The organism is Ruminococcus flavefaciens, from assembly GCF_900119075.1.
Lineage (GTDB): Bacteria > Bacillota > Clostridia > Oscillospirales > Ruminococcaceae > Ruminococcus > Ruminococcus flavefaciens_Q.
This window is the reverse complement of the sequence record NZ_FPIP01000001.1, coordinates 403,699-460,158: the sequence shown is the minus strand read 5'-3', so window position 1 is coordinate 460,158 and position 56,460 is coordinate 403,699. Positions and strand designations below refer to the sequence as shown.

The 56,460-nt window shown below is 42.2% G+C and carries 62 protein-coding genes, 5 tRNA genes and 1 other RNA gene (2 of these 68 cut by a window edge); 48 read left to right on the top strand and 20 right to left on the bottom strand.

The genetic code is table 11. From position 1 onward, the window contains the following. Positions 1-502, bottom strand: partial view of an orotate phosphoribosyltransferase gene (gene pyrE, locus BT105_RS02075; RefSeq protein WP_072299169.1) — the 5' portion only. It extends 152 nt beyond the left edge of the window; only the first 502 of its 654 coding nucleotides appear in the window; the start codon lies at positions 500-502; the stop codon falls past the left edge of the window. Between the two features lie 42 nt (positions 503-544). Then, on the bottom strand, positions 545-874 hold the full coding sequence (locus BT105_RS02070; RefSeq protein ID WP_242940066.1) for a zinc ribbon domain-containing protein: 330 nt from the start codon (positions 872-874) through the stop codon (positions 545-547). 228 nt (positions 875-1,102) lie between these two features. On the opposite strand from BT105_RS02070, the gene BT105_RS02065 reads away from it, so the two are divergent. The 3 genes from BT105_RS02065 (at position 1,103) to nrdG (ending at position 5,029) form a co-directional block, all read left to right on the top strand. After that, positions 1,103-1,954, top strand: a complete 852-nt coding sequence (locus BT105_RS02065) for an SGNH/GDSL hydrolase family protein (RefSeq protein WP_072299167.1) — start codon at positions 1,103-1,105, stop codon at positions 1,952-1,954. 246 nt (positions 1,955-2,200) lie between these two features. Continuing rightward, complete coding sequence (locus BT105_RS02060; protein ID WP_072299166.1) at positions 2,201-4,519, top strand: anaerobic ribonucleoside triphosphate reductase; 2,319 nt, start codon at positions 2,201-2,203, stop codon at positions 4,517-4,519. A 9-nt stretch (positions 4,520-4,528) separates the two neighbouring features. Continuing rightward, positions 4,529-5,029 (top strand): anaerobic ribonucleoside-triphosphate reductase activating protein, encoded by a 501-nt coding sequence (nrdG, locus tag BT105_RS02055; RefSeq protein WP_072299165.1) that lies wholly within the window; start codon positions 4,529-4,531, stop codon positions 5,027-5,029. 50 nt (positions 5,030-5,079) lie between these two features. Here nrdG and ssrS read toward each other — a convergent pair. Together ssrS and BT105_RS02045 are read right to left on the bottom strand one after the other, a co-directional pair. After that, a non-coding RNA gene (gene ssrS, locus BT105_RS02050) (6S RNA) lies at positions 5,080-5,264 on the bottom strand. A gap of 87 nt (positions 5,265-5,351) precedes the next feature. Beyond that, positions 5,352-5,642, bottom strand: a complete 291-nt coding sequence (locus BT105_RS02045; RefSeq protein ID WP_072299164.1) for a DUF1292 domain-containing protein — start codon at positions 5,640-5,642, stop codon at positions 5,352-5,354. 961 nt (positions 5,643-6,603) lie between these two features. Between BT105_RS02045 and BT105_RS02040 the strand changes: the two genes are divergently transcribed. Further along, on the top strand, positions 6,604-8,067 hold the full coding sequence (locus BT105_RS02040; protein WP_072299163.1) for a S1C family serine protease: 1,464 nt from the start codon (positions 6,604-6,606) through the stop codon (positions 8,065-8,067). Between the two features lie 35 nt (positions 8,068-8,102). Here BT105_RS02040 and BT105_RS02035 read toward each other — a convergent pair whose 3' ends face one another. From BT105_RS02035 to ymfI, 4 genes are all read right to left on the bottom strand, one after another. Beyond that, positions 8,103-8,492, bottom strand: a complete 390-nt coding sequence (locus BT105_RS02035) for a thioesterase family protein (RefSeq protein ID WP_072299162.1) — start codon at positions 8,490-8,492, stop codon at positions 8,103-8,105. A 10-nt stretch (positions 8,493-8,502) separates the two neighbouring features. Then, positions 8,503-10,440, bottom strand: a complete 1,938-nt coding sequence (locus tag BT105_RS02030; RefSeq protein ID WP_072299161.1) for an LTA synthase family protein — start codon at positions 10,438-10,440, stop codon at positions 8,503-8,505. A gap of 183 nt (positions 10,441-10,623) precedes the next feature. Continuing rightward, a complete protein-coding gene (locus BT105_RS02025) occupies positions 10,624-11,208 on the bottom strand; it encodes an HD domain-containing protein (protein WP_072299160.1) in 585 nt (194 codons plus the stop codon). Between the two features lie 11 nt (positions 11,209-11,219). Beyond that, positions 11,220-11,924 carry an elongation factor P 5-aminopentanone reductase gene (gene ymfI, locus BT105_RS02020; RefSeq protein ID WP_072299159.1) on the bottom strand — a complete coding sequence of 235 codons (705 nt, stop codon included), beginning with the start codon at positions 11,922-11,924 and terminating at the stop codon, positions 11,220-11,222. Between the two features lie 128 nt (positions 11,925-12,052). Between ymfI and BT105_RS02015 the strand changes: the two genes are divergently transcribed. From BT105_RS02015 to clpX, 17 genes are all read left to right on the top strand, one after another. Beyond that, positions 12,053-12,256 (top strand): DUF896 domain-containing protein, encoded by a 204-nt coding sequence (locus tag BT105_RS02015; protein WP_072299158.1) that lies wholly within the window; start codon positions 12,053-12,055, stop codon positions 12,254-12,256. Between the two features lie 4 nt (positions 12,257-12,260). Further along, positions 12,261-12,653, top strand: coding sequence for a cytidine deaminase (locus tag BT105_RS02010; protein WP_072299157.1), 393 nt, complete (start codon positions 12,261-12,263; stop codon positions 12,651-12,653). Continuing rightward, complete coding sequence (locus BT105_RS02005; RefSeq protein ID WP_072299156.1) at positions 12,650-13,144, top strand: GNAT family N-acetyltransferase; 495 nt, start codon at positions 12,650-12,652, stop codon at positions 13,142-13,144. Before BT105_RS02010 ends, BT105_RS02005 begins: the two co-directional genes overlap by 4 nt. Further along, positions 13,107-13,604, top strand: a complete 498-nt coding sequence (locus BT105_RS02000; RefSeq protein ID WP_072299155.1) for a hypothetical protein — start codon at positions 13,107-13,109, stop codon at positions 13,602-13,604. Before BT105_RS02005 ends, BT105_RS02000 begins: the two co-directional genes overlap by 38 nt. A 14-nt stretch (positions 13,605-13,618) precedes the next feature. Continuing rightward, on the top strand, positions 13,619-15,457 hold the full coding sequence (locus BT105_RS01995; RefSeq protein WP_072299154.1) for a TIGR03960 family B12-binding radical SAM protein: 1,839 nt from the start codon (positions 13,619-13,621) through the stop codon (positions 15,455-15,457). Next, positions 15,454-16,107, top strand: a complete 654-nt coding sequence (locus BT105_RS01990; RefSeq protein WP_081367759.1) for a TIGR03936 family radical SAM-associated protein — start codon at positions 15,454-15,456, stop codon at positions 16,105-16,107. The genes BT105_RS01995 and BT105_RS01990 overlap by 4 nt, the downstream gene beginning before the upstream one ends. A 15-nt stretch (positions 16,108-16,122) precedes the next feature. Next, complete coding sequence (locus BT105_RS01985; protein ID WP_072299152.1) at positions 16,123-16,914, top strand: class I SAM-dependent methyltransferase; 792 nt, start codon at positions 16,123-16,125, stop codon at positions 16,912-16,914. A 272-nt stretch (positions 16,915-17,186) separates the two neighbouring features. Beyond that, positions 17,187-17,531: a 50S ribosomal protein L19 gene (rplS, locus tag BT105_RS01980; protein WP_028514989.1), complete on the top strand. Its 345-nt coding sequence runs from the start codon at positions 17,187-17,189 to the stop codon at positions 17,529-17,531. 118 nt (positions 17,532-17,649) lie between these two features. Then, on the top strand, positions 17,650-18,402 hold the full coding sequence (gene lepB / locus BT105_RS01975; protein WP_072299151.1) for a signal peptidase I: 753 nt from the start codon (positions 17,650-17,652) through the stop codon (positions 18,400-18,402). Positions 18,403-18,436: 34 nt separating this feature from the next. Further along, positions 18,437-19,318 (top strand): ribosome biogenesis GTPase YlqF, encoded by an 882-nt coding sequence (gene ylqF / locus BT105_RS01970; protein ID WP_072299150.1) that lies wholly within the window; start codon positions 18,437-18,439, stop codon positions 19,316-19,318. Further along, a complete protein-coding gene (gene rnhB, locus BT105_RS01965; RefSeq protein WP_072299149.1) occupies positions 19,318-19,935 on the top strand; it encodes a ribonuclease HII in 618 nt (205 codons plus the stop codon). The genes ylqF and rnhB overlap by 1 nt, the downstream gene beginning before the upstream one ends. Continuing rightward, on the top strand, positions 19,928-20,305 hold the full coding sequence (locus tag BT105_RS01960; protein WP_072299148.1) for a YraN family protein: 378 nt from the start codon (positions 19,928-19,930) through the stop codon (positions 20,303-20,305). The genes rnhB and BT105_RS01960 overlap by 8 nt, the downstream gene beginning before the upstream one ends. 12 nt (positions 20,306-20,317) lie before the next feature. After that, complete coding sequence (thrC, locus tag BT105_RS01955; protein WP_072299147.1) at positions 20,318-21,811, top strand: threonine synthase; 1,494 nt, start codon at positions 20,318-20,320, stop codon at positions 21,809-21,811. 1 nt (position 21,812) lies between these two features. Beyond that, on the top strand, positions 21,813-22,505 hold the full coding sequence (locus BT105_RS01950; RefSeq protein ID WP_072299146.1) for a metallophosphoesterase: 693 nt from the start codon (positions 21,813-21,815) through the stop codon (positions 22,503-22,505). Positions 22,506-22,606: 101 nt separating this feature from the next. Beyond that, a complete protein-coding gene (tig, locus tag BT105_RS01945; protein ID WP_072299145.1) occupies positions 22,607-23,899 on the top strand; it encodes a trigger factor in 1,293 nt (430 codons plus the stop codon). A 103-nt stretch (positions 23,900-24,002) separates the two neighbouring features. Beyond that, positions 24,003-24,593: an ATP-dependent Clp endopeptidase proteolytic subunit ClpP gene (clpP, locus tag BT105_RS01940; RefSeq protein ID WP_072299144.1), complete on the top strand. Its 591-nt coding sequence runs from the start codon at positions 24,003-24,005 to the stop codon at positions 24,591-24,593. Between the two features lie 10 nt (positions 24,594-24,603). Further along, positions 24,604-25,890 carry an ATP-dependent Clp protease ATP-binding subunit ClpX gene (gene clpX / locus BT105_RS01935; RefSeq protein WP_072299143.1) on the top strand — a complete coding sequence of 429 codons (1,287 nt, stop codon included), beginning with the start codon at positions 24,604-24,606 and terminating at the stop codon, positions 25,888-25,890. A 39-nt stretch (positions 25,891-25,929) separates the two neighbouring features. Here the strand turns inward: clpX and BT105_RS14930 are convergent, their stop codons facing one another. After that, positions 25,930-26,076 carry a hypothetical protein gene (locus BT105_RS14930; RefSeq protein ID WP_177243906.1) on the bottom strand — a complete coding sequence of 49 codons (147 nt, stop codon included), beginning with the start codon at positions 26,074-26,076 and terminating at the stop codon, positions 25,930-25,932. A gap of 169 nt (positions 26,077-26,245) precedes the next feature. On the opposite strand from BT105_RS14930, the gene BT105_RS01930 reads away from it, so the two are divergent. Then, on the top strand, positions 26,246-28,582 hold the full coding sequence (locus BT105_RS01930; protein WP_072299142.1) for an ATP-dependent Clp protease ATP-binding subunit: 2,337 nt from the start codon (positions 26,246-26,248) through the stop codon (positions 28,580-28,582). 11 nt (positions 28,583-28,593) lie between these two features. Here the strand turns inward: BT105_RS01930 and BT105_RS01925 are convergent, their stop codons facing one another. Together BT105_RS01925 and BT105_RS01920 are read right to left on the bottom strand one after the other, a co-directional pair. Further along, on the bottom strand, positions 28,594-29,508 hold the full coding sequence (locus BT105_RS01925; protein ID WP_072299141.1) for a DMT family transporter: 915 nt from the start codon (positions 29,506-29,508) through the stop codon (positions 28,594-28,596). Next, a complete protein-coding gene (locus BT105_RS01920) occupies positions 29,502-30,371 on the bottom strand; it encodes a tRNA lysidine(34) synthetase (protein WP_072299140.1) in 870 nt (289 codons plus the stop codon). The genes BT105_RS01925 and BT105_RS01920 overlap by 7 nt, the downstream gene beginning before the upstream one ends. Before the next feature lie 170 nt (positions 30,372-30,541). On the opposite strand from BT105_RS01920, the gene epsC reads away from it, so the two are divergent. The 11 genes from epsC (at position 30,542) to BT105_RS01865 (ending at position 37,002) form a co-directional block, all read left to right on the top strand. After that, a complete protein-coding gene (gene epsC, locus BT105_RS01915) occupies positions 30,542-31,498 on the top strand; it encodes a serine O-acetyltransferase EpsC (protein ID WP_072299139.1) in 957 nt (318 codons plus the stop codon). Positions 31,499-31,643: 145 nt separating this feature from the next. After that, positions 31,644-31,719: transfer RNA gene (locus tag BT105_RS01910), tRNA-Val, on the top strand. Positions 31,720-31,726: 7 nt separating this feature from the next. Next, positions 31,727-31,803 (top strand) — tRNA-Asp (locus BT105_RS01905). Positions 31,804-31,807: 4 nt separating this feature from the next. Next, positions 31,808-31,883, top strand: a tRNA-Gly gene (locus BT105_RS01900). Positions 31,884-31,888: 5 nt separating this feature from the next. Next, positions 31,889-31,959 (top strand) — tRNA-Cys (locus tag BT105_RS01895). Positions 31,960-32,203: 244 nt separating this feature from the next. Next, entirely contained in the window at positions 32,204-33,481 is a 1,278-nt protein-coding gene (gene rsxC / locus BT105_RS01890) for an electron transport complex subunit RsxC (RefSeq protein WP_072299138.1), read from the top strand. Between the two features lie 15 nt (positions 33,482-33,496). After that, positions 33,497-34,438: an RnfABCDGE type electron transport complex subunit D gene (locus BT105_RS01885; RefSeq protein WP_072299137.1), complete on the top strand. Its 942-nt coding sequence runs from the start codon at positions 33,497-33,499 to the stop codon at positions 34,436-34,438. Further along, positions 34,428-34,955, top strand: coding sequence for an RnfABCDGE type electron transport complex subunit G (locus BT105_RS01880; protein WP_072299136.1), 528 nt, complete (start codon positions 34,428-34,430; stop codon positions 34,953-34,955). The genes BT105_RS01885 and BT105_RS01880 overlap by 11 nt, the downstream gene beginning before the upstream one ends. Next, complete coding sequence (gene rsxE / locus BT105_RS01875; protein WP_072299135.1) at positions 34,948-35,622, top strand: electron transport complex subunit RsxE; 675 nt, start codon at positions 34,948-34,950, stop codon at positions 35,620-35,622. The genes BT105_RS01880 and rsxE overlap by 8 nt, the downstream gene beginning before the upstream one ends. After that, on the top strand, positions 35,619-36,197 hold the full coding sequence (locus tag BT105_RS01870) for an electron transport complex protein RnfA (protein WP_072299134.1): 579 nt from the start codon (positions 35,619-35,621) through the stop codon (positions 36,195-36,197). The genes rsxE and BT105_RS01870 overlap by 4 nt, the downstream gene beginning before the upstream one ends. A 13-nt stretch (positions 36,198-36,210) precedes the next feature. Continuing rightward, positions 36,211-37,002, top strand: coding sequence for an RnfABCDGE type electron transport complex subunit B (locus tag BT105_RS01865; RefSeq protein ID WP_072299133.1), 792 nt, complete (start codon positions 36,211-36,213; stop codon positions 37,000-37,002). A 365-nt stretch (positions 37,003-37,367) separates the two neighbouring features. Here the strand turns inward: BT105_RS01865 and pyrB are convergent, their stop codons facing one another. The 7 genes from pyrB to BT105_RS01830 form a co-directional block, all read right to left on the bottom strand. Then, the gene (pyrB, locus tag BT105_RS01860) at positions 37,368-38,450 is read right to left on the bottom strand and encodes an aspartate carbamoyltransferase (RefSeq protein ID WP_072299132.1); all 1,083 of its coding nucleotides are present in this window, start codon (positions 38,448-38,450) and stop codon (positions 37,368-37,370) included. 22 nt (positions 38,451-38,472) lie between these two features. Next, positions 38,473-39,141, bottom strand: coding sequence for an HD domain-containing protein (locus BT105_RS01855; protein WP_028514968.1), 669 nt, complete (start codon positions 39,139-39,141; stop codon positions 38,473-38,475). Between the two features lie 14 nt (positions 39,142-39,155). Further along, on the bottom strand, positions 39,156-41,027 hold the full coding sequence (asnB, locus tag BT105_RS01850; RefSeq protein ID WP_072299131.1) for an asparagine synthase (glutamine-hydrolyzing): 1,872 nt from the start codon (positions 41,025-41,027) through the stop codon (positions 39,156-39,158). 98 nt (positions 41,028-41,125) lie between these two features. Then, a complete protein-coding gene (locus tag BT105_RS01845) occupies positions 41,126-42,115 on the bottom strand; it encodes a tyrosine recombinase XerC (RefSeq protein ID WP_072299130.1) in 990 nt (329 codons plus the stop codon). Further along, positions 42,112-42,627: an NUDIX hydrolase gene (locus tag BT105_RS01840; RefSeq protein WP_072299129.1), complete on the bottom strand. Its 516-nt coding sequence runs from the start codon at positions 42,625-42,627 to the stop codon at positions 42,112-42,114. Before BT105_RS01840 ends, BT105_RS01845 begins: the two co-directional genes overlap by 4 nt. 156 nt (positions 42,628-42,783) lie before the next feature. Further along, positions 42,784-43,569, bottom strand: a complete 786-nt coding sequence (locus BT105_RS01835; RefSeq protein ID WP_072299128.1) for an MIP/aquaporin family protein — start codon at positions 43,567-43,569, stop codon at positions 42,784-42,786. Positions 43,570-43,774: 205 nt separating this feature from the next. Then, a tRNA-Pro gene (locus tag BT105_RS01830) sits at positions 43,775-43,850 on the bottom strand. 184 nt (positions 43,851-44,034) lie between these two features. Between BT105_RS01830 and BT105_RS01825 the strand changes: the two genes are divergently transcribed. The 14 genes from BT105_RS01825 (at position 44,035) to BT105_RS01760 (ending at position 54,512) form a co-directional block, all read left to right on the top strand. Beyond that, complete coding sequence (locus tag BT105_RS01825; protein WP_143186522.1) at positions 44,035-44,304, top strand: hypothetical protein; 270 nt, start codon at positions 44,035-44,037, stop codon at positions 44,302-44,304. Positions 44,305-44,319: 15 nt separating this feature from the next. After that, positions 44,320-44,598 carry a hypothetical protein gene (locus BT105_RS01820; RefSeq protein WP_072299126.1) on the top strand — a complete coding sequence of 93 codons (279 nt, stop codon included), beginning with the start codon at positions 44,320-44,322 and terminating at the stop codon, positions 44,596-44,598. A gap of 11 nt (positions 44,599-44,609) precedes the next feature. Then, on the top strand, positions 44,610-45,593 hold the full coding sequence (locus tag BT105_RS01815; RefSeq protein ID WP_072299125.1) for a dockerin type I domain-containing protein: 984 nt from the start codon (positions 44,610-44,612) through the stop codon (positions 45,591-45,593). Between the two features lie 125 nt (positions 45,594-45,718). Further along, positions 45,719-46,267: a phage head-tail adapter protein gene (locus BT105_RS01810; protein ID WP_347496773.1), complete on the top strand. Its 549-nt coding sequence runs from the start codon at positions 45,719-45,721 to the stop codon at positions 46,265-46,267. A gap of 164 nt (positions 46,268-46,431) precedes the next feature. Then, a complete protein-coding gene (gene glyA, locus BT105_RS01805) occupies positions 46,432-47,688 on the top strand; it encodes a serine hydroxymethyltransferase (protein ID WP_072299123.1) in 1,257 nt (418 codons plus the stop codon). Positions 47,689-47,753: 65 nt separating this feature from the next. Then, complete coding sequence (locus BT105_RS01800) at positions 47,754-48,152, top strand: hypothetical protein (protein WP_072299122.1); 399 nt, start codon at positions 47,754-47,756, stop codon at positions 48,150-48,152. 8 nt (positions 48,153-48,160) lie between these two features. Continuing rightward, positions 48,161-48,511 carry a VOC family protein gene (locus tag BT105_RS01795; protein ID WP_072299121.1) on the top strand — a complete coding sequence of 117 codons (351 nt, stop codon included), beginning with the start codon at positions 48,161-48,163 and terminating at the stop codon, positions 48,509-48,511. A gap of 18 nt (positions 48,512-48,529) precedes the next feature. Then, the gene (locus tag BT105_RS01790; protein WP_072299120.1) at positions 48,530-49,804 is read left to right on the top strand and encodes a replication-associated recombination protein A; all 1,275 of its coding nucleotides are present in this window, start codon (positions 48,530-48,532) and stop codon (positions 49,802-49,804) included. 176 nt (positions 49,805-49,980) lie between these two features. Then, positions 49,981-50,424, top strand: coding sequence for an ACT domain-containing protein (locus BT105_RS01785; protein ID WP_028514956.1), 444 nt, complete (start codon positions 49,981-49,983; stop codon positions 50,422-50,424). Between the two features lie 18 nt (positions 50,425-50,442). Then, positions 50,443-51,636, top strand: coding sequence for a homoserine dehydrogenase (locus BT105_RS01780; protein ID WP_072299119.1), 1,194 nt, complete (start codon positions 50,443-50,445; stop codon positions 51,634-51,636). 58 nt (positions 51,637-51,694) lie between these two features. Beyond that, entirely contained in the window at positions 51,695-52,564 is an 870-nt protein-coding gene (locus tag BT105_RS01775) for a BREX-1 system adenine-specific DNA-methyltransferase PglX (RefSeq protein WP_072299118.1), read from the top strand. Between the two features lie 99 nt (positions 52,565-52,663). Further along, positions 52,664-53,038, top strand: coding sequence for a GntR family transcriptional regulator (locus BT105_RS01770; protein ID WP_072299117.1), 375 nt, complete (start codon positions 52,664-52,666; stop codon positions 53,036-53,038). Positions 53,039-53,042: 4 nt separating this feature from the next. Further along, a complete protein-coding gene (locus BT105_RS01765; RefSeq protein ID WP_072299116.1) occupies positions 53,043-53,876 on the top strand; it encodes an ABC transporter ATP-binding protein in 834 nt (277 codons plus the stop codon). Beyond that, a complete protein-coding gene (locus BT105_RS01760; RefSeq protein ID WP_072299115.1) occupies positions 53,877-54,512 on the top strand; it encodes an ABC-2 transporter permease in 636 nt (211 codons plus the stop codon). Positions 54,513-54,547: 35 nt separating this feature from the next. Here the strand turns inward: BT105_RS01760 and BT105_RS01755 are convergent, their stop codons facing one another. Further along, positions 54,548-55,612: an FkbM family methyltransferase gene (locus tag BT105_RS01755; protein ID WP_072299114.1), complete on the bottom strand. Its 1,065-nt coding sequence runs from the start codon at positions 55,610-55,612 to the stop codon at positions 54,548-54,550. 20 nt (positions 55,613-55,632) lie between these two features. Further along, positions 55,633-56,055: a PH domain-containing protein gene (locus BT105_RS01750; protein WP_072299113.1), complete on the bottom strand. Its 423-nt coding sequence runs from the start codon at positions 56,053-56,055 to the stop codon at positions 55,633-55,635. A 292-nt stretch (positions 56,056-56,347) separates the two neighbouring features. Between BT105_RS01750 and rpsO the strand changes: the two genes are divergently transcribed. Continuing rightward, positions 56,348-56,460, top strand: partial view of a 30S ribosomal protein S15 gene (gene rpsO, locus BT105_RS01745; protein ID WP_072299112.1) — the 5' portion only. It continues 154 nt past the right edge of the window; 113 of the gene's 267 nt are visible here — the first part of the coding sequence; the start codon lies at positions 56,348-56,350; its stop codon lies beyond the right edge, outside the window.

The following is a 56,460-nucleotide window of genomic DNA, read 5'->3' as shown; positions in this document are numbered from 1 at the left end:
CAGAAAGCTCTCCCGTACCTTTTTCCATACGGTCAACAGTAATGACCATACCTGTTACGTTTACATCAGCGGCAGTCATAAGCTTTGGCATAGACTCACGGAGAGCCTTTCCTGAAGTCATAACATCGTCAATGATCACGACCTTTTCATTATCGGTAAGAGTTTTACCAACAAACATTCCGCCCTCGCCGTGATCCTTGGCTTCTTTTCTGTCAAAGCAGTAGGAAACATCGATACCGAACTTGTTGCTGAGAGCTACAACAGCTGATACAGCAAGCGGGATTCCCTTGTATGCAGGTCCGAAGAGGGTATCAACAGGTATCTGATTAGCATTTATGCACTCCGCATAATACTCGCCAAGTTTAGCAAGCTGAGCACCTGTTTTGTAGTTTCCGCAGTTGATGAAGTATGGAGCCTTTCTGCCGCTCTTAAGTGTAAATTCACCGAATGTAAGAACTCCGCAGTCCACCATGAACTTAATAAAGCTTTCCTTGTAAGTCATTGTATATACCTCCGTTATGTAAATAATTATCGTTTTATGCTGTTATATTGCCTCATAGATATGACCGCAAAATGGACAGCGAGGATAATCAACGTCGATCTCTGCGCCGCACTCGATGCATATCTTTTTAGGCAGAACATCAATTTTATCGTCGATATCCTGATTGTATTTCCCTGCAAATCCGGTTGGGTGAGTTACAGGAAAAACTCCGATAAGCATACCGCACTCTGTGCAGTAATATCCAAGCGTCTTATCAACAGGAACTTCACATATCTTATTATTTCCGTCATAGAACGTCGAAACAGGATACTCAAGAGAAGCACCTTTTGTTGGAATACCGCGCTTTTCAATTTTAAAACAGCCTTTCATCATCGGTTTGCCGCAATGGAACAACAGATCATCCCTCCTTAAAACATTATAGTATTATTATAGTCTATTTTGGAGAAGAATTCAAGCTGATACGCAAAAATAAAATAAAACTTCTTAAAAGTCTTGCAAACATCAGGAAAAAGAGGTATAATATTAATAACTGCCGCAACGGCAAATCACGGCGCATAATCCTTTGAAACAGGTCTGCGCTTTATTATATCAGGAGTTAATATGGCTAAAAAGAAAAGTATTACACGTATTTCAGATAAAAAGCGTGGCAGACCAAAGATAAGATTCAGCTTCTGTGGACTTATCACTATTTTTATGCTCTCATTTGCAACCTGCTTCATTCTTTATATGGTAGCCGCAAACTTTAACGAAAACTTTTTTAGCGATGAATTTGAAAATGTAGTTGTCGAAGATAAAACGTCTGCCGAACAGAACAGCGAAAGCTCAGGCGGCTCAGCTGACACTGAACAGAACGTTCAGCAGAGCGGTTCATCTGTGACAAATCCTATTGGTCAGTCTCAGCCCAAGGACGCTTCGTATCTTGGTTCATGCTGCCTTGTGACCGATAATACTCTCATAGATATGGGAAAGTATACAGGACTTACCGATATAATCGGCAGCGGCGAGCTTGGTGCTGCAAACTGCAACACATATACAATGGATTCCTCATACGGAACAAAGACAGCCTACGAAATATTGCAGACCAAAAAGCCTGAAAAGGTTTATATCATGCTTGGAGATGACATCGGTACCTCTTCTGTAGACGATATGATCTCAAACTATACCGAGTTTGTAAAAAATGTAAGAGGATATCTCACCGGCGCAGATATCTATATCATGCAGCTGCCGCCGTCAGGAGAGGGAAGTGCTATCGACAACGGCGTCATAAACGAATTCAATACAAAGCTTTTAACAATTGCTAATACAAATAACGTTTACTGCATAGATACCAACACAGCTCTCAAGGGAGTAGACGGAAATATTTCAAAAGAATTTATTGACTCAGAGTCAGGAGCTCTTACTGAAAAAGCATATAAAACCATTGCTGATTACGTGCTTTGTCATACTGTATAATTTTTCGGTCAAACACTATATATAGTGTTTGACCGATTTACTATCTGTAGACCTTTTCAAAGCTCGAAATATCGCTAAAAGTCCATTTTATAAATGATTTATGCACATTTCCTCCAAAAACAAGTGTAATTTTTTCTGGTTAGTTGTCTAAAGCCTACATTGACAATCTATGAATTATGTTCTATACTTATAAAGAACGATTGAAAGAGAGACACTATATATTGTGTTTGGAGGTATGATAAAGAAATGATAATCCACATTATTAAAAGAGACGGAAGAAAAGTTCCTTTTAATATAGAAAAGATCGCAAACGCTATCTTTAAGGCTGCACAGGCTCGCGGGGGTACAGATTTCAACGTTGCAATGGATGTTGCAGTTGAGGTGTGCAGACTATACGAGGAACAGAACCCTAATAAAACTCCAACTGTTGAAGAGATTCAGGATCTTGTCGAGAAAGTTCTTATCGAAAAAGGTCACGCAAAAACAGCAAAGGCATATATTCTCTATCGTTATGAGCGTACACGCTCACGTGAGATGAAGACCAATCTGATGTGCGTACTTAACGAGCTGACTTTCAGTCCTGCAAAAGACAGTGATATAAAGCGTGAGAACGCTAATATAGATGGCGATACAGCAATGGGTACTATGCTCAAGTACGGTTCTGTATCAGCTAAGGAATACTATGAAATGTATGTCCTTGAGCCTGCCCATGCAAAGGCTCACCGCGAGGGAGATATTCATATACACGACCTCGACTTTTATACTCTGACTACTACCTGTACTCAGATTGATCTGCACAAGCTGTTCACCAATGGCTTTTCAACAGGTCACGGCTTCCTTAGAGAGCCAAACGATATAGCAAGCTATTCTGCTCTTGCCTGTATCGCTATCCAGTCCAACCAGAACGATCAGCACGGCGGACAGAGTATACCTACATTTGACTATGCAATGGCTGACGGCGTAAAGAAAACATATGCGTCAAGATATACACAGAATGTCGCAAGAGCTCTCTCTCTGATAGGCGGAGTAGAGAACGAGTTTGAAGCAGTAGACGAAATAAAGAAAGAAATGTCAGAAAACTTCGGACTCAAGCCAACTCTTGCAAACGATAACGGCTACAAAGAAAAGGAAATGGATCTTCTGCTGAAGTACACCGATAAGGAAACTGCGGAGAAAATTCAGGCTTTCGCTACAAGAAATGCTGAAAAAGAGACCGACAGAGCTACTTATCAGGCTATGGAAGCACTTATCCATAACCTCAACACTATGAACAGCCGTGCAGGCGCACAGACACCTTTCAGCTCTATAAACTACGGTACAGATACATCTCCTGAAGGAAGAATGGTCATCAAGAATGTACTTCTTGCTCAGGAGGCAGGTCTCGGTAACGGAGAGACACCTATCTTCCCGATACATATATTTAAGATCAAGGAAGGTATCAACTACAATCCTACCGATCCTAACTATGATTTATTCAAGCTCGCTTGCAGAGTTTCTGCAAAGCGTCTTTTCCCGAACTTCTCTTTCATCGACGCACCATACAACCTCCAGTACTACAAGGAGGGCAATCCGGATACAGAGATCGCATATATGGGCTGCCGTACAAGAGTTATCGGAAACAACTACGATCCTTCAAGAGAGATAGTTACAGGCAGAGGAAATCTCAGCTTTACATCTATCAATCTTCCTCGTCTTGCTATCAAGGCAGATCACAATGTTGGTCTTTTCTTTGAAATGCTCGAGGAAAAAATGGAGCTCGTCATCGACCAGCTCATGCACAGATTCAATATCCAGTCTCAGAAGAGAGTAAGAAACTACCCATTCCTTATGGGACAGGGTATATGGATAGACTCCGACAAGCTTGGTCCTGACGACACAGTAGGCGAGGTACTTAAACACGGTACTCTCTCCGTTGGTTTCATCGGTCTTGCAGAAACTTTAAAGGCTCTTATCGGCGCTCATCACGGCGAGAGCGAAGAAGCCCGCGAGCTCGGACTTGAGATAGTTTCTTCCATGAGAAAGCGTCTCGACGAAGAGTCAAAGAGAACAGGTCTCAATTTCTCACTTCTTGCAACTCCTGCCGAAGGACTTTCAGGTCGTTTTGTACGTATGGACGCCAAGAAGTACGGCATTATCGAGGGCGTTACAGACCGTGACTACTACACAAACTCATTCCACGTACCAGTTTACTATCCTATCAGTGCATTTGAGAAGATCAAGATAGAAGCTCCTTACCATGAGCTCACAAATGCAGGTCACATCAGTTATATCGAGCTTGACGGTGATCCGCTTGAGAACCTCAGCGCATTTGAAAAGATAGTTCGCTGCATGAAGGAATCAGGCATTGGCTACGGCGCTATCAATCACCCTGTAGACCGTGATCCTTGCTGCGGCTACACAGGTATCATCGGCGAGACTTGTCCTTGCTGCGGAAGAAAAGAGCACTCAAACAACGTTGCATTCGACAGAATACGCCGAATCACAGGCTATCTTGTTGGTACACTTGACCGCTTCAACAACGGTAAGCGTGCAGAAGAGCGCGACAGAGTCAAGCATGATGTGTAAGGTGATATAATGGAACTCAGAATTGCGGGAACTATCAACGATTCGATCGTTGACGGTCCCGGAATACGATTTACTATATTTGTACAGGGCTGCCCTCATAACTGCAAGGGCTGCCATAATCCTCAGACTCACGATTTCGAGGGCGGAACTGTTACTACAACAGAAGCACTTCTCGAAAAAATAAAAGGCAATCCGCTCCTTGACGGTGTTACGTTCAGTGGGGGAGAGCCATTTTGTCAGGCAGAAGCTCTTTCCGTTCTCGGCAAGGAGATCAAAAAGCTCGGACTTGATATAATAACCTATACAGGCTATACTTTTGAAAAGCTTTTTGAAGAACGCACTCAGAACCACTGGGGCGAGCTCCTTGAAGTCACCGATTTTCTTATCGACGGACCTTTCATCCTTGAACAAAAGGATTGGGAGATAAAATTCCGTGGAAGCTCCAACCAGAGGTATATCAACTGTCATGAGAGTCTGAAAAAAGGCGAAGCAATCGAAGCAGAACCATAATAATAAAAAAAACGGTTTCCGATGTATGGAAACCGTTTTTTAGTTGGGTAAAAAAATCCGCCTTGCCGTCATATAGTGCATAAAACCCGCACGAAGCAGGTGGGTACCCGCCCTTATGCTTCTCGCTCCCTTCGTCCGCAAAGCGGGAGGTCTGCAGTCCACATACGGAGCTGAATTCCCTTGAATTATGTGTTGGATTATAAAAACTATATTTACCCGAACAAGGCAGAATATTTTCTTTTTCTATATCTATTATACCATAAAGATTTCAAAAAATCAATAGCAAATCTATGTAAAATTATTAAAATTTGATGAAATTGTCTTATTCTTCAAGGGCGTCCTGTAATCTTTCCATAAAGAATGCAGAAACTGTTTCAAACTCATCGTCATCATCAATTGACGCAAGTATTTCTTCGCCGTCCTCTTCTATGGATTTAAGAATAACCAGCTCGCAGTCGGAGTTAAGGAAATCATCATCTTCAACTGCAGGAAGCATAGCAAAATACTGCTCACCCTCGATCTCTGCGCAATCAAAAAGTTCAAACTGTTTTTTGTTCCCTTCCTCATCGATAAGCTCAAAGAGGTCGGGGGTGTATTCATTCATTTCTGACATAATAATCTCCATTCCAGCTTACGCTATTTGATGTTTTAATTATACACTAATATATTAAAAAAATCAAGAGGGAAATTGAGTAATAAGTTTATTGATAAAATTGTCAATGGGAAGTAACTTTCATTGTGATATACGCCGAATTACACTAAAGTTTCGTGATAATTATGTGATTTCTATTGACAATGCACAAGAAATGTGGTAATATATAATCAAAGAAAAGGAGAGCTCAGATGAGCGATCCAAGCTGTATTTACTTGGACTGAGGCGAAAGCCTCAATGTAAATGATAATACGCGGAAGGGAGTGTGAGTCCAATGGAAGAAAAGTTCGCACAGCTGCGTGAAGCCGGCGGGCTTGCTGAGTAATTGGATTCAGTGAAAAAGGGAATATAGGCTTCGTGCTTGTTCCATTGAAAATAGCTCAATATGGCTTTATAATTCGATTACAAGGCTGACGTATTGCTGATCTAAACGGCTTCATGTCCAATATATTTAGATACAGAGTTATCTGAAATTTCGACAATGAGTCTTTAGATATATTGCGAAAAAAATCTTTCACAAGAGGTAGAGTCCAATGAGAAGATAGGTTATTACTTTATGAAATTGCAACTATCCGAGGATCAGATCGGATAAATACAACTTTATAGGTGATTCCAATGGAGAAAAACTACATTGCTTAATTACTTTTGAAGAAAAGGAATGATGTACATGAAAAAGTGGTACACATTGAATATCTAATCCGAAAGGGTGAGTCCAAAGGGTAATTTAGCAAAGTGATGAAAGTCGCTTTATATTATTAACAAACAGAATAGCTTAAGCCCCGATGTAAGTCTGTCGGGGCTTTTCTGTTGAATATAGAGATACAAGCCATATAAATTTGTATTTTTCTTTATGTTATCATATATTTATCACAAAAATGTTTATAATATAAAATAGTGACTTTATGCAGAAAGGACGAGCAGTATGTCAGACAATTACAACGATAGGGATCATATCTCCTCAGGCGGCGATAGATCAAGTGGTATATTTGGCGGCAACTCATCTGACAATATAGAAAATTCTTTTGACTACAGATCAAACAGTAATGAAACAAGCTACGATTCAGGTTCATCATATGCATTTACATCTGAAAACTCTTCAAAATCTTCCAAAAAGAAGATAAATCTTATTCTAAGGAGCGCAGTTGCAGTTCTCGCAGTTGCAGTATTATGCGCCTGTGGAGTAAAGGTATATAAGTTTTTAAGCGTTACCAAAGACGAATTGGTAGCCGAATACACTGGTGAGCCATCACGCACAGTTACAAAAATAGTCGATGAAGAGAAGCCAAAGGATACCGATAAGAAACCATTGCCAAGTCTGATAGAGCTCGCTTCAAGGTCGGACGCAAAACCACTCCCCGATATAGTTGATTCTATTATGCCGTCAGTTGTAGGGGTTGCTTCTACATTTGAGTACGAACAGGAGCAGCCTTTCAGCATATGGGGCTGGAATCCTCAGCCGCAAATGCAGCAGTTCAGAGCAACGGGAACGGGCTTTATTATATCTGAAGACGGATATATCGTTACAAATTCTCACGTAGTTTACGACGAGGAATATAAAGCAGGCAAGGCTACAGAGGTTTCTGTCCTGTTCAGCGATGAATCAGAGCACGAAGCAAGTATTATCGCTTATGATCCCGATACTGATATTGCAGTCCTTAAAGTAAATGAAAAAGGCTTGAAGCCAGCTGTTCTGGGAGACAGTGACGAACTGAGAGTCGGCGAGCTTGTTATCGCAGTCGGCAATCCTCTCGGATTCGACCTGTTCGGAACGGTTACAAGCGGAATCGTTTCCGCATTGAACAGAAAAATCGACATAAATGCGAGAAAAATGAATCTTATCCAGACAGATGCAGCAATAAACAGTGGCAACTCAGGCGGTCCGTTGCTTAACAGTTGCGGACAGGTAATAGGTATAAACTCCGCAAAGATGTCAACAAGCTACAGCAGCAATCTGGCAAGTGTAGAAGGTCTCTGTTTTGCTATCCCGATAAAGGAAGCTAAATCAATAATAGATGACCTTATCAACTATAAATACGTTACAGGCAGACCTCAGATCGGTATCACAACAAACGATATAAGCGAAGCTCAGTCGCGTTACTGGAATATTCCTGTGGGAGTTTACGTAAGAACTGTTCAGGAGGGAAGTGCTGCTGATCTTGCAGGTATTGAGATCGGCGACGTAATTATAGATATTGAGGGAGAGGCCGTATCAACTGCTCAGGAACTCAACGAAATAAGAGATAAGTACAAAGCAGGAGACACGGTTACAATTACGGTATCCCGAAACGGCAGAGATATCAGAATAAAAGTAACGCTGCAGGAAGCAAAATACGTATCCGAAGATCTGAAGGATCCCAAAAGCGATCCAAACACTTCAGAAAACTAAAAGAAAAGTTCACTCGCAAGAGTGAACTTTTTATTTTATATCTTTGAGTAAGTTTTAGAAGTAAATTTTTCGCCGTAAACCAGAAATCTCTTATGGATTCCTTCACCGATATCGCCTGCTTCATCATAAGCCTTCACGGAAAATACAAGCTCTCTGCCGTTTACTTCTGTTAGCTCAGCTTCCGCACACACCTTCATTTTTTTGGGAGTTGCAGATATATGCTTCACATTCATCTCAGTACCGACAGTAGTTTCATCGCCCTCAAGATATTCAGAGATACAGCTGCAAGCAGCCTTTTCCATAAGCATTACCATTACAGGTGTCGCAAATACTTCAAGACTTCCGCTGCCGACGTTTACTGCAAGCTCGCTGTCTGAAACAGTCAGCTCAGATGTTCCGGTGATTCCTTTTGTAAGTTCTTTCATAGTTTTCTCCTTAATCCTGAGTAGTCAGTTCTTCTTCGGGAATAGGCGAAGGTGAATACTCTTCCATTACAACTCTGTCAAGGGTAAGAATATCAAGTTCCTCGTTTCTTGGTATCTCGCTGTTATATTCATTTGAGTATACAGGTAATGTTTCCATGTACTCGTTCATCTTCTCAATAAACGCATCTCTGGGAGCGTCGATAATATTGAGAATGACATACGGAATATAGAAGAACGATACTTCGTTTTCGGGAATATAAGAAAAATCAGCGTCATAATTGCTCCAGAAGAAGTATTTCTGCTGGTAAAGAGTATCGCAGTTCATACCTGTGAGACCGAGCTGATTGTATACACTTGTTTCGCCTCTGAGTGACGGGAAATGGTCCCCGACAAAGAACACGAGTGTAGGTTCTTTTATGTCCTTAAGCTCGGAGAGAAACTCCTCAAGCCCGTCATTTGTATGGCTTATCCATGTAAGATAATTGCCGAATTCATCGTCAGGATCTTCGCCCTGATTATACGGCTGATGATTCTGCATTGTTGTAGTATGAAGATAAACAGGCTTCTTTGAAGACTTGATCTCTGCGATTATCTGGTTAAAAACAGTCGAATCGTCCACATATGTACCGAAATGCTCAACAGGAACAGTAAAATCAGTAGTTTGGGTTGAATCATCGTGGAATATCATCTTTTCAAAGCCGAAATGACCATATATTCTCGCTCTGCTGTAGAAAGTACTCTGAAATGGGTGAACATAAACTGTATTGTAGCCCCATGCCTTATAATACTGAGCAAGGGCAGGCTGTGCACGGTCAGCAAGCTCTCTCTGCGGCATATTAGGAGTATTGAGACCTCTTACAGGAAGACCGAAAAGAAGCTCAAACTCAGAACGGACAGTCCAGCTTGCGTAAGTAGGAGTAATAGCGATTCCGCCTTGACCTTCGGATATAGCATTGTCGAATTTCTGATAGTACTTCTTATCGATACTGAGCTGGTCAAAAGCGCGGAAATCAGCGTATGATTCGCTCATTATAACGATAACATTAGGCTTTTTGCCGCCATTGAAGTCCTCGTCTGTATCAACAGGGATATCCATGATTTCATCAATGTATTCTTCGCTATAATCCTCAGGAACAACTATTCTGTTGGAATAGCTTTCACTTGCAGTCTGAACAAGAAAGGCAAGAAAACGGTTATTATCAAATTTTTCATTGAGCTTGAATGCGTTTGTTGCGCTCGTTGTATCCACCTTGAAAGTCTTGTATACAGGATTATAAAATGCAGGCAGGACCACAAGTGCAGCAAAAGGCAGCAGACAGCCGCAGCAAATAGCCACTCTGCGCATAGGAGTAGCTTTTAATTTTGGGTTAAAGTACATAGCCACAATAACAAAAAGCAAAACTATGGCATAATAGATAAGAAGCCTCGGAGTTATCTTGATATAAGCAAATGAAGTAAGGCTCTTAACGCTTCTCAGAAGCTTCATATCGGAAAGAATAAGATGATTTCCGTTAGTTCCGTATTTAAAAAGCTCGGTCGTACTCAGCGCCATATATAAAATACTATGAGCAAGCATAGCTATCCAGCCTTTTTTGAAGAGACCGAGAAAGAAAGCAAACACGACTGCTGTCAGCAGAATATCAAACAGAATAACAGTAGGTCGGTCCGCTGCAAAAACAAGAAACGGCTTTATGTACTTTCCCTGATTGATCTCAGCCATAAAGCAGATAAAAATAGGGAAAATGAGCATGAGAAACGAATTGAATTTATGATACTTATCAGTATTATCCTCACGCTTCTGTTTAAATCCCTTGAAACCCGAAAAATGCTCCTTTTTTTCAGATACTGGCTCAATAGCAGCCTCAATAGGATCATTTATATCTTTTATGAACGTCTTTTTATCCTTTTCATCAGATACGCTGACATTCACATTTGTTTTTTTATTCATACTGTTATCATCCTTTTTTCAAACACAAATACTGGTATTTATATTATCTAACATTATAAATATAACATAATACGCCATAAACTTCAAGTTATCAAAAGAAATATCACCGTTTGTTCACGAAATTCAGCGCTTTAGTAATAGTGTACGGCAACAGCAGATGAAATTTGTGCATTTTGCGCACAGCTATTTGAGCCAGCCTTTCTTTTCCGCATCATTAATGACCGACTTAATAAGCTCCGCAAGCTCATCAGCTTCACTGAAGTAATTCTCGTTTCTTTTTAACACCTGTTCCTTATGTATACCGTGTTCCTGCCATGAAATGCCGCCTTTGGTGTAATTGAGCATAAGTGGCTGCAAACGGTCAAGAACAGCTGCAAATCGAGATTCTTTAGTAACACTGTCCTCAAATTCGCGCCAAAGGCTATAAAATTCTGTGCACTGATCTTCAGGCAGAAGTCCGAAGATTCTTTGCGCTGCTTTTTCCTCACGCTCAGCCTTAGTGGAGTTTCCGACAGAGTCATAGCAGTATGTATCGCCTGCATCTATCTCAATAATATCGTGCAGGAGCAGCATTTTTATTACTTTAGCAGAATCTATATCCGAATTTGCATATTCAGACAGCAATATCGCCATTATTGCGATATGCCAGCTGTGCTCTGCATCGTTTTCTTTTCTGTTCTCGTGAAGCACATAAGTTTGACGGTACAGATTCTTCATTTTGTCCAGTTCCAATATAAAATTGATCTGCTTTTCCAGTCTTTCCTTCATATATAATCACCTCAAATCACCATTCCGCCGTTTACAGCAAGAACCTGACCTGTAATGTATTCAGCGCTTCCCGATGCAAGAAATGCAACTGCGTCTGCGATATGGCGTGGCTCACCGAATATCCCGAGCGGGATATCTTCCTTTATAAGCTCCAGATCTTCGTCCGAGAATCGACTGTTCATTTCCGTCATTATAAATCCGGGAGATACACAGTTCACACGTATTCCCGAGGGAGCCACTTCCTTTGCAAGTGCCTTTGTAAAGCCGATCATTCCTGCCTTTGAAGCAGAATAATCCACCTCGCAGGAAGCTCCGCACTGCCCCCACATTGAAGAAATATTGATGATATTGCCTGATTTTTCATTAATCATATATGGCAGAGCAGCTCTTGCGCAGTTCATAGCTCCTTTAAGATTTATATTCAGTATTTTATCGGCTGAATCCTGAGATATCGATGTAAAAAGGTCAACATCCGAAACTCCTGCATTATTTACAAGAAGATCGAGCTTTCCGATAATGCTGAACGCTTCTTTTACGGCATTAACGTCTGAAACATCGAAGCAGATCGCGTCTCCGCCTATATCCTCTGCGATTTTCTTTGCTTTTTCAACCGAATGAGCGTAGTTTACATATACAAAATATCCGTCAGCCGCAAGACGTCGGCATATCGCTTCACCGATACCGCCTGCTCCGCCTGTAACAAGTGCCTTTTTCATATTTTTCTCCTTATCAACGATAATATTTATAATTATAGCATACAGAAGCTAAAAAATCCAGTCCAATACTTGAAATTACTGAGAATCCATGTTACAATATAAAATATATTAATCTGGGAGTGTTTAAATTGGATCAGAAAAAAATCGATCGTATCAACGAGCTTGCTCGCAAATCAAAATCAGAAGGTCTTACAGAAGCCGAAAAAGCTGAGCAGACTGAGCTAAGAAACGAATACAGAAGAGCTGTAACAGGTAATCTCGCTGCACAGCTTGAAAACACATACATAATGACGCCCGACGGCAAAAAGCATAAGGTAGGCAAGGGAAGGTGAGTACATGAGCAATGACGAGCTCTATGCAGCTGCTGTAAAGGCTGCCAAAAAATCATATTCTAACTACTCCCATTTTACTGTGGGAGCAGCTCTTCTCACATCTGACGGCAAGGTATTTACAGGCTGCAACATTGAAAATGCCTCTTACTCGTTGACTATTTGTGCTGAGCGTACCGCCGTATTTAAGGCAGTCTCCGAGGGATATACCGATTTTGAAGCCATAGCTATTGCAGGAAGCGGAAACGATGACTTCTCCAAGCCATGCTTTCCATGCGGAGCCTGCTTACAGGTATTAAGCGAATTCTGCGGCGACAGCTTCAGGATAATCCTTTCCGACGGCGAACACAGCCTCTCCGATTTCCTGCCCAAGCGTTTCAACGAGGACAGCATGAAATGATCCGCATTTATGAGATAACATCAAATAAAACTGATTATATGGAGCTTCTTCTGCTGGGCGATGAGCAGGAAGAAATGATAATGAAATACCTTGACCGCGGCAGGCTTTATGTAATGAAAAAAGACGATACGGTATGTGCAGTCTGCGTAGTTACCGACGAGGGAGATTTTACCCTTGAGCTGAAAAATATAGCTGTAGCAGAACAATTTCAGCGTCAGGGACTTGGCAGGGAACTTATTTTATTTATAGAGAACAGGTTCGCAGGAGCATTCAGAAAGCTGATACTCGGAACAGGGGACAGTCCGCTGACCGTTCCGTTTTATGAAAAATGCGGCTTCAGGAAATGCGGCGTTATCAAGAACTTTTTTATTGATAACTATGATCACCCGATATACGAAGCAGGTGTTCAATTGTGTGATATGATATGTTTTGAAAAGGAGCTTTCCGATAATTATGGAACAGATAGAGAAGTTATTGCCGAAATACGGTGAAAATATAGTAGTCGGAGTAATGTTCAAGAGACATTTTGAATGGTATGTCACCCCGAAGAATCTATGGAAAATGGATTATAAAAAGCTGTATTCCGTCTGGGAGCTTGCGTACAAAAAGAGCGGCAAAACAAAAGAACAGCTTGAAATAGACATCGGAACCTATGAGCAATTCTGCGAAAAGCGCTGGAATATCGAGGTCATAGACGGTTTCACAGCAAATAATTTCCTTGCACATCTGTTCAAGTGCAGATATTCAGCCGATGAACTCAGACTTCTCCGCATGGTCGCCCACGATGACCGCAAAAAGGATTACGACGCAGCTCTATTCATTGATTTTGACAGAAATGCCATGTATTCTCAGTTCCCAAAGCCTGAAAACTTTGAGAATTTTGTTCCTGTAGGCTGGCACGGCGAGTACAGAGACTTTATGTCATTGATACCTGCTGATAAAAGATACTGATATTTGGAGGAAATATGCTTAGAGATAAAATCGAAAAACATCTTCTGGAAGTTCAGAAGCCCTCACGATATATAGGCGGAGAAGTGGGAAGTGTTATAAAGGACAAGTCAAAAATAGACGTCAGATTCGCTTTCTGCTTTCCCGATACATATGACATCGGAATGTCACACCTCGGCATGAAGATACTTTATTCTCTTACAAATGAACGTGAGAATTACTGGTGCGAGCGCTGTTTTGCTCCGAGCGAGGATTTTGAAGCCATTATGCGTGAAAATGATATTCCTCTCTATGCACTGGAGAGCCTTGATCCCATTAAGAATTTCGACTTCATCGGCTTCACCATGCAGTATGAACTTTCCTACGCCAACGTCCTCAATATGCTTGACCTTGCAGGGATCCCTATATTCTCCAAGGACAGAACACAGGAGCTCACCCAGATAGTCATTGCAGGAGGTCCCTGCGTCTGTAATCCCGAGCCCCTTGCCGATTTTTTTGATATATGCGTTCTCGGAGAGGGCGAGGAAGTAAACCTCGAACTTATGGACCTTTATTATGAAATGAAGAAGCAGGGCGCTTCAAGAGATGATTTTCTGCGCAAAGCCTGTCAAATTGAAGGCGTATACGTACCGAAATTCTACGAATTTATATATAAAGACGACGGAACTATAGATCACGTTGAAACCACAAACGGAGCTCCTGCGGTAGTCCGCAAGCGCATAATCAAAGACCTTGACAAGGTCTATTATCCGGATAATTTCGTAGTTCCGTTCACCGAGATAGTTCAGGACAGAGTATCCGTTGAAGTACTCCGCGGCTGTATAAGAGGCTGTCGCTTCTGTCAGGCCGGCTTCATCTACAGACCTTTTCGCGAAAAGCACGCTGATACAATATGCAAATCTGCAAAAAGTCTCTGTGAAAATACAGGATATGATGAAATTTCTCTTGCTTCACTGAGCACCAGCGACCATTCTGAGATTGATCCTCTTCTTACACAGCTTCTTGACTATACGGTAAGTGAAAAGATAAATCTCTCGCTTCCGTCCCTGAGAGTTGATAACTTCTCGGAATCTCTGCTGGAAAAGATAAAAAGAGTCCGCAAGAGCGGTCTTACTTTCGCGGCAGAGGGAGGAACACAACGCCTCCGCGACGTTATAAACAAAAATGTCAGCGAAGAAGAGATCATGAACACCTGCCGAATCGCATTTGAGGGCGGCTATTCATCGGTAAAGCTCTATTTCATGATGGGACTTCCAACCGAAACAGACGAGGATATTGTCGGTATCGCCGAGCTTGCAAATCGTATTATCGACCTTTATTACAGCATAGAGAATCGTCCGAAGGGCAGGGGAGTACAGATATCAATCAGCTGTGCTACATTCGTTCCCAAGCCCTTTACACCGTTCCAGTTTGAACCGCAGGATACTCGTGAAATGATAGAACATAAGCAGAAACTTCTCCTTGATTCTGTAAAGACTAAAAAGATAAAGGTAAGCTATCATAATCCCGATGTAAGTATGCTTGAAGTCATACTTGCCAAGGGAGACCGCAGACTGTGCAAGGCAGTTTACACTGCATGGAAAAAAGGCTGTAAATTCGACAGCTGGGACGAATACTTCCATTTTGGCAAGTGGCTGGAGGCTTTCGAGGAATGCGGCATAGATACTTCATTCTATGCAAACCGCCGATTTGAGTACGATGAGATACTCCCGTGGGATCATCTTGATTATCTCGTATCAAAGGAATTTCTTATCCGTGAGAACAAGACAGCACACCAATCCAAAACAACGCCAAACTGCCGCCTGAGATGTTCAGGCTGCGGAGTTAATAAAAAAGTCGGGAGGGAATGCTTTTGATACGTGTAAGAGCTACATTTGAAAAATGCGGACGTGCAAAATATATCTCCCACCTTGACCTGAACCGCTGTATGTTGAGAACATTCAGGCGTTCACGTCTGCCTATATGGTATACTGAGGGCTTCAATCCGCACCCGTATTACAGCTTTGCACTGGCGCTTTCTCTCGGATTTGAGAGCAGCTGCGAGATACTCGATTTCAATCTTAACGAGGATATCCCGTTTGATGAAATACGGGATAAGCTCAACGCCGTGATGCCTGAGGGTATGCGGATAGTTAAGGTCGCAGAGCAAAAGCAGAAAATAACTGCTATCGCCAAGGCTGAATACAGCTTTTCACTGGTTTCTGATGAAACAGACGAACTTTTTGCCGCTGTGCAGGAGCTTATTGCAAGTCCTGAGATACTAATTGAGAAAAAAACTAAAAAAGGCTTAAAAACTGTTGATATAAAGCCCGATATGGAGATACTTACCTGTAACAAGGCAGAAAATTCCATTGATATTTCAATGTATCTTCCCGCAGGTACTCAGACCAACTACAATCCCACACTTTTTATTGAAGCATTGAAAAAAACAACGAAAATCCCGTTTGAAACAAAAAACATACGCAGAACAGCGATTTTATGCGCTGATAACACAGTATTTGAATAACAAAAGGAGCAAAAAATGGATATACAGAAAAATAATATCGACGGAGGAAAAGCCTTCGACTGGGGACGCACATCGTCCGATTATGCTAAATTCAGAGATATATACCCACCTGTTTTCTTTGGCAAGGTCGCTGAAAGAGGACTTTGCGTCAAGGGACAGCGCGTTCTTGATATCGGTACAGGTACAGGCGTTGTGCCGCGAAATATGTATCATTACGGAGCAGAATGGACAGGCTCTGATATATCCGAAAACCAGATAGCACAGGCAAAAATGCTTGCTCAATGCAGCGGAATGAACATTGATTTTGTAGTTTCCGCTACTGAAGACCTTGATTTTCTTGATGAAACCTTTGATGTAATAACCGCTTGTCAGTGCTTTTTCTACTTTGATTATGACGTAGTAATCCCTAAACTTGCTCGACTTCTGAAAAAAGGCGGCAGACTGGTCATATTATTCATGGCTTGGCTTCCCGATGAGGATAAACTGGCAGGGGACAGCGAAAAGCTTGTGCTGAAATATAATCCTCAGTGGACAGGAGGCGGATATACCCGTCAGCCTGTATTTGTTCCCGAAATAGCAAATGACTATTTTAATATCGAATACACAGAGGATTATGACCTCATGGTGCCGTTTACCCGCGAAACATGGAACGGACGCATGAAAGCCTGCCGAGGCATCGGAGCTTCGCTTTCTGCTGAAGAGACAGCCGCATGGGAAAAAGAACACATGAAAATGCTTTCGAAAACGCCTTCTGATGAGCTTGAGATACTCCACCATGCAGCAATGGCAATACTCAGAAAGAAGTAAATATATTAAATATATATTTTTGCACAAAAAACACTTGCATTTTTTGTCAGAGTGTGGTATGATATAAAAGCATTTGAAATCCGTTCGGGTATCTTTATGCCCGAATGAGGGTTAATGCCGAAAGACATTAAATCGGATAGTCCGCTGCCTGCAGCTCATTTTGAGCCTGTGTACTATAAGTACACTTATTACATTATTTCTGCACAAGCCGAATGCTGAACGGCTGCTGCGGAACAGGTAAGAATGTTCGGAAATTTTAGGAGGAAAATAAAATGGATGCACTCAAGTTAATCAGCGAATCAAGCATGAAGGAAAACGTTCCTGAGTTCAATGTAGGTGATACCGTAAAGGTTCACGTACAGATCAAGGAAGGCGACAAGAGCCGTATTCAGGTTTTCGAGGGAACTGTTATCGCTAAGAAGCACGGCGGTATCAGCGAGACTTTCACTGTAAGACGTGTTGCTCACGGCTGCGGTATCGAAAGAGTATTCCCACTTCACTCTCCTGTTGTTGACAAGGTAGAGGTTGTAAGATACGGTAAAGTTCGCAGAGCTAAGCTCTACTACCTCAGAGACAGAGTTGGTAAGGCTGCTAAGGTCAAGGAACAGATCCGCTAACAGGTTGCAGACTGAGTTCAGCCGATCAATTTCGGCTGACTCATCTTCTTTCCTTGAGGGACTTAAAGTCCCTTTTTTGCTACATTTTGATATTTAATATGGTCTGGAGGCAGCAATTATGGCTGATGAAATAAAAGATTTATCCGAAAACACAGAGGAAGAAGTAGCATCCGAAGCTGCTGTTGAAGCCGAAGAAAAAGCAGAAAAAACTGCTGAAAAAGCAGAAAAGGCTTCCGAAGAATCCAACGATAAAGACGATGAAGAAAAAAAGGCAGAAGAAAAGGAAAGCAAGATAGTTGACGATATTCTTGAAATAATCGAATCAACTCTTGTTACCGTATTCGTTATCGTTATGATATTTACATATCTGCTTCACCCTGTAAATGTTGTGGGAAGATCGATGAATGATACTCTCATGGACAAGGACAGGATCTTCATGACAACTATTTACGGCGGTCCTCACTATGGAGATATCATCGTTATCAACAACGACGAGGCATACCTCCTCAATGAAGACGGCAGCATTTACGAAAGAGATATCACAGGTTCCTCACTTAAGGAATGCATAATCAAGCGAGTTATTGCAGAGCCCGGTCAGACTATCGATATTGACGCCGAAAACGAGCAGGTCATCGTTGACGGCAAGGTTCTTGATGAGCCTTACATAAAAGAGACCGTAGTTTCTGACGGCGGAATGTTTGATTTCCCTATAACAGTACCCGAGGGTTACTACTTCGTTATGGGCGACAACAGAAGAAATTCTTCCGACAGCCGAAGCGGCGATGTTGGTCTTATAAAGAAAGAACAGATATACGGAAAAGCACTTATCAGATATTCACCTATAAAGGACTTCAAGATCCTTAAATTCTGATAAATCAACTGATACACATAAACAGGAGGCAATTATGGATAACAGCGATATGAAACAGATCCAGTGGTTTCCTGGTCATATGGCGAAAACAAGGCGATTGATAGCTTCTAATCTTTCCCTTGTTGACGCTGTTGTAGAAATATTGGACGCACGAACTCCCCTAAGCAGCCGAAATCCTGAAATGGATAAACTTACAAGGAACAAGCCGAGAATGGTTCTGCTCAACAAGTGTGATCTTGCTGACGATAAGGCTACTCAGCTATGGGTGAACTACTTCAAGAACTGCGGCTGCGCTGCTTTGGCAGTAGACTGTAAGTCAGGAAAAGGACTGAAATCCATTCTTCCGACTATAAAAAACACTGTCCTGAAAGAGTTAATGGAAAAACGTGCCAAAAACGGCATGACAGGCGCAGCAATACGCCTTATGATAGTCGGAATACCAAATGTTGGCAAATCTTCTCTTATAAATAAGTTAGCAGGCTCTAAGCGTGCAAAGGTTGAGGACAGGCCCGGTGTTACCCGTACAAAGCAGTGGGTAAAGCTCGACAACAACACAGAGCTTCTTGATATGCCCGGTGTTTTGTGGCCTAAATTCGAGGATCAGGACGTTGCAATAAGGCTTGCATTTACAGGAGCTATTAGCGATGATATCCTTGATATCGAAACTCTTGCAATGAAGCTTCTTAGCTATCTTGCCGAAAATTATCCTGCTTCTCTCACCGAAAGATACAAAATAGAGCTTTCGGAAGAGGACAAGGGCTTTGAGCTCCTTGAAAAAGTCGGAAAGAAGCGCGGCATGATGATATCAGGCGGTGAGATAAACACCGAACGCGCCGCAATAACAGTTCTTGATGAATTCAGAAGCGGCAAGCTCGGAAAGATAACTCTCGAAGCTCCGCCGCAGAAGGAGCAGTAATGGCAAGAATAGTTCTTCACAAGGAGCTTTTCGACTACGATACAGAACTCCGAAAGAAATATCCGGTTATCTGCGGAGTCGATGAAGCAGGCAGGGGACCGCTTGCAGGCGATGTTTATGCCGCTGCAGTTATCCTCAACGATTCTGTTCTTATAGACTATCTCAACGACAGCAAGAAGATATCCGAAAAGCGCAGAGAGCTTCTTTACGACGAAGTTATCGCAAAAGCCGACGCATACTGCGTTGCAACGGCAAGCGTACAGGAAATAGATGAACTCAACATTTTGCAGGCAACAATGCTTGCTATGAAAAGAGCTGTTGACGGACTTGGCGTAAGTCCTGATTTGGCACTTGTAGACGGAAACAGGCTGCCCCAGCTCAACTGCAAGAGCCAGTTTGTTATCCACGGAGACGCTGTTTCGGCTTCAATAGCCGCAGCTTCAATACTTGCAAAGGTATCCCGAGACCGCTATATGCGCGAGCTTGACGAAAAGTATCCTGAGTACTGCTTTTCGCAGCACAAGGGCTACGGAACAAAGCTCCACTATGAAAAGATAGCCGAATTCGGTATATCAGAAGTTCATCGCAAGACATTTCTGAAAAAACTATATGACTAAAACTGAAATAGGAAAGCTCGGCGAGGAAAGTGTTTGCACTTATCTGACCGAGCGCGGATATAATATCGTCGCCCGAAATTACAGGATAAAGGGCGGTGAGATAGATATAATCGCTGAAAACGGTGACTATATCGCTTTTGTTGAAGTCAAATCCCGAAAGCCCGACAGCATGCTCTCAGGATTTGAGGCTGTCAACAAAAGAAAACGCGGTCTTATTATAAAAACTGCCGCTGATTATTGCTGTAAGCACCCTAATATGCTCCAACCGAGATTCGATGTCGCACAAGTCATCATTTCGGACAGCAAGGTGCTCAGCATTGATTATATAACCAATGCCTATGATACAACAGGCTACAACTTCATATTTTGAAAGGTGATAAATATGTTCTATAACAGCACAAGAAACAGCAGTGTCAAGGTCAGCAGCGCTGAAGCCATTACACAGGGTATTTCAGCAGAGGGTGGACTTTTTGTTCCCGAGAGCATTCCTCAGCTCACTCTTGACGAGATAAAAGCTATCGGCGACATGAAGTATGCCGACAGAGCTGCTTATGTGTTTGCTAAGTATCTCACAGACTTTACAGAGGCTGAGATACATTACTGTACAGACAATGCGTACAGCACAAAGAACTTTGAAACAGAAAGCATTGCAGAGATGGCTCATCTCTTCGATGGTACATATATGCTGGAGCTCTGGCACGGTCCAACCTGCGCATTCAAGGATATGGCGCTCCAGATACTGCCTTACTTCCTTACAACTTCCGCAAAGAAGATAAAGCTCGACAAGAAGATAGTTATCCTCGTTGCTACATCAGGCGATACAGGTAAAGCAGCTCTTGAGGGCTTCAAGGACGTTGAAGGAACTTCTATCCTTGTTTTCTATCCCGAGGACGGCGTAAGCCCGATGCAGAAGAGACAGATGAAGACTCAGGAAGGCTCAAACGTAGGAGTATGCGCTATCAAGGGCAACTTCGACGACTGCCAGAACGGTGTAAAGGCTATTTTCACCAATGACGACGTAAAGAAGGCACTTGAAGAAAAGGGAATGATGTTCTCAAGTGCTAACTCTATCAACTGGGGACGTCTTGTTCCTCAGGTAGTTTACTATGTATCAGCTTATGCCGAGCTTGTTAAGGACGGCGAGATAGCGCTCGGCGACAAGATAAACATCGTAGTTCCAACTGGAAACTTCGGAAATATCCTTGCTGCTTACTATGCAAAGCATATGGGAGTTCCCGTAAACAAGCTTATCTGCGCTTCAAACATCAATAACGTTCTCACTGATTTCATAAACACAGGTGTTTACGACAGAAACAGACAGTTCTATGCTACTGTTTCACCTTCTATGGATATCCTTATCTCAAGCAATCTTGAGAGACTTCTTTACCTCATGACAGGAAAGAACGACTCTCTTATCCGTGACTGGTTCGGAAAGCTTGCTTCCGAGGGCAAGTATGAAGTAAATGCTGACGTAAAGGCAAAACTTGCCGAGGAATTTGCCGCAGGCTTCTGCGATGACGCACAGACAAAGGAAACTATCCACTCTATTTATGAGAAATACTCCTATACCTGCGACACACACACAGCTGTTGCAGTAAAGGTCTACAACGACTACAAGAACGCTACAGGCGATACAACAAAGACTGTTATCGCTTCAACGGCAAGTCCTTACAAGTTCAGCGCTGCTGTTCTTGAAGCTCTTGAAGGAAAGGTATCTGATATCGACGAATACGACAAGGTAGACAAGATCGCGGAGCTTTCAGATATACCTGTTCCTGCAGCACTTGCTGACCTCAGAAACAAGCCTGAGCGTTTCAATGATGTTATAGACAAGGCAGACCAGAAGGATTATGTGCTCAGAACTCTGAGCAAATAAAATGAGCTTGTTTGTACTTGCTGATCTGCACCTGTGCAAGGGTGCTCCCGAAAAGACCATGAGTATATTCAATGGCTGGGAGGACTATCAGGAGCGGATCGAAAGGAACTGGCTTGAACTGATAAATGAAAATGATACAGTTGTGCTCCCCGGGGATATTTCGTGGGGAATGTCCCTTGCAGAAGCAGCACTTGACTTTCATTTTATAAACGAGCTTCCGGGGCAGAAGATAATCATCAAAGGAAATCACGATTACTGGTGGACTACCATGAAAAAAATGGAAGAGTTCCTTGCTGCCGAGAAGCTTGATACAATAAAAATACTGCATAACAATCATTATGCATATGAAAAATACGGGATATGCGGTACAAGAGGCTGGGTGAATATGCCCGGTGAATCTCAGGACGAAAAAGTACTGAAAAGGGAAGTACAGCGTCTGGAGACCTCTATCCGTTCCGCAATTGCAGAAGATCTCGAACCTATAGTTTTTCTGCACTATCCGCCTATTTTTGCAACAAATTTTAACTATGACATACTTGAAGTCCTTTATCGCTACAAGATAAAAGATTGCTACTATGGTCACATACACGGTCGTTCAGCTCATGAACTTTGCGTAAAAAACACCTATGATGATGTGAATTTCCATCTTATCGCAGGCGATTATCTACAATTTATCCCAGAGAAAGTTTTGTAAATTGTGCATAATGCAGAAGTGTTGGAAATCAGTAGAAAAATTTTTGGAAATGTGGTATAATATACCAAGTATGTTATATAAATATTGGAGGACGTATCAATATGAGTTTAAAATCATCAAACAAGACAGATGTAAATACTACCGAGTTAGTAATTTCAATTGACGCAGACGCTTTTGAGGCTGCTGTTGAAAAAGAATATCAGCGTCAGAAGAAGAATATCCAGATCAAAGGCTTCAGAAAAGGCAAGGTTTCCAGAAAGCTTGCTGAGAGAGAGTTCGGCGAGGGTGCTTTCTATGAGGGCGCTATCAACTCACTCCTCGGACCTGAAATAGACGCAGCTGTTAAGGAGACAGGACTTGTTCTTGTTGACAGACCTAACGTTGAAGTTACTTCTATCGATAAGGAGCAGGGCGTAGAGCTCAAGGCTATCTGCGTTACAAAGCCTGAGATTGAGATCTCTGATTACAAGGGCATCAAGGCTGCCAAGGAAGTTAAGGAGATCACTGATGAAGATATCGACAAGCAGATTGATATCATCAGAAAGAAGAATGCTCGTATCGTTTCTGTTGAAGACAGAGCAGCTCAGATGGACGATGAAGTTATCATCGACTTCGAGGGCTTCTTCGGTGACGAAGCATTTGAAGGCGGCAAGGGTGAGGATCATCCTCTTCGTCTCGGCAGCGGTCAGTTCATTCCAGGTTTTGAGGATCAGATCGTTGGTCACAACATCGGCGACGAGTTTGACGTAAACGTTAAGTTCCCAGAGGACTACCAGATGACAGATTACGCAGGCAAGGACGCTACATTCAAGTGCAAGCTCAAGTCTATCAGCTATGAAGAGCTCCCTGAGATCAACGATGATCTCGTTAAGGACGCTACAGAATTTGAGACTGTTGCAGAATACAAGGAAGACATCAAGACAAAGCTCGAAGAGGCTGCAACTCAGCAGGCTGAGTCAGGCTTTGAGAACGCTGTAATGGAAGCTCTTATCAGCAAGGTTGACGCTCCTATTCCGAATTGTATGTATGAGCAGAGAATCGATTCTCTTATGAGATCATTCGAGCAGCAGCTCCAGCAGCAGGGCATGGATATTAAGCTCTATTTCCAGTACACAGGAATGGATATGGATTCATTCAGAGAGACATACAGAGACAGAGCTGTAAACGAAGTTAAGCTCAGACTTGCTCTTGAGAAGATCGCTGATCTCGAGAATATCCAGATCTCTGACGAGGATCTCAACAACAGCCTCGGCGAGATCGCAGCTGCTAATAACATCGACGTTGAAACAGTTAAGAGATTTATCCCTGTTGAGGATTATATCACAGACCTCAGAGTTCAGAAGGCTATCGAGCTCGTTAAGGAAAACGCTGTTGTAGACAACACTGTTGCATAAGAAATGGCTGAATAACAGCTTTTTCGACAATTAATCATAAAAAATATCATGTTGTCCCGCAGCTTATGTGGGACAACTGTTTTTAAAGAAAGGGCGATAAAATATGAGCGTACTGGTACCTTATGTCGTAGAACAGACAAGCAGAGGCGAAAGATCCTATGATATCTATTCACGTCTGCTCAATGACAGAATCATAATGCTTTCAGATCAGGTCAACGATGCTACAGCAAGCGTTGTTGTGGCTCAGCTTCTTTATCTTGAAAGTCAGGATTCTGAAAAGGACATTTCACTTTATATAAACAGCCCCGGAGGTTCTGTAACCGCAGGAATGGCTATTTATGACACTATGAATTACATCAAATGCGACGTTTCAACGATATGTATCGGTATGGCTGCTTCAATGGGAGCATTTCTGCTTTCATCAGGAGCAAAGGGCAAGAGAATAGCTCTCCCCAACAGTGAGATAATGATCCACCAGCCTCTTATCGGCGGCGGACTTGGCGGTCAGCAGACCGATATCATGATACACGCTAAGAATCTTGAGCGTACAAGAGACAGGCTTGAAGAAATAATCGCAACAAATACAGGCAAGAGCGTAGAAGAAATACACGCTGCTTGTGAGAGAGATAATTATATGACAGCCCAGGAGGCTCTCGAATTCGGACTTATAGATAAGGTCATCACAAAAAGGTAGGGGTTATTAAATGGCTGAAACGTTTAAATCGTGCAGCTTTTGCGGCAAAGGGGAAAACAGAGTTCGCAGTATGTTCTCGGCAGGTTCATCTAATATTTGTGATGAATGCGTAACTTACTGCTATGAAATGCTCTATGGCTCTGGAGTAGCTAAAGCGCATAGAAAAGCATCGAAGGCAGATACAGAAAATGATGTTTCTGCAATGAAGCTCATGAAGCCTATGGAAATAAAGGCTTTTCTCGATGAATATGTTATCGGACAGGACGATGCAAAAATATCGCTTTCTGTTGCAGTTTATAATCATTATAAGCGTATTATGAGTCAGGAAAATGACAAGGACCTTTCCGACAAGGACGGTGTCGAGCTCCAGAAGAGCAACGTTCTTCTCCTCGGTCCTACCGGTGTTGGTAAGACCTTCCTTGCCCAGACTCTCGCAAAGCTTCTTAACGTTCCTTTCGCTATAGCTGACGCAACTACTATAACCGAAGCAGGATATGTCGGCGATGACGTTGAGAATGTACTTCTCAGACTTATTCAGGCTGCTGATTTCGATATAAAGTCAGCAGAGCGCGGAATCATCTACATTGATGAGATAGACAAGATCGCCAGAAAATCCGAAAACACATCACTTACCCGTGACGTAAGCGGTGAAGGCGTTCAGCAGGCTCTCCTTAAGATTATCGAGGGTACTGTTTCAAACGTTCCCCCTCAGGGCGGCAGAAAGCACCCGAATCAGGAGGTTATCCAGATAAACACAAAGAATATCCTGTTTATCTGCGGCGGTGCCTTTGACGGACTTGAAAAGCAGATTCAGAAGCGTATCGGCAAGGCTCCTATCGGCTTCGGCGGAGATATCAATACTCATAACATTGAGACTGAAAATATCTTCAAAAAGGTCGTTCCAAAGGACCTTGTAAAATTCGGTATGGTACCTGAATTCGTAGGCAGACTGCCTGTTATATCCGTTCTTGAGGAGCTCGACGAAGCTTCACTTGTAAGAATACTTACCGAGCCTAAGAACGCTCTTGTCAAGCAGTACAAGAAGCTTTTCAGATACGATGATATTGAACTTGAAATAGACGATGAAGCTCTTACCGAGATAGCTAAGAAAGCTATCGCTCAGAAGACAGGCGCAAGAGGACTCCGCTCCATTCTTGAGTCTATCCTTATGAAAACTATGTTTACTGTTCCGTCTGACGGCAGCATAGCTAAGGTAACTGTAACAGCTGACTGCGTTATCAATGAAACCCAACCGCTGCTTATAAACAGAAGAAACAAGCTTTTAAAAGCTGAATAAACGAAAGGGACTGCAAGCGCAGTCCCTTTTTTACGTTGCTTAACAGCCGCAGCCACAACCGTTATTGTTGCCGCAGTCACCGCAGCCGCAGCCATTGTTACCACAGCCTGAAAAGAGAATGATAACGAGAAGTACTAAGAGAATGATACACCAGCAATTGTTTCCGCCAAAGCATGAATTACACATAATTAAAAGCTCCTTGAATAATGTATTTAAAGCGTTTTCTGTTCGCTTTATAGTACATAGTATGCCATAGCAAAAAAAGTGTTACAGATTTTATTGCAGACGCTGTTTCGACAGTTATCGCACAGATATAGTGGCATAATATATGTAGAACATTATAAAGGAGCAAGCTATGATAAACAACGAAAAATTCACACGAAAAACAATACAGATGATAGAAGGCGCTATAGATCACGCTTCCGAGCTTGGTCACACGTATGTAGGCAGCGAGCATTTGCTGCTTTCTATGCTTGACGATGATATCTCAGAAGCCGAAAAAATGCTTTCTGAAAGCGGCGTTTCCTATGAACTTGCCGAAAAAGAGATAATAGATATGGTAGGGCGGGGAACTCCTTCCATTCTCAATCAGCGCTTTTTCACAACAGCGACTAAGCATATCCTTGAAACAGCATATTCAGCGGCTGCAAATACAAGAGCAAAAAAAGCCACTCCTGAGCATATTCTTGCGGCTATTATAAAAGAATCATCATGCAGTGCTTGTACGGTACTGAAAAGAATAGACGCTGATATACCATATTTATGCGAAAGACTCAGAAGCATTACAGATGAAGAAATGAATATAAAGCTCTACGAATCATTAAAGCCAAAGCCCTCACAATATCCTAATCTGTTCAGATTCGGCAAAAATATCACGGATATAGCGGTTATAAGCAAAAACGATCCTCTTATCGGACGAAAAAACGAAATAGAACGTATTTTGCAGATTCTCTCTCGCAGAACTAAAAATAATCCCTGCCTTATAGGTGAAGCAGGAGTCGGTAAGACTGCCATAGTCGAGGGTGTTGCAGCGATGTTCATACGAAATCTCGTCCCTGATAATCTGAAAAACAAGTATATCTTTTCACTCGACCTTACTTCTATGCTTTCGGGAGCCAAATACCGCGGAGACTTCGAGGAAAGAGTCAAATCCTGCATAGAAGAAGCCGCAGAAGCAAAGAATATCATACTTTTCATAGACGAGATACACACTATAGTCGGCGCAGGAGCTGCCGAAGGAGCGATCGACGCCGCAAATATAATGAAACCACAGCTCGCAAGGGGACAGTTACAGCTGATAGGTGCTACTACATTTGAAGAATACCGCAAAACAATCGAAAAAGACGCGGCTTTAGAGCGACGTTTTCAGCCTGTAAAGGTAAACGAGCCCGATAATCTAAGCTGTATCGAAATAATAAAGGGACTGCGAAAAAACTACGAAACATTCCACGATATAAAAATAAACGACGATATTATCCGACTTTCAGTAGAGCTTTCAAAACGCTATATAACCGACCGATTTCTTCCTGACAAGGCTATCGACATACTTGACGAAGCCTGCGCGTGGGCAAAGATAAAAAACAGCTGTCCAAAACTTACCAAGGATACAGAACTGATAGACATGGAAGGAGTAAAGCTTTCAAGGCTCAACAAAGTCATCGAAGCACCTAAAAACTGCTATGTAACGGAAGACGACCTGAACACTGTAATTTCTCTTAAAACAGGCATACCAACCAATAAAATATCGTCACACGAATCTGAAAAGCTCAGCAGACTGAAAACTGTTCTTTCAAGGCGTATAATAGGACATGATAATGTGATTGAAAAAGTAACAAATGCAATATTCAGGGCAAAAGTGGGGCTTCGTGAAACCAACAGACCTATTGCATCGCTTTTATTCTCAGGACCTACAGGTGTTGGAAAGACCGAGCTTTCAAAAGCAATCGCAGAATGCCTCTTTGACAGTGAAAACAATCTCATAAGAGTAGATATGTCTGAATATATGGAAAAACACTCAGTTGCAAAGCTTATCGGCGCACCTCCCGGCTATGCAGGATACGACAACAGCGACAATAATCTGTGCGAAAAGGTAAGAAGAAATCCATATTCACTGATACTGTTCGATGAAATTGAAAAAGCCGAGAAAGAGGTACTGAATATCCTGCTCCAGATACTTGATTACGGTATGCTTACTGATTCACTTATGAGAAAAATCAGCTTCAGAAACTGTATAATTATAATGACTTCAAATATAGGTGCCGAGGATATGATTATGAAGTCATCACTGGGTTTTGCCGAAAACAGTCATGAAAATATTGAGAAAAAGGCGCTTGAAGCTGTAAAGAGTTATTTCTCAGCAGAATTTCTTAACAGGATAGACGAAATAGTCGTCTTTGAACCATTTGAAATGAACGACCTGATAAAGATAAGCCGTCAAACTCTTGAAGACCTGAAAAAACGCTCGGATTCTATAGGGATAAATATCGAATTTACGGACAGAGTTATCGAATCCTTAGCCTCTGTAAAAGGCACATATCAATACGGAGCACGTCAAATAAAGCGAAAAGCTGTTGAAATGTTCGAGAACAGGCTTGCAAATATGATAATAAGCTCTGAGATAACAAAAGGAGACAGTATAAAGCTTGATATCGAGAACGGCAAAATACTAATAACAAAGAATATCACAGTATAAAAGGGCAATACTCATGTATCGCCCTTTTCTCTGATTTGTATTATGTTTTTGAAGCTGATATCAAGCTGTGAAGCCACAACAGCTGTAAATACCAGAGCACAGCCCGAAAATTCCTTAATACTCATTTGTTCATTCAGAATTATCCAGCCTGCAAGAGCTGCAAATACTGATTCAAGACTCATTATCAGCGTAGCGACAGTAGGTTCCGTGTATTTTTGTCCGATCATCTGTAATGTATAAGCAACTCCGCAGGACATTACTCCTGCATATAATATGGTGTATTTTGCTGCGAAAATACTCGACAGGGCAGGGGACTCAAAAATAAACATACATATCATCATAATGCTTCCTGCGGTAAAAAACTGCACACAGGACATTTTTACAGGCTCAGCACCCTTTGAATTGAAATGATCAATAACTATTATATGCACCGAATAAAATACCGCGCAAATCAGAACATATAAATCACCTTTGGAAAGCCTGAATCCCTCTTTTATACAAAGAAGATAGAAGCCCAAAACCGCAATAAAAACACACAGCCATATCTTTATATTTGGTTTTTGTCCTGATATTATCCCAATTACAGGCACTATAACAACATAAAGTGCTGTAATAAATCCTGCTTTGCCTGCAGAGGTCAGACTGATACCCAACTGCTGAAAGGAACTCGCAGCAAAAAGCACCAATCCGCAGATAATTCCGCCGATAAAGCTTATTTTTATATTGTTTTCCGAAGCTTTTCTGCTGCTTCTGCGTCTGAAAAAGAAAATCATAGGGAGCAGAACAAGTCCGCCAATAAGAGTACGTACTGAATTATATGTAAAGGGCTCCACGTAGTCCATGCCCTTGCTCTGAGCCACAAAAGCTGTTCCCCATATAAAAGCCGCCGTCAGGAGCATTAAACTGCCGCGAATCGTTTTCAGCATTGCTCCTGCTCCGTTTCATCTTTTTTATCCGCAAAGTTATTTGTGCCCTTGATACTTAGTCCCTTGTCAAAATCATCAAGGAAATGATGATATTCACTGCCGCGATGATAGGAAATGAGCGTCTGTAGGTTAACATTTTCAACGCTGCGGAAGATATTCATATCAACAGCAGGATTAGTCAAGCGAAGCTGCTTCAAAAGCTGTTTTACCTCAGCACGCTTTGAACTGCCCTCGCTTTTTGCCACAAGGCAGGCGCACTGTATAAATTCAAGATCATTGTATTCGCCCCAACGGATAATATCGCTTTCCCGCACGAGATATAATGGACGAATGACCTGTACTCCCTCATAATTCTCACTGTGAAGCTTCGGCATCATGGTCTGCACCTGTGAGCCGTACAGCATTCCCATAAGAATAGTCTCGATAACATCATCAAAATGGTGTCCCAGTGCTATTTTATTGCAGCCAAGCTCCTGAGCAGTTTTATAAAGCCAGCCTCTGCGAAGTCTCGCGCACAGAAAGCAGGGATTCTTTTCAACTTTCTCCGTAGATTCAAATATCCTTGTGTTCATAATTCTTATTGGAATATCTAAAAGCTTAGCATTATCCTCGATTTTTTTCCTGTTTTCATCGGCGTACCCTGGATCCATAACTATGTATTCGACATCAAAGTCAATATTGCCGTATTTCTGTAGTCTCTGCATACATTTAGCCATGAGCATGGAGTCCTTGCCGCCTGAAATGCATACGGCTATTTTATCGTTATTTTCGATAAGCCTGTATTCCTCAATGCCTTTACGGAATTTCGACCATATACTCTTGCCGAATTCTCCTGTTATAGAGCTGTCTATACTGCTGTTCATGATAACCCTCACTTAGTATTATTCATATAATACTATAACGCTAATTCTGAACAAAGTCAAGTAAAATACGCATATAATGCCTATTGACTATATAAGTGAATTGTTGTATAATTATATATGATATATTTATGGCATAACAGTACATATAATTTTCGCGTGAGGTGGCAAGAATGCATAAGCTTGAAGAAAATATCAATAATCTGGCAAAAAATATACTTTTTGACTATCAGGATAACAGAACTATAGATGAGGTCAAAACATTTGATCACCCTGATAACGAAAACATCATTGATATAATCGAGTCCCTGAGAAGAATAGTTTTTCCGGGATATTTCCGAAATAAAAGCTATCGCGTCTACACTGTCCGCAATAACATCTCTATGATACTTGAAGACGTTATCTTTAAGCTTATACGTCAGATTTCTATTGTACTGCGCTATGATGAAAAATATGTTGACCTCAATGAAAATGAAATAAACGAGAACGCTGAAAGGATCACCTTTGAATTCCTCGATAAGATACCAAAGATAAGAAGCTATATTGAAACTGACGTTCAGGCTGCATATGACGGTGACCCTGCCGCATATAATAAAGATGAAATAATCTATTCTTATCCCGGATTATATGCAATTCTTGTCAACAGACTTGCTCATGAGCTGTTTCTCCTTGGTGTGCCGCTTATCCCTCGTGTAATGACCGAGCATGCTCACAGCAAAACCGGTATTGATATACACCCAGGTGCTACTATCGGAAAATACTTCTTCATCGACCACGGTACAGGCATTGTTATCGGTGAAACTACCGAGATAGGGGACAACGTCAAAATATATCAGGGTGTTACTCTCGGTGCGCTCTCAACAAGAGGCGGTCAGTCGCTCCGCAACAAGAAACGTCACCCAACTATCGAGGACAATGTTACTATCTACTCAGGAGCTTCTATACTTGGCGGCGAGACAGTTGTCGGCAAAAACGCTGTAATAGGCGGTAACGCATTTATCACACGCTCTATCCCTGAGGGAGCAAAGGTAAGTATCAAGAATCAGGAACTCAGATATTATTTTGACTCTCAGATCTCAATCCAGAAAGAAGAAGTTGATCCTGATGAAAGCTGGTTCTATATTATCTGATCTTTGATTTTAACGATATACTGCCTTTAATCAGGCTGAAAAAATTTTTTTGAAAAATTTCAAAAAATTGCTTGACAAACATAGAATAACGTGGTATAATATTAAAGTCGTCGGAACTGATTAACCGATGAACAGAAGAAAAAGTGGGGGTTTAGCTCAGCTGGGAGAGCATCTGCCTTACAAGCAGAGGGTCACAGGTTCGAGCCCTGTAGTCCCCACCAATTCTTTGGCCTCGTAGTTCAGTTGGTTAGAACGCCTGCCTGTCACGCAGGAGGTCGACAGTTCGAATCTGTTCGGGGTCGCCATTATGCGGATTTAGCTCATCTGGTAGAGCGCCACCTTGCCAAGGTGGAGGTAGCGAGTTCGAGCCTCGTAATCCGCTCCAAATGCGGCGCTATAGCCAAGTGGTAAGGCGTGGGTCTGCAACACCCTGATCCCCAGTTCAAATCTGGGTGGCGCCTCTCGAAGCATCTGCAACAGCAGATGCTTTTTATTTTTGCTTTTTTAAAGGCACTTTCGGGTGCCTTTTATTTTTTCCTTTATTTTCTTTAATAAAATATGAATTTTTTTGTAAAAAGCTCTTGAATATTATACTGATTTCATATATAATATTATTGTATGGGCTCTTTTCGCCCAGCTTTCAATACAACATTATTACCGAAATCAAAATGGCTAATATCAAGCCATTATATCAAGGAGAAATATATGAAAAAGCTCAACGGTATAAAGCTTAAACACCGTAAAAATACGGAAAACAGCTCTACTGTAGATTTTCCTGTTCCTTCTAAAGTAACTATCCCGATGTCTATGACTATGGGCGCTCCGTGCCAGCCTCTTGTAAAGGTAGGGGACACCGTTGCAGTCGGTCAGATGATAGGCGATACCGACGCGGCATTCAGTGCTCCCGTACACTCAGGCGTTTCGGGAAAGGTAACTGCCATAAGCGACTATCGCAACGCTATGGGAACAGTCTGCAAGATGATCGAGATAGAAACAGACGGTCTTCAGACTATTTCCGATGAAGTAAAACCGCCTGTTGTTACCGATAAGGAAAGTTTCGTAAAGGCTGTTCGTCAGAGCGGCGCCTGCGGACTTGGCGGTGCAGGATTTCCTACACATATAAAGCTGAATCCCAAAGCTGACATTGATACGCTGATAATCAATGCGGCAGAATGCGAGCCTTACATAACTGCCGATTACCGCGAAATGATAGAAAATCCACAGGATATTATCAACGGTATCAATATGGTTAAGTCTCAACTTGGCATCAAATCAGCAAAGCTTGCTATCGAAGCCAACAAGCCCGAAGCTATCAAGAATTTCACGGCTATGGCTGAAAATGATGATACTATAGATATAATCACTCTGCCCTCAGCGTATCCACAAGGCGCTGAAAAGGTAATCATCTATAACTCAACGGGAAGAATAGTCAACGAGGGCTCACTGCCAGCCGACGCAGGCGTAATTGTTATGAATGTGTCAACCGTTGCATTTCTCTACCGCTATATGCAGACAGGTATGCCCCTTGTCACACGCCGCCTTACAATTGACGGCAATGCAGTAGGGGAGCCTAAAAACGTCCGCACTGTTATCGGTACATCATTCAGGGAGCTTCTTGAATTCTGCAAAGCCGATATCCCGTCTATAAAAAAGCTCATTGCAGGCGGTCCTATGATGGGCATGAGCGTTCCTGATATTGATATGCCTGTAGTCAAGACCTCAAACGCTCTCCTTGCTTTCAATCATTACGACGAACGCAAAACATCCAACTGTATCCGCTGCGGACGCTGCGTAAGGGTTTGTCCGCTGGGACTTATGCCCGCAGATATAGACAGAGCTTATAAAATACGTAATATAGAAGAACTCAAGCAGCTTAAAGTCATGCTCTGCATGAACTGCGGCAGCTGTACATATGTCTGTCCTGCAAACAGAAAGCTGGCAGAGACCAATCAGCTTGCAAAAGCACTTATCCCAAGAAAGTAAGGAGGCGGATAACCAATGAATAAGCTTATTGTTTCACCGTCCCCACATGACGAGAACTACACTAAAACCACAAATATAATGCTGAATGTCATAATCGCTCTTCTTCCTGCATGGGGAGCAGCGATATATTTCTTCGGTTTACGCGTTATTCCGCTGACTGCTGTCTGTATCGGAAGCTGCATATTCTTTGAATACATATGCCGTGCAATGATGAAACGCAGCAATACTATCGGAGACCTTTCAGCTGTTGTCACAGGTCTTATACTTGCGATGAATCTGCCCTCAACTCTGCCTTACTGGATGGCTGTTATCGGCTCATTTATTGCCATAGTAATAGTAAAGCAGCTCTTCGGCGGACTTGGTCAAAACTTCGCTAACCCAGCCATAACAGCACGTATCGTCCTTATGATAAGTTTCCCTGCGGCAATGACAAAATGGGTAGAGCCTATTACACATACAGATCTTGACGCTATATCAAGTGCAACCCCGCTTCCTCTTGCAGGAACTGACAATGCCGTATCATACCTTGATCTATTCCTCGGAAAGTGCGGCGGCTGTCTCGGTGAGACCTGCGCTCTTGCACTTCTCATAGGCGGACTTTATCTTGCAGCAAGAAAGATAATCTCCCTTGCAGCTCCACTCTCATTCATCGGCAGTCTGTTCATTCTCAGCTGGATCAGCGGCTCTGATCCTGTATATCAGATACTCGCAGGCGGCGTATTCCTCGGCGCATTTTTCATGGCTACAGACTACGCAACAACTCCTATAACAACAAAGGGCAAGATAGTATTCGGACTCGGCTGCGGTATCATAACGTTTATCATAAGACGCTTCGGCTCTTATCCCGAAGGCGTTTCGTTCTCAATACTCCTTATGAACGTTCTTACTCCGTATATCGAGCAGCTTACAAGAACTAAGGTACTTGGTGCAAAGGAGGCTGAGAAGAATGAAGGATAAGGTAAAGCCTACCGTTGTACTTACTATAATATGCGTGATAGCTTCTCTGCTTCTGGTATTTTCGTATGAGCTGACCAAAGACCGTATAGCAGAACAGAAATCTCAGAAGTTCAGCAGCAGTGTTGAAGCACTCTTCGGCAAGACCGAAAGCAAGGTCGTAAACATAAAATGCGGCTATGATGAGATACAGACTATTGCTGTAACTCCTGATAAGAAAACCGTTATACAAGTCATCACAGACGGCTACTCAAAGGACGGTATAAACATACTTGTGGGCTTTGACGCGCAGGGAAGTATCTCAGGAATTGAGTTCGTTTCTCTCGGCGAAACCCCAGGCCTTGGCTCTAAGGTACGTGATGAAGCCGATTTCAGAAAGCAGTTCTACGGACTTTCACAGCCGGCAGACAGCTTTGACGCTATAAGCGGCGCAACATTTTCTTCCAACGGAATGAAGCACGCAGTAGATACTGCGCTTAAAGCATACAATGAAAACAAGGAGGCGATACTCGGTGGCTGATAAGAAAACTCCCCTCGTAAAAGAGCTTACAAAAGGCATAATCAAGGAGAACCCGACGCTTGTTATGCTTCTGGGTATGTGTCCTACTCTTGCCGTTACCACACAGGCTATGAACGGAATAGGTATGGGACTTGCGACTACATTCGTTCTCCTTGGCTCTAATATCGTTATTTCCGCACTCAGAAAGGTTATTCCCGACAAGGTGCGAATCCCTGCGTTTATCGTTATTATCGCAAGCTTTGTAACTCTCATAGGCTTCCTGCTCGAGGGCTTCGTGCCAAGTCTTTATGACAGCCTCGGTATTTACCTTACGCTTATTACCGTAAACTGTATCATTTTTGGCAGAGCTGAGATGTTCGCAAGTAAAAACGGCATTTTAGCCTCTGCATTCGACGCAATAGGCATGGGCGCAGGCTTTACTCTGGCATTATTCCTCATGGGCTCTGTACGTGAAATAATCGGTGCAGGTCAGTGGATGGGAATAAAATTACCTGTACTCAGTGAGAATCCAATGCTGTTCTTTATCATGCCTGCAGGAGGCTTCTTCACACTTGGCATGATAATTGCAGCTGTAAATAAGCTCAAAAATAAAAAGCCGCCTCAGGAGCTTGGCTGCGGAGGCTGTCCGAATGCTAAGAACTGTGGAAAGGAAGGTGACTGTCATTGAAGACCATACTTGCAATTATGCTCTCAGCAATGCTGACAGATAACTTTGTCCTTTCAAAATTCATGGGAATTTGTCCGTTCCTCGGTGTATCAAAGAAGCTCGACAGCGCAGCAGGAATGGGTGTCGCAGTTACCTTCGTAATGATATGCGCAACTATAGTTACATACCCGATACATCACGAAATACTCGTCCCCAACGGACTTGAATACTTCGATACAGTGGTATTTATCCTTGTAATCGCTCTGTTCGTTCAGCTGGTGGAAAACTTCTTAAAGAAATGCGTACCGTCATTGTACAGCTCTCTTGGCGTGTATCTGCCGCTTATAACTACAAACTGCGCTGTTCTCGGCGTTACTGTTCTTAACATCGACAATAACTATACATTCTTCCAGTCCATTATCAACGCTCTCTTCGGCGGACTCGGCTTCATGATAGTACTTGTCATTTTCTCGGGAGTGCGCAAAAAGCTTGAATACGCAGATATTCCCGAGACATTCAAGGGAGTTCCCGCTACTCTTATTGCTGCCTCTATAGTCTCAATAAGCTTTATGGGCTTTGCAGGACTTATCAAGTGAGGAGGTATTCGATATGACTTATCTTATCCCTGCTCTTATACTCGGCGGCTGCGGTATTCTCGCAGGAGTTCTTCTTACCATAGCTGCAAAGGTATTCTATGTAAAGGTCGATGAAAGAATAGAGAAAATAAACGAAGCTCTGCCTCAGGCAAATTGCGGAGCCTGTGGTTTTGCAGGCTGTTCAGACTACGCTTCCGCAATAATAAATAAGGGCGCAGCAACTAATCTTTGCCGCCCCGGAGGAAGTGAAGCCGCAAATAATATTGCTGCTATTCTCGGAACAAAAGCAGCAGAAGTTGTTCCAATGACAGCAGTTGTACATTGCAGCGGAGACTGCAACGCTACAGAAAAAGCTTTCCTTTTTGACGGTGTGCAGTCCTGTAAGGCTGTAAAGCGTTTTTACGGCGGCAGCGGTATGTGCAAATACGGCTGTATCGGTCTCGGAGACTGTGTGAACGTATGCGAACATGACGCTATAAAAATCGTCAACGGTATCGCTAAAGTAACACCTGCTCTCTGCGGAGCCTGCGGTCAGTGCGCAGCAGTCTGTCCTAACCAGCTCATAGAGATAAAGCCCGTATCAAAGTGTATTGACGTTATGTGCTCGTCAGGAGACAACGGCAAAGCTACAAAGCTTGTATGCAAAAACGGCTGTATAGGCTGTAAGATATGCGAAAAGAAGTGTCCCAATGAAGCTATTATCGTCAATAACTTCCATGCTTCTATCGACCACAGCAACTGCTCAAACTGCGGAATATGCATTGAATCATGCCCTGTAAAGGTCATTCACAGATGTGAACCATAAAAAAAGCCACAGCTTAATCGTGATACTCATATAGAAACTTATATTTATTTATCGGGGGAAACCTTTCTGAGGAAAGGTTATCCCCCGAACCCCTTTCCAAAGACTTTTATCTGGTTTTTTTCGCAGATAGGGTGCTTAATAAATAAAAAAGTCCTGCAAAATGCAGGAGCGCCCTATCTGTGAAAAAACAAAACGAAAGTTTTAGGGAGAGAGTTTGAGAGTGACTCCCCGCAGTGCGGGGAGATGTCACGCAGTGACAGAGGGGACGTCCTCCGTCAGAGGGTCCCTTTTTCAAAAGGGGTTCTCTCAATAATTAACATAAAACTTCTATATAAGTACTATGGGTTAAGCTGTGGCTTTTAAACTTATATAAGCTTTCTTTCATCGCAGTACTCACATTCAAGAAGGGTTTCATCGCCGCTTGAACGGAAACTTTTAGGAAGATACTCCTCATGATTTGTGATACATTTAGGATTAGAACAGCGAACTCCGCTGAATACCTTGCCCTTTAGTGTTTCGGAGGATTTTTTATCACTGAGGATAGTCATTATAAGTGCCATACGCACATACATACCGTATTTAGCCTGCTTAAAGTACATTGCACGTTCATCGTCGTCCACCTCGACAGTAATTTCATCAACTCTCGGAAGGGGATGCATAACTATCATGTCTTTCTTTGCTCCGAGCATTTTCTTTCTGTCAAGCACATAGGTATTCTTCTGAGCAAGATACTCTTCCTCACTTGCAAAACGCTCCTGCTGTATTCTTGTCATATAAAGCACATCAAGCTCACCGATGACCTCTTCAAGAGTGTTTACTTCAACGAAGCTGCTGCCGTTAGCCTTGATGATATCCTTGATATAAGCCGGCATACCAAGCTGAGATGTAGAGATGAACACAAACTTGTTGTTCTCAAACATACTGAGCGCCTTACAAAGTGAATGAACAGTTCTTCCGTTGAGAAGGTCGCCGCACATACCGATAGTCAGACCAGAAAGAGTTTTCTTCTCAATTTTCAAAGTGAGAAGGTCGGTAAGAGTCTGTGTCGGGTGGAGATGACCGCCGTCACCTGCATTTATAACAGAGCAGTCAGCCGTAAGAGAAGCCGCCTTAGCTGCTCCTGCAATTGGGTGACGTATAACGAGAACATCTGCATAATTGCTGACGATTTTTGTAGTATCCTTTATGGTCTCGCCTTTGGCAACAGATGAATTTGCAGGATTGTCAAATCCGATTATCTGACCGCCAAGCCTTATCATAGCTGTCTGAAAGGACATCTGTGTACGTGTGGAGGGCTCATAGAAAAGTGTAGCCATTATCTTTCCATCACACACATGAGCATATTCAGCAGGGGACTGGTATATCTTTTCACCAAGCTCTACCACCTTCTTCCACCATGAAACAGGATAATCGTTCAGGTCAATAAGATGCTGATATTCCGAAATCATATTTTGTACCTCCGTTATATTATTACAGTATTTTACTGTCATTGATTATCATTTCAAACTGAACTCCAAGGAACTCGGAAGCTCTCCTGCAAAGGAGCATACGCTTCATAAATATCTCAAAATATTCAAGAACAGAGGATATTTCAGTATCTATCTGAAGCTCGAGGATTATTGACGACTTATCATCGTTGAATTTTACAGCCGACTGAACAACAGCGTAGTTTACTCGGTCATGAATATCGAATGTGAGCAGGTCGGTATTGCGGACGCGGCTTCTGCGCACGTCGGTCTTGTCTCCGATTATCATAGCCGCAGAAATAGCGTCCAGCGGCTGTCCTGTACCCTCATCATGATTGCCTATAGCTGAGATTATAGAGCATATCTCGTCAGCAGGCATACTGAGATTATCAAGAAGCCTGAAAGCCATTACAGCTCCGCTCTGTGCGTGGTCGACGCGGTTTATAACATTGCCGATATCATGCATTATGGAAGCTATCTTAGCCAGCTCCACTGTTCTTTCATCATAACCCAGTGTTTCAAGGATAAGCGCCGAGGTATGCGCAACACGCTCAACATGAGGGAATGAATGCTCGGTATATCCGAGAGCTTCAAGCGCATTGTCGGCTCTGCGGATATATTCCATTATATCAGGGTTCTGTTTAATGTACTTATAGGTAACCTTACTTGCCATATTATCTCCGTTTATCAGTATTTTCCGTTATTTTCAAAGTAGACCTTGTACCAGATGAGGAAAATGAAAACAGTCCATATCTTACGGCTGTTATCAGCTTTGCCCTCACGGTGGTCATCAAGAAGCTTCAGCAGGGGAGCGGTATTGAAAAACTCCTTAGAACTGTCGCTTTCAAAATAGCTCTTTACAAGCTCATAATACTTATCTTCTTTGAGCCATACTCTTATCGGCACAGGGAATCCAAGCTTCTTTTTTGCCGCAGTTTTCGCAGTCTGCTCAGGAGTATCCTTCTTTGCAGCAAGACGCATAGCATATTTGGTGATATACTTGGTCTCGTCAGTGCCCTTATCGTGAGTTACACGGTATTTTGCAGGTATTTTTTCTGCTAAAGCCATTACTTCTTTATCAAGGAACGGAACGCGAAGTTCCAGTGAATTAGCCATACTCATTTTATCGGCTTTAAGGAGAATATCTCCTGCCATCCACATATGCAGGTCAAGATACTGCATTTTCGTAACATCGTCCTTACCCTTGACATTTGCATAAAACGGTTTGGTAATAACTGTCGGATCAGGAGCGTCTGTGGTTATTTTCAGAAGAGCCTTTCTCTCCTCAGGCCTGAACATATAGGCATTTCCGATAAAGCGTTCCTCAACGTCCTTACCCTTACGGACAAAGAAATTAACTCCGCGCTTTGCAGGCAGCTTTGAAGCTATAGCACCTATGCCGCGCTTTACAGCTCTCGGCAGCTTGTCATAAACTGTACCGTTCGGATCGCTGTAGACATTATATCCGCCGAATATCTCGTCTGCACCCTCACCCGAAAGAACGACTTTAAGCTTTTCTGAAGCGATATTACATACGAAATAAAGTGCAATTGCAGAGGGATCTGCAAGCGGTTCGTCCATGTGATACTGTATCATAGAAAGATTATCCCAGTATTCTTCGGGAGTGATAACCTTGCTGGTATTTTCCTTGCCGATAGCTTTGGAAAAGTTCTTAGCCCAGCCTATCTCATTATACTTTTCGTCAGTACCGAAGCCAACGGTAAAGGTCTTGTCAACATCAGCAATAGCTGCTACATAGCTTGAATCTACGCCGCTTGAAAGGAATGAACCTACCTCAACATCAGCAATTTTATGTGCTTCAACCGAGTTATGGAACGTATCTGATATCCTGTTTACCCATTCATCGAGAGTAGGCTTTTCATCTGCGTTGAAATGAACGTCCCAGTAGCGTTTAGCTTCAAAATGTCCGTCCTTTAATTTGAAATAATGTGCAGGTGGGAGCTTGTAAACATTTTTAAAGAATGTTTCGTAAGTAGGGGAGAACTGGAAGGTGAGATAGTTCTCAAGTGCGGCAGTATTGAGCTCCTTTGTGAATTTAGGGTGTTCCAAAAAGCTCTTGATCTCAGAACCGAACATGAATACGCCGTTCATATTAGCGTAGTACATAGGCTTGATACCGAAGAAATCACGTGCACCGAAGAGCTCTTTTTTGTTTTTATCCCAGATAACAAAGGAAAACATACCTCTCAGCTTGTTGAGAAGCTTTTCACCGAACTCCTCATAACCGTGGATAAGAACCTCAGTATCGGTATTTGTTCTGAACGTATGACCAGCGTCAACAAGCTCCTGGCGAATATCCTTATAATTGTATATCTCGCCATTAAAAACGATAACCAGCGAGGAATCCTCATTAAAAATCGGCTGGTCACCACTGGAGCTAACATCTATAATACTCAGTCTGCGATGACCAAGAGCAATATCCTCATCTATATATTTGCCCTCAGCGTCAGGGCCGCGATGTCTTATACGGTCCATCATTTTTTCAAGAACGTCGTTTGAATTGTCAATATTATTCGTAAAACCTACGATTCCGCACATATATACGTGACCTCCGATTATCTATCGATTAAATCTCCCAAAATATTATACTACAAATTAACAGATTTTGCAACACTAAAGTTTTAAATTAGAAGATATTATTTGTCATCAGAACTATCGGATTTCACTTTGGAGAGCGGATTGCTTTCGACAGCATTTCTTACATTTTCATCATTAAGGTGTGTATATATCTCGGTTGTGGAAATGCTTGCGTGTCCAAGAAGTTCTTTAAGCGTAAGAACATCGGCGTCACCGTACTGATACATAAGAGTTGCCGCAGTATGTCTGAGCTTATGAGTGGTAATCCCCTTGCCATCAAGTTCAGCCTTTCGTATCGTATCTTCAACTATCTGCTGAACTCTGCGCTTTGAGATCCTGCGGTTCTGATTGCTTATAAACAGTGCAGGTTCATCAGCAGCTTTGGGATTGTTCATCCTGATTGCAAGATATTTCTGCAAAGCATCCACACAGGCAGCATTAAGATACACCATGCGCTCTTTGCTGCGCTTTCCAAGAACCTTTAAACGATTTTCATAGAAATCAATATCCTTAATATTAATGCCTACAAGCTCGCTGAGACGCATTCCGCAGTTAAGGAATAAAGTGATTATACAGTAATCACGTTTTGAATCAGCAGAATCTGCCGTTTCAAGAAGTCTCATACTCTCATTAAGTGAAAGAAATTTCGGCAGGGAAGACTTCGGAGTAGGAACATCAAGGTCTTTTGTAGGATTTTCCTTGATAATATGAGCTACCTTTTCGAGATACTTAAAGAAGCTTCTCAAAGAAGATATCTTCCTGTAACGCGCTCTGTCTTTATTCAAGCGCTCATCTGAAGTATAAAAAATAAAGTTATATATATCGGAAACAGATATCTTTTGCAATTCATCGACAGTCATATCACTTATATCTATATCTTCGATGTCCTTTCCGCTATTAAGGTTACTTTCGTGGATATATCTAAGAAAAAGTCTTATATCGGTATAATACTCCTCAATAGTACGCTGTGCAAGCAGCTGAACGATCTTGATATGTATAAGATATTCATTTAAAAATTCGGGATTGGAGTTATTGTTTAAATTTTTCATAAATAATCATTCTCTATAAGGTATTCAAGAACACGGGCTTCACGTTCAATAAGTATAAGGTCATAATCGCCGTGATCGTGGGTTCTATTTGTTAGAATAGCGTCTTTGGGAGAAACAAATCTCAGGGCAAAGCCTTCATCAAGTTCGTATTCGTCTAAGGATTGTGTTTTTACAGAATCTTCAACATCACACAGATAATAAAAGTTTTCCTGTTCAAAGATCTCATTTTCAGCAAATCGGCTTTTCTGAATACGAACCACAGAACCAAGTTCACGAATCGAATCATCAAGAACAGTTAAACCGGTTTCTTCAAGAACTTCGCGTTTAAGCGTTTCAATGTGATCTTCATCATTTTCAATTCCGCCGCCAGGAAATTTATAATAGTCATATTTATGGCTGTAAACCATTGCGACTTTATTATCAGCTATAATTACGCCTCTTACAGACGGACGTTTAAAGCGTCTATAGCTTTCGTCATAATCCTTCAGATCTATTTTAAAGAGCTGTTTCATAAATCCAACCTCATTTTCGTTTGCAAAGTTTCACCAAACTTTGATTTGGTGAAACTTTGTCTTTAAATTCATTATAGTTATTATATCACTTCTCTGTAAGGAATTCAAGATTTCATGGCAAAAAGAAATGCTCCCATATCGGGAGCTTTCTTGAGATTAATTTTTCTTCTTTTTATTGTTGTGGTTTGCAGGCTTAGCTGAAGATGTATTTTTGCTTGCAGCAGCAGCTTTCTCAACAGGTGCAGGAGCAGCCTTTGCAGCAGGCTCAAGACATTTATAAACTACAGCAGCAATTGAAGCGCCAACAAACGGTCCGACAATAAATACCCAGAGATCATTGAGAGCGTCTCCGCCTGCTAAAATTGCAGGTCCAAGGCTTCTTGCAGGATTTACAGAAGTACCTGTAAGACCGATTCCAAAGATATGAACCAGTGTAAGTGTAAGACCGATTATAAGTCCGCCGAATGAGCCGTGCTTAGCATTCTTAGATGTAACACCGAGAATTGTGAGTACGAAAATGAATGTAAGAACTATCTCTACGATAACGCCTGCGCCTGCATTTCCGTTAACGCCTGCAAGACCGTTTGCACCGTATCCGCCTGTCATATCTGTAACATCGCCAAGTTCAAAGATAAGCTTCAATGTACCTGCGCCTGCTATAGCGCCAAGACACTGTGAAACTACATAACCGACAAAGTCAGTGAATGTCATTCCACCGCTTACCAAAACTGCAAGAGAAACTGCAGGATTGATATGACAGCCTGAAATATTTCCCACGCAGTAAGCCATACCGACAATAACAAGACCGAATGCAAGAGCAGTCAGGATATATCCCCCACCGTTCTTAGCGTCACAGCCGACCAGCATTGCCGTACCGCAGCCAAGAAGAACAAGTACGAATGTACCTATAACTTCTGCCACATATTTTTTGATTGATTCCATGAATTTGCCTCCTTAACATATAAAAAATATTTCGGATATACCGATAAATTAATTATATCATCATTTATACATATGTGTCAATATTTTCCAAATAAAAAATACAGATAATTATCAATCGTTATAATTATGCATATTGTAGAATCATATATATGGAAAAAACCGATACTCATTTGAGTATCGGTTTTCTGGGGTATGCTGATCGCATTGGTCTGAGTGACGGGACTTGAACCCACGGCCTCTACCACCCCAAGGTAGCGCGCTACCAACTGCGCCACACCCAGACGGTTTCGTTATCGCAATCAACGTTATATATTATATCATCATTATAATGCTTTGTCAAGCACTTTTTTCAAAAATACTGAAAAATCTTTTCTGTTTTCTAATTTGACACTGAGCTTTAATGAAAAAATTGTAGTTTTTTGCCTCGTTCCTTGCTATTTTAAAAAAAATATGTTATAATAGCGAATGGAAGGAGCTGAAAGTATGCATAAAAGAGTTATCAATGTCCTTTTATCGGCTTTTACAATAGCGTTTCTATCATTTTCATCATGCACGAACGCTTTTGCAGCTGAAGCTTCAAACAAAACTGATATTCCCAAAAGCATTATCATATGCATTATGATAGCTGTATTCATAATAACTGCTGTTATTGCAGGATTTGTCAGCTTCAAGATCAAAAAAAACAGCATCAGCAGATCAGAAAAGAACAGTTCCGAAGAAACCAAAGATCAATAAAAGGAGTCATATATTATGGATATTGATCTTTATATCGACTTTATCTATCATGGCTTTTACAGGCTTGAAGATATTGAAGAAAGATTTGAAGAGTATCATTCCATGGCAGTTGAAGCTTCATCCGAACTTAAAGAAGATGAAGTTATCCTTTTTGCGATATACGCCTTTGACGAAGAAACTCAGCAGTTTATCTACGCGAATTTTATGCTTCGCAAGCTTAAACTTGAACACTATGCAAGAGTATGTCAAAGGCTTTCAAAATTTTGCAGATTATTCTGCGTTTGGCAAGGTTAGGTGGTAATCGAATGAATATAAAAAGTATTGTCTCAGCTGTAATTTCAGCTGTTTTTGTTTCCGCAGCAGGACTTGCTGTATTCACAGCAGGCTCAGCTACAACCAACAGCGGAACTAACGCCATAGCTGCAACTACGGTAAACACAACAAAAAGCTCAGGAACAACAACTTCATTAACAACTGAAACTACAACGGCTACTACAGAACCAACTACCGAACCTACTACACTGAAAACATATATCATCAAGTTCCTTGATTTTGACGGCAAGCTTATGAAAACTGTTGAGGTCGAGGAAGGCGATCCTATAAACTATAAATCCGTGGATACATCTTCACTACACAAGCATCTCGGAGTAAATACCGAACAGGACTTTTATGCATGGGACATAACTCCCTCATTTGCGGATAATGATTATACTATCCACGCTTTATCGCAGACAGCTACGATAACATTCAAGAATTCACCAAAGAAATACCGTTATTTCTCGACAAAAGGCAATGTTATTCTTGACGGACTCGAAGTCTCGGTAAAAAAGACTGTTCAGAAGCCTGAAAAGGACAAAAACGGCAATTATATCACTGAAGAAAATGTAGTTGATATTTCCGCAAGCTGCAAAGCCTCCCCTTCTTCCCTTTCGGAAGCTTTTGCCAAGTCGGATAAGGCTACGATAACCGTGTACCCTCTTGGAGACACAAAATCTCTTTGTCAGTTTGATATAGTCTGCTACAGAGACCTCGGCGATGTAAACGAGGACGGATACATAAACTCTGTGGACGCTTCCGCGGTACTGAATGCATATGCAAATATGGCTGCTTCAAAGAACTATACCGTTTCGGATAAGTTCATAAAGCTTGCTGACGTAAATATGGACGGTGCTGTAAACGCCCGTGACGCTTCATATATACTGAATTATTACGCAAAAACTTCAACATCAAAGGAATTCATGGACTGGGAAAGCTTCCTTGACTATGACAAAATACTCGGTACTAAATAATACTGCAGGTGATAGCCTTGAACAAAGAATGGTCTGAACTCAATAAAACAATACAAGTACAACTGAAAAAGAAAGATTCTTTTCAAAACGGCTTGGATACGCTCTTTGAACTCAGGAATCAGCTTATGCAGACTATAGATTCATTCAGGACTGAGCTTTCACGCGAGGACTTCAATGCTATCCCCTTTGTCAATGCGGAGGGATATCACAGCAAAACTATCGCCTATTCCTTATGGCATATCTTCCGAATCGAGGATATAGTTGCGCACACACTTATAAAAAACGATGAGCAGGTGTTTTTCACTGCTGATTATCAGAATCGTACAGGTGCCCCTATCATAACGACAGGAAATGAGCTTATAAGAGAAGAAATTGCAGAGTTTTCGGCTCAGCTTAATATAGATGTGCTTTACAGCTATATACATGATGTAAAAGCAAGTACCGAAAGTATTATCAGCAGTTTACCCTTTGATATGCTGAAAAATAAGATATCCTCAGAGCGCAGAAAGGCTCTTGAAAGCTCAACCTGTGTCAGCAATGACGAAAATGCTGTCTGGCTCATTGATTACTGGTGCGGCAAGGATATCCGCGGACTTATACAGATGCCCTTTTCACGTCACTGGATAATGCACACAGAAGCTGCGATACGTATAAAAAACAAGATACAGAAATGACAAAGCTCCCGAAAGACATCTCCAAGCGCTTTCGGGGCTTTCTTTATTGAATAAATAATTTTATGAATTTTTTTCGTTTTTCCTATTGAAATTTATAGAAATATAATGTATAATTATAAAGTAATGCATTTGCGCAGAACACTATTATTAAAGGAGTGCTTATAATGTACAACGATCTTATGGATTCAATCGGCTTCGTAAGCAGCTACGATCCTGCTGTAGGCGAAGCTATGGGCAAGGAGCTTGCTCGTCAGCAGAGAAACCTTGAGCTGATCGCAAGCGAAAATATAGTATCCCCTGCTGTTATGGCAGCTATGGGCAGCGTTCTTACAAACAAGTATGCTGAAGGTTATCCCGGAAAGCGTTACTACGGTGGATGTCAGTGCGTTGACGAAGTAGAGTCGATCGCTATTGAGAGAGCCTGCAAGCTCTTCGGCGCTAAGTACGCTAACGTTCAGCCTCATTCGGGCGCACAGGCTAACACAGCTGTATACTTTGCTGTTCTCCAGCCCGGCGATACAGTTCTCGGTATGAGCCTTGCTGACGGCGGTCACCTTACACACGGCTCACCTGTAAACCTTTCAGGTAAGTACTTCAACTTCGTTTCATACGGTCTTGACGACGAGACAGAGACAATAAACTACGATGAGCTTTACAAGCTTGCTAACAAGACAAAGCCTCGTCTTATCGTTGCAGGTGCTTCTGCTTATCCCCGTGCTATCGACTTCAAGCGTCTTTCAGAGATCGCAAGAGCTGTGGGTGCACTCCTTATGGTAGATATGGCTCACATTGCAGGTCTTGTTGCAGCAGGCTGCCACGAGTCACCTGTTCCATATGCTGATATCACAACAACTACTACACATAAGACTCTCCGCGGACCAAGAGGCGGTCTTATCCTTACAAACAACGAGTTCCTCGCTAAGAAGATCAACTCTGCTATCTTCCCAGGCACACAGGGCGGTCCTCTTATGCACACTATCGCTGCTAAGGCTGTATGCTTCGGCGAGGCTCTCAAGCCTGAGTTCAAGTACTATCAGCAGAGAATTGTTGCTAACGCTAAGGCGCTTGCTGACGGACTCCTCAAGAGAGGCTTCAACCTCGTTTCAGGCGGTACAGACAACCACCTCATGCTGGTTGACCTTCGTCCTTTCAACATCACAGGTAAGGAGCTTGAGCGCAGACTCGACGAGGTTTATATCACAGTAAACAAGAACGCTATCCACAATGATCCTGAGAAGCCTTTCGTAACAAGCGGTATCAGAATTGGTACTCCTGCTGTTACAACAAGAGGTCTTGGCATCGAGGAAATGGAAAAGATCGCTGAGTACATCTACCTCTGCGCTACAGATTTCGAGAACAAGGCTGACGAGATCCGTGCAGGCGTAAACGCTATCTGCGAGAAGTTCCCACTTTACAAGTAATCAATAGCCAATAAGGGACGGACGAGCTGTCCGTCCCTTGATTTTTATAATTATAGGAGTATACTATGAAACGCGAACTCGGAATAGCCAGATGCGGACTGGCTTGCTGCCTGTGCTCTGAAAATGTTGAATGTAAAGGCTGCAAACGCGATGGATTTCTTGATCTTGCATGGTGCAAGGACGCAGAATGGTGCGTAAACAGAAAATGCGTAATTGAAAAGAACATAAACGGCTGCTATGAGTGTGAACCGAAAGACTGCCGCAAAGGTTTATATGCGGACAAAATAAAAGCTCGCGCTTTTGCGGAATATGCAAGAAGATTTGGCGTTGATGAGCTTCTGGACTGTCTTGAAAAAAATGAAAAAGCAGGTATTGTTTACCACAGAGAAGGCATTATCGGCGATTATGATGATTTCGACGATATCGAAGCCTTGATACGTTTTATTCAAACAGGTAAACGCTGATTCATAATATGGGAATTAACATAAAGTCGCTCTATCTGTGCGTTAAAAACATGGAAAGAGCTATAAAGTTCTACGAGGAGCTTTTTGAGCAGAAAGTAACCGAAAAAGATGATGTTTACAGCGTTTTCGATGTAAACGGTTTTCGATTGGGCTTATTTGCCTATGAAAAGAAGAATGAACTGCACACTTTCGGCAGCAACTGCCTGCCAAGTATCAGTGTTGAAAGTATTGACCGCCTGAATGAAAAGCTTAACGAAAAAGAGATATGCTTTCCTGTAACCCGTATTGGAAACAACTGGGTGGCTGAATTTGTTGATTCAGAGGGGAATCACATTGAAATCACCGCACCTGCAAAGTAAAATGAAAGGAGAAACGTTATGTCTGCACCTTTAGCCGATAAAATACGCCCAAAAACTCTTGCCGACGTGGTCGGTCAGGAACATATCCTCGCCGAGGGCAAGCCGCTCCGACGCATAATCGAAAGCGGAACTGTCCCGAATATGATATTCTACGGTCCGTCAGGCGTAGGAAAGACAACTGTTGCCCGTATTATCGCCGAAAACTGTGGTATGTCACTGTACAAGCTCAACGGCACCAATGCTTCACTGTCCGATATCAAGGACGTTGTTGCCGATATAGGCACATTCGGCAGCGAAAACGGCATTCTCCTCTACCTTGACGAGATACAGTACCTCAACAAAAAGCAGCAGCAGAGTATCCTTGAATACATCGAAAACGGTGATATCACGCTTATTGCTTCGACTACCGAAAACCCATACTTTGCAGTATATAACGCAGTTATCAGCCGAAGTACCGTATTCGAGTTCAAGCCTGTTACCGCAGAACAACTCATACCCGCCATAAAACGAGCCTTTCGCATAATGTCCGAGGAAAACGGCTATGAAGTCGTAGCTTCAGATGATATCATAACCAAGATTGCGTACAGCTGCGGCGGAGATGTGCGAAAAGCTATGAATACGGCGGAGCTCGCTGTTGTCTGCGGTGAAGCCTCCGACGGAAAGGTAACTGTTACCGAAGATTCCCTTGAAGTTCTCGCCCAGCGCAGCAATATGCGCTATGACCGTGACGGCGACCAGCATTATGATATACTCTCAGCGTTCCATAAATCTGTCCGCGGCTCAGACGAAAATGCGGCGCTACACTATGCGGCTCGGCTTATCGCAGCTGGTGATATAATCTCTCTGTGCAGGCGTATGCTCTGCATAGCCTCCGAGGACGTCGGTCTCGCCTATCCTATGGCTGTTCCGATAGTAAAAGCCTGTGTGGATTCCGCATTACAGCTGGGACTTCCCGAAGCTAAGCTGCCTATTGCAGAGGCTATCATACTCATGGCTACTGCTCCTAAATCAAACAGCGCCTGCATGGCTATAGACGCAGCACTGGAAGATATAAAAAGCTGCGACGCTCTTGATTTTCCTCGTCATTTACAGAACGTTCACTTTGACGGCAAGGGTGCTAAAGTCGTTGGACAGCATTATCTCTATCCCCATAACTTCCCCGACCATTACGTCAAACAGCAGTATCTCCCAGACGCTATCGCTGACCATGTATACTACCATTTCGGCGATAACAAGCAGGAGCAGGCTGCATACCAGTACAGGCAAAAGATACTGGAAAAACATGATAAATAGACCTATCCGCAGTTCATACTGCGGATATTTTATTGTCAAGATACCTAATTTCATAAGCTAAAACTGGAATTATTTGGTATTGACAAAACCTATAAAAAATGTTATAGTAATTAAGTAGAATACAATTGTTCACCACTGGCGGACGATTTAACAATAACTTATAAGGTGATTTCTTTATGGATAACAAATCACAGCTTATTGTTGCCGATGCAAATATTCTTCCCGAGGTCTTTACAAAAGTACTGGAAGTCAAAAAGCTTATGGCGCAGAAAGGTGAAAAAAGCTTCGCCTCAGCCTGCAAACGTATCGGCATTTCACGAAGCGCTTACTACAAGTACAAGGACAGCGTTTTTTCCTACGAGGAACTCTTTAACCGTAAGATAGTCAATATGTATCTTCTCCTCAGTGATAGTCCCGGAGTGCTTTCAAGTGCGCTTGTTTTTCTTCACGATCTGAATGCAAATATCCTTACCGTTAATCAGAGTATCCCCGTTGACGGAGCTGCTGCGGTAAATATTTCACTCAGACTCACAGGCGAATCAAATGATGAACTCGCCAAGCTCAATTCAATTACTGAACTCGACGGAGTTTTAGAGGTCAAGATCCTCTCTGCCGAGTAATTTACGGAGGTTTCTTTTATGTCAGCTAAATTTGCAGTTTTAGGTCACGGTGTAGTAGGTTCGGGCGTTGTTGAGCTCTTCTACAAGAACAGAAAGAGCATTGAAAAGCACGCAGGAACTGAAATGGATATCAAGTATATCCTCGATCTCAGAGATTTCCCTGAGTCCCCTTACGCTGACAAGTTTACCAAAAACTTTGACGATATACTTAATGACGATGAGGTCGTTTCTGTTGCTGAGTGCATGGGCGGCGTTGAGCCTGCTTTCACTTTTGTAAAGGCTTGTCTCGAAAAAGGCAAGAGCGTTTCAACTTCAAACAAAGAGCTCGTTGCTGAAAAAGGCGATATTCTTCTCCAGACAGCAAAAGAGCACAACTGCAACTTCTTCTTTGAAGCAAGCGTTGGCGGTGCTATTCCGATAATCCGTCCGCTTCACAGATGCCTTGCAGCTAATGACATCACAAAAGTAGCAGGTATCCTCAACGGAACAACAAACTTCATCTTAACAAAGATGTACAATGATAATATGCCTTTCGCAGAGGCTCTCAAGCTTGCTCAGGAGCTTGGCTACGCAGAAAAGGATCCAACAGCAGATATCGAAGGTCACGACGCCTGCCGCAAGATATGCATTATCTCTTCACTCGTTTTCGGCAAGCACGTTTATCCTAAGAGCGTTTACACAAAGGGCATCACTGATATTCAGCTCGGCGATGTTGAGGCTTCTGACGTTCTCGGCTACGCTATCAAGCTCATTGCCTGCGTTTCAAAGCAGGATAACGGCAAGATCCTCCCCTCTGTTATGCCTATGCTGGTATCATATGACAGCATTATGTCAGGCGTAAACGATGTTTTCAATGCAGTTCTGGTTTACGGTGACGGTATCGATCAGACAATGTTCTACGGCAGAGGCGCAGGAAAGCTGCCAACTGCAAGTGCGGTTATGGGTGACGTTATCGAAGCTGTAAAGCACAAGGTAACTGTATTCTCTCAGTCATGGGAGTCATCTTCCGACAATTCATTCGTTGACAGCATCGACAATTTCTCATCTCGATGGTACTTCCGCGTTCCGGGCGGCTCAGCTATCAGCGATGTTGAAGTCTACAACAATGAAAACGGTCTTTCATATGTGACAAACGAAAAGCTTACATTTGCAGAAGCAAAGGCTAAGGCTGCCGAGCTTGGCGCTCTCGCTTATCTGCCTGTACTTGAATAATAGAATAATCACCGATACTTCCGATATTCTTCGGAAGTATCTTTTTTAGGAGTAGAAAATGTCTTATCTTATATCAGACAAGTATAAAGAATGGGAACAGCTCTGCGAGCAGCGATTCCGTAAGCTGAAACAGAACGAAGAAAAGCTTAACAGCTTTTTCATTGACCTGTACGATATTGCGGACGAACTTGATCCACAGGTCAATGATTCGGATATAACGGTCAGGCGTGCAGAGCTTCAGAGGGAGATAAAAAGCCTTATCAGCTATGCTGTTGGCTGTATATTCGGACGTTACTCGCTCGACAGAGAGGGACTGTGCTTTGCAGGCGGCAAGTGGGACAGCTCTGCATATAAAACCATTATCCCCTGTCTTGACAATGTCATGCCTGTAAACGATATGGAAAGCGGTTTAACAGCGGCGGTGATAGATTTTATAGAAAAAGTCTACGGCAGCGATACTCTTGAAGAAAACCTTGATTTTGTGGCAGAAGCTCTCGGAAAAGGTTCAGACTCCCGCAAAACTATCCATGACTATCTGCAAAAGAGTTTCTTTGCAGACCATTCCAAAATATATAAGAACCGTCCAATTTACTGGCAGTTCACTTCGGGAAGAAAAGGAGCATTCCGTGCAGTGATGTATATTCATCGCTATGATGAAAGTCTCCTGTCGGTTCTTGAAAAAAAGTACGCTCTCCCCTATCATGCTAAGCTAAAAGATGAACTTCACAAGCTAAGTGAAGAATATGTCGCTGCAAAAGGCAGTGAAAAAACTAAACTCCGCCGTGATATTTCGCGTATGCAGATTCTTCTGCTGGAAATGGAAGGCTTTCTGCATAAGCTTCATGAAATGGCTGAAAGCCGCATAAAACTTGATCTTGACGACGGCATAAAAGCCAACTATGAAAAACTGAAAGATATACTTATTTAAAAAAATTCTCCCAGCGGGAGAATTTTTTTTGAAAAAGTACTTGACAAATCTGCTCTATCTGTGTATACTGTATATATACAGTACGAAAGGAGAGCACAGATGAACATCTTTATCGACAATAGAAGCGGTGCACCGATCTACGATCAGATCTATAGTCAGATAAAAAATCAGATAATCAGCGGATCGCTTATCGCAAACGAACCTCTTCCTTCAATAAGAAACCTGGCAAAAGATCTTCGGATAAGCGTGGTCACCACTAAAAGAGCTTACGATGAGCTTGAACGCGAGGGGTTCATTTATACCCTGCCTGCCAAAGGCTGCTTTGTGGCGGCTCAGAATACGGAACTGCTTAAAGAACATAATCTGAAAAAAATCGAAGAGCACATTATGGAGATAAAAAATCTTGCAGCTGCTTGTCGGCTGTCAAAAAATGATATGATCGAAATGATAAATATCATATATGAACAGGAGTGATCTTATGAACGCTATTGAAGTAAAAAATCTCACAAAAAATTATAAAGGATTCACACTCAACAACATTTCCTTTGATCTGCCAAGCGGCTGTATTATGGGACTTATCGGTGAAAACGGAGCAGGAAAAAGCACGACTATCCGCTCTATTCTCGGTATGACTAAGCCCGACAACGGCAGTATCAGTGTACTCGGACAGACTGTTTCCGCACAGCTTAAGGAGGATATAGGCGTTGTTCTTGACGAAGTCGGTATACCTTCATCGCTGAATATCAAGGATATAAACAAGATAATGAAGAATATGTATAAGAACTGGGACGAAAAAGTTTTTTTCGGCTATATTGATTCATTTTCACTCCCAACGGATAAAAAGTTCAGCGATTTCTCAAAGGGTATGAAAATGAAGCTCGGTATCGCTGTCGCTCTTTCCCACAACGCAAAGCTTCTCATACTCGATGAGCCTACAAGCGGTCTTGATCCCCTTGTAAGAGACGAGATAATCGGCATTCTCAATGACTTTACAAGAGATGAAGACCACTCGATACTTATATCTTCTCATATCGTAAGCGACCTCGAAAAGCTCTGTGATTATATTGCTTTTATGCACAACGGAAATCTCATGCTCTGCGAAGAAAAAGACGCTCTCCTCGAAAAATACCGCTTCATAAATCTTACCGAGCAGCAGCTCTCAGAGCTTGATCCTGCTGCAATAAAAGGCAAAAAAGTCGGCAAATTCAGCGTTGAAGCTATCGCAGATGTTGAGAAAATACCGTCAACATTCAATTCATCGCCTGTTACAATAGAGGATCTTTTCGTATTTATGGCTAAGGAGGAAAAGTAAATGAAAGGCTTACTTATAAAAGAAATGATAACAAACTTCAAAAACAACAAATTTTCTCTTATTATAGTACCTGTATTTGCTATCGTCGGACTTATCAACAAGCAGAGTACGTTTCTCATGCTGATACCTATGCTGCTTTCAATGCTGCCTCTGGGACAAATGTCATACGATGAAATGAGCCACTGGGACAAATACATTTATTGTATGCCCGTAAGCAAAAAAACTATAGTGTCCTCAAGATATATCTCAGTAGCGATCATGTCCGTAATTTCAGCTGTAATTATTGCTGTAATGATGCTCGCCGTTAATTTTAACTCCCCTGCTGTTTTTAAAGAAATGCTGTCTATGTCTGTCATAGCACTTCTTTTGGGAGCTCTTGTTCCATGTGTATCACTGCCGATAAACTATCCATTCGGCACAACAAAGGGCAGAATAGTATATCTCGTAATCATCGGACTTATCTGCGGTATCTTACCTCCGATCATTCTTTCCGATTCAAGCAAAATAACAGAAAAAACAGCAAAGCTTTTCAGTAATACAGGTCTGTTTTGTACAGCAGCGATAGGAGTACTTGCAGTAATGCTGCTGATATCATGGTTTATCTCAGTTAAAATATACGAAGCAAAAGAAGCATAAATATAAAAGCGACAGGCTAAAACCTGTCGCTTTTGTTATACTGTTGCGTAAAGATTTGTTTCCCATGCAGGAATGTAAAGCTGATGTCTTATATAAAGCTTATATGCAGGATTAAGCTTCTTTATAAGCAATGGGAGCTCAAATATATCCTCGTTCCTGTGATAAAGTGAAACCATCATTTTAGGAGCATAATGAGATATGGTTCTTGCAGCTCCCCATATAGCTTCACGTTCAAAGCCTTCAACGTCCATTTTGATTATAGTTGCAGGCTTCTTGGCAAGGATACTGTCAACGGAAAGCGCTCCTATCATATTCTCGGACTCTGCTGTTATAGCAGACTGCCTGCCTGCTTTAGCAGCAAACGGTAGCTCCGTATCTGTACACCAGGCTGCCGAATTATAAGCATAAACATGAGGCATACCGTCTATGAATTTAGCAAGCTTCTTGAAGTTCTTCTTATCAGGCTCAAGTGCATATATAGAAGCATATCTGCCCTGTGTGAACTCTAAAAGCTCCTTTATGGTATCGCCGTTATATGCGCCGAGGTCAACGTATATCTCGTTGAGATTCGGCTTGATTATTCTCTTGTATATATCTGCTTTAGAAGTAGTTACAGCGGAAAGATAATCTATTTTGCCGCTTATCTTGAAGTTTATGATATTAGCGTACACCTTGCGTGAATAGTCATCAGCAAGGCTGTCATAAACCTGCTGTATCTTATCTTCATTCTCAATGCAGTACTCATAAGTGAAAAGTCCTCTTCCCACTACAGGCACATCTGGCACATAAAGAGTATGCTTTGAAGCTATCTCCTGCACCTTGTCGACTATCTCCTGATAGCCTGCGGCAAAAGCAAGTACTACGACAAAATCGTCGACTGCTTCCTCTATCTCGGAAAGCTTATGAACTCTGTAGCCCTCAAAAGAGTGACCGCGTACAAAATCATCACTGGCAAAGATACCTGCTACCGTTATATGCTTGTCACGGAAAACGGACATTATCTTTAATGCACCGTCACCCATTCCGTAGATGAATATGGGACGATCTTCCGCCTTCAGTCTGTCCCAGCTGGATTGTTTTTCAGTTATAAACGAGAGCATTGTCCCTATCACCTCTTTAATCAATAATCCCCGTCGTGATACTGCGTATCATCAAAATCATCATCATGGTCGCAGTGCGAGTGCATATTCATCATATCTCGTCCTCTGATACCATACTTGTCACGCATGATATTGAGGTACTTGTCAATAAGCTCGGAAACCTTTCTGACATTCTTGACGCAGTGTACTTCCTTTGAAGGAGTATCGGCGTCACGGCTGTAGATTATTATTGTTCCGCAGTTGAACAAACGCTGGAAGAAAGGATATTTCACCTTTTTATCGGTTATCTTGTAAAGGTCTATCTCGTCCTCATCGATATTAAGGAAACCTGTTCTGGTAATGAACTTTGTCTCTGTGAGATAGTAGCGTGTGAAAGTAAGAGGCAGTCCGAAAAGTGAGCGTTTTTTATCTGTCCATACATAATCAAATGCATTTTTTTTCATAGCATGATCCTCCAATCCTTATCTGACAAACCTTAGTATTACTATTTTAACACATATTGCACCGTTAGTCAACTATCTTACCTTATAAAACTATATTTGCAACAAATTGAATAAGCCATATATATTTCTTTTGCACAAAAGAATCTTATTTTTTTCTCAAAAATCGAAAAAAACTCTTTACAAAGTCTTTTTTATATGGTATAATATTATCACCGTGTACTTGGTTCGGGGCTTGACCTCGATTTTCACCCCCCACTGAGTTGACGGAATATTTTATTAAGAGGTGCTTCAAATGTTATTGAAGGATGAAAAGACAGCCGTTATCGAGGCTAACAGAACACACGAAAAAGACACAGGTTCTCCTGAGGTTCAGATCGCTATTCTCACAAGAAGAATCAACGATCT

What these genes read in the sequence shown, in the direction of transcription:
- BT105_RS02070 (WP_242940066.1), bottom strand. Translation starts at nt 874, where the DNA reads ATGATGAAAGGCTGTTTTAAAATTGAAAAGCGCGGTATTCCAACAAAA.
- BT105_RS02065 (WP_072299167.1), top strand. Translation starts at nt 1,103, where the DNA reads ATGGCTAAAAAGAAAAGTATTACACGTATTTCAGATAAAAAGCGTGGC.
- BT105_RS02060 (WP_072299166.1), top strand. Translation starts at nt 2,201, where the DNA reads ATGATAATCCACATTATTAAAAGAGACGGAAGAAAAGTTCCTTTTAAT.
- nrdG (WP_072299165.1), top strand. Translation starts at nt 4,529, where the DNA reads ATGGAACTCAGAATTGCGGGAACTATCAACGATTCGATCGTTGACGGT.
- BT105_RS02045 (WP_072299164.1), bottom strand. Translation starts at nt 5,642, where the DNA reads ATGTCAGAAATGAATGAATACACCCCCGACCTCTTTGAGCTTATCGAT.
- BT105_RS02040 (WP_072299163.1), top strand. Translation starts at nt 6,604, where the DNA reads ATGTCAGACAATTACAACGATAGGGATCATATCTCCTCAGGCGGCGAT.
- BT105_RS02035 (WP_072299162.1), bottom strand. Translation starts at nt 8,492, where the DNA reads ATGAAAGAACTTACAAAAGGAATCACCGGAACATCTGAGCTGACTGTT.
- BT105_RS02030 (WP_072299161.1), bottom strand. Translation starts at nt 10,440, where the DNA reads ATGAATAAAAAAACAAATGTGAATGTCAGCGTATCTGATGAAAAGGAT.
- BT105_RS02025 (WP_072299160.1), bottom strand. Translation starts at nt 11,208, where the DNA reads ATGAAGGAAAGACTGGAAAAGCAGATCAATTTTATATTGGAACTGGAC.
- ymfI (WP_072299159.1), bottom strand. Translation starts at nt 11,924, where the DNA reads ATGAAAAAGGCACTTGTTACAGGCGGAGCAGGCGGTATCGGTGAAGCG.
- BT105_RS02010 (WP_072299157.1), top strand. Translation starts at nt 12,261, where the DNA reads ATGAGCAATGACGAGCTCTATGCAGCTGCTGTAAAGGCTGCCAAAAAA.
- BT105_RS02005 (WP_072299156.1), top strand. Translation starts at nt 12,650, where the DNA reads ATGATCCGCATTTATGAGATAACATCAAATAAAACTGATTATATGGAG.
- BT105_RS02000 (WP_072299155.1), top strand. Translation starts at nt 13,107, where the DNA reads ATGGAACAGATAGAGAAGTTATTGCCGAAATACGGTGAAAATATAGTA.
- BT105_RS01995 (WP_072299154.1), top strand. Translation starts at nt 13,619, where the DNA reads ATGCTTAGAGATAAAATCGAAAAACATCTTCTGGAAGTTCAGAAGCCC.
- BT105_RS01985 (WP_072299152.1), top strand. Translation starts at nt 16,123, where the DNA reads ATGGATATACAGAAAAATAATATCGACGGAGGAAAAGCCTTCGACTGG.
- rplS (WP_028514989.1), top strand. Translation starts at nt 17,187, where the DNA reads ATGGATGCACTCAAGTTAATCAGCGAATCAAGCATGAAGGAAAACGTT.
- lepB (WP_072299151.1), top strand. Translation starts at nt 17,650, where the DNA reads ATGGCTGATGAAATAAAAGATTTATCCGAAAACACAGAGGAAGAAGTA.
- ylqF (WP_072299150.1), top strand. Translation starts at nt 18,437, where the DNA reads ATGGATAACAGCGATATGAAACAGATCCAGTGGTTTCCTGGTCATATG.
- rnhB (WP_072299149.1), top strand. Translation starts at nt 19,318, where the DNA reads ATGGCAAGAATAGTTCTTCACAAGGAGCTTTTCGACTACGATACAGAA.
- BT105_RS01960 (WP_072299148.1), top strand. Translation starts at nt 19,928, where the DNA reads ATGACTAAAACTGAAATAGGAAAGCTCGGCGAGGAAAGTGTTTGCACT.
- thrC (WP_072299147.1), top strand. Translation starts at nt 20,318, where the DNA reads ATGTTCTATAACAGCACAAGAAACAGCAGTGTCAAGGTCAGCAGCGCT.
- BT105_RS01950 (WP_072299146.1), top strand. Translation starts at nt 21,813, where the DNA reads ATGAGCTTGTTTGTACTTGCTGATCTGCACCTGTGCAAGGGTGCTCCC.
- tig (WP_072299145.1), top strand. Translation starts at nt 22,607, where the DNA reads ATGAGTTTAAAATCATCAAACAAGACAGATGTAAATACTACCGAGTTA.
- clpP (WP_072299144.1), top strand. Translation starts at nt 24,003, where the DNA reads ATGAGCGTACTGGTACCTTATGTCGTAGAACAGACAAGCAGAGGCGAA.
- clpX (WP_072299143.1), top strand. Translation starts at nt 24,604, where the DNA reads ATGGCTGAAACGTTTAAATCGTGCAGCTTTTGCGGCAAAGGGGAAAAC.
- BT105_RS14930 (WP_177243906.1), bottom strand. Translation starts at nt 26,076, where the DNA reads ATGTGTAATTCATGCTTTGGCGGAAACAATTGCTGGTGTATCATTCTC.
- BT105_RS01930 (WP_072299142.1), top strand. Translation starts at nt 26,246, where the DNA reads ATGATAAACAACGAAAAATTCACACGAAAAACAATACAGATGATAGAA.
- BT105_RS01925 (WP_072299141.1), bottom strand. Translation starts at nt 29,508, where the DNA reads ATGCTGAAAACGATTCGCGGCAGTTTAATGCTCCTGACGGCGGCTTTT.
- BT105_RS01920 (WP_072299140.1), bottom strand. Translation starts at nt 30,371, where the DNA reads ATGAACAGCAGTATAGACAGCTCTATAACAGGAGAATTCGGCAAGAGT.
- epsC (WP_072299139.1), top strand. Translation starts at nt 30,542, where the DNA reads ATGCATAAGCTTGAAGAAAATATCAATAATCTGGCAAAAAATATACTT.
- rsxC (WP_072299138.1), top strand. Translation starts at nt 32,204, where the DNA reads ATGAAAAAGCTCAACGGTATAAAGCTTAAACACCGTAAAAATACGGAA.
- BT105_RS01885 (WP_072299137.1), top strand. Translation starts at nt 33,497, where the DNA reads ATGAATAAGCTTATTGTTTCACCGTCCCCACATGACGAGAACTACACT.
- BT105_RS01880 (WP_072299136.1), top strand. Translation starts at nt 34,428, where the DNA reads ATGAAGGATAAGGTAAAGCCTACCGTTGTACTTACTATAATATGCGTG.
- BT105_RS01865 (WP_072299133.1), top strand. Translation starts at nt 36,211, where the DNA reads ATGACTTATCTTATCCCTGCTCTTATACTCGGCGGCTGCGGTATTCTC.
- pyrB (WP_072299132.1), bottom strand. Translation starts at nt 38,450, where the DNA reads ATGATTTCGGAATATCAGCATCTTATTGACCTGAACGATTATCCTGTT.
- BT105_RS01855 (WP_028514968.1), bottom strand. Translation starts at nt 39,141, where the DNA reads ATGGCAAGTAAGGTTACCTATAAGTACATTAAACAGAACCCTGATATA.
- asnB (WP_072299131.1), bottom strand. Translation starts at nt 41,027, where the DNA reads ATGTGCGGAATCGTAGGTTTTACGAATAATATTGACAATTCAAACGAC.
- BT105_RS01845 (WP_072299130.1), bottom strand. Translation starts at nt 42,115, where the DNA reads ATGAAAAATTTAAACAATAACTCCAATCCCGAATTTTTAAATGAATAT.
- BT105_RS01840 (WP_072299129.1), bottom strand. Translation starts at nt 42,627, where the DNA reads ATGAAACAGCTCTTTAAAATAGATCTGAAGGATTATGACGAAAGCTAT.
- BT105_RS01835 (WP_072299128.1), bottom strand. Translation starts at nt 43,569, where the DNA reads ATGGAATCAATCAAAAAATATGTGGCAGAAGTTATAGGTACATTCGTA.
- BT105_RS01825 (WP_143186522.1), top strand. Translation starts at nt 44,035, where the DNA reads ATGGAAGGAGCTGAAAGTATGCATAAAAGAGTTATCAATGTCCTTTTA.
- BT105_RS01820 (WP_072299126.1), top strand. Translation starts at nt 44,320, where the DNA reads ATGGATATTGATCTTTATATCGACTTTATCTATCATGGCTTTTACAGG.
- BT105_RS01815 (WP_072299125.1), top strand. Translation starts at nt 44,610, where the DNA reads ATGAATATAAAAAGTATTGTCTCAGCTGTAATTTCAGCTGTTTTTGTT.
- BT105_RS01810 (WP_347496773.1), top strand. Translation starts at nt 45,719, where the DNA reads ATGCAGACTATAGATTCATTCAGGACTGAGCTTTCACGCGAGGACTTC.
- glyA (WP_072299123.1), top strand. Translation starts at nt 46,432, where the DNA reads ATGTACAACGATCTTATGGATTCAATCGGCTTCGTAAGCAGCTACGAT.
- BT105_RS01800 (WP_072299122.1), top strand. Translation starts at nt 47,754, where the DNA reads ATGAAACGCGAACTCGGAATAGCCAGATGCGGACTGGCTTGCTGCCTG.
- BT105_RS01795 (WP_072299121.1), top strand. Translation starts at nt 48,161, where the DNA reads ATGGGAATTAACATAAAGTCGCTCTATCTGTGCGTTAAAAACATGGAA.
- BT105_RS01790 (WP_072299120.1), top strand. Translation starts at nt 48,530, where the DNA reads ATGTCTGCACCTTTAGCCGATAAAATACGCCCAAAAACTCTTGCCGAC.
- BT105_RS01785 (WP_028514956.1), top strand. Translation starts at nt 49,981, where the DNA reads ATGGATAACAAATCACAGCTTATTGTTGCCGATGCAAATATTCTTCCC.
- BT105_RS01780 (WP_072299119.1), top strand. Translation starts at nt 50,443, where the DNA reads ATGTCAGCTAAATTTGCAGTTTTAGGTCACGGTGTAGTAGGTTCGGGC.
- BT105_RS01775 (WP_072299118.1), top strand. Translation starts at nt 51,695, where the DNA reads ATGTCTTATCTTATATCAGACAAGTATAAAGAATGGGAACAGCTCTGC.
- BT105_RS01770 (WP_072299117.1), top strand. Translation starts at nt 52,664, where the DNA reads ATGAACATCTTTATCGACAATAGAAGCGGTGCACCGATCTACGATCAG.
- BT105_RS01765 (WP_072299116.1), top strand. Translation starts at nt 53,043, where the DNA reads ATGAACGCTATTGAAGTAAAAAATCTCACAAAAAATTATAAAGGATTC.
- BT105_RS01760 (WP_072299115.1), top strand. Translation starts at nt 53,877, where the DNA reads ATGAAAGGCTTACTTATAAAAGAAATGATAACAAACTTCAAAAACAAC.
- BT105_RS01755 (WP_072299114.1), bottom strand. Translation starts at nt 55,612, where the DNA reads ATGCTCTCGTTTATAACTGAAAAACAATCCAGCTGGGACAGACTGAAG.
- BT105_RS01750 (WP_072299113.1), bottom strand. Translation starts at nt 56,055, where the DNA reads ATGAAAAAAAATGCATTTGATTATGTATGGACAGATAAAAAACGCTCA.